This window comes from Streptomyces sp. NPDC020742 (assembly GCF_040641675.1).
Classification (GTDB): domain Bacteria; phylum Actinomycetota; class Actinomycetes; order Streptomycetales; family Streptomycetaceae; genus Streptomyces.
The window spans coordinates 1-55,663 of sequence record NZ_JBFAEA010000015.1; the positions used below are offsets into that span (position 1 = coordinate 1).

54 protein-coding genes and 2 pseudogenes (1 of these 56 cut by a window edge) are annotated in these 55,663 nt (G+C 72.4%); 33 read left to right on the forward strand and 23 right to left on the reverse strand.

The annotated features are described in order from the left end of the window. From AB0G84_RS23755 to AB0G84_RS23790, 8 genes are all read left to right on the forward strand, one after another. Positions 1-659: NAD(P)H-binding protein (locus AB0G84_RS23755; protein ID WP_361324130.1), on the forward strand; the 659-nt coding region annotated here is incomplete at its 5' end. Between the two features lie 49 nt (positions 660-708). Further along, positions 709-1,773, forward strand: coding sequence for a methyltransferase (locus AB0G84_RS23760; RefSeq protein WP_361324133.1), 1,065 nt, complete (start codon positions 709-711; stop codon positions 1,771-1,773). Continuing rightward, positions 1,770-2,999 carry a cytochrome P450 gene (locus tag AB0G84_RS23765; protein ID WP_361324136.1) on the forward strand — a complete coding sequence of 410 codons (1,230 nt, stop codon included), beginning with the start codon at positions 1,770-1,772 and terminating at the stop codon, positions 2,997-2,999. Before AB0G84_RS23760 ends, AB0G84_RS23765 begins: the two co-directional genes overlap by 4 nt. A 58-nt stretch (positions 3,000-3,057) precedes the next feature. Next, positions 3,058-3,885 (forward strand): helix-turn-helix transcriptional regulator, encoded by an 828-nt coding sequence (locus tag AB0G84_RS23770; RefSeq protein WP_361324139.1) that lies wholly within the window; start codon positions 3,058-3,060, stop codon positions 3,883-3,885. Positions 3,886-4,012: 127 nt separating this feature from the next. Next, positions 4,013-5,527, forward strand: a complete 1,515-nt coding sequence (locus AB0G84_RS23775; protein WP_361324142.1) for a methyltransferase domain-containing protein — start codon at positions 4,013-4,015, stop codon at positions 5,525-5,527. 114 nt (positions 5,528-5,641) lie between these two features. After that, complete coding sequence (locus AB0G84_RS23780; RefSeq protein WP_361324145.1) at positions 5,642-6,214, forward strand: nitroreductase family protein; 573 nt, start codon at positions 5,642-5,644, stop codon at positions 6,212-6,214. Beyond that, positions 6,201-6,506, forward strand: coding sequence for a DUF6092 family protein (locus AB0G84_RS23785; protein WP_361324148.1), 306 nt, complete (start codon positions 6,201-6,203; stop codon positions 6,504-6,506). The genes AB0G84_RS23780 and AB0G84_RS23785 overlap by 14 nt, the downstream gene beginning before the upstream one ends. 21 nt (positions 6,507-6,527) lie before the next feature. After that, positions 6,528-7,244, forward strand: coding sequence for a tRNA-dependent cyclodipeptide synthase (locus AB0G84_RS23790; protein WP_361324151.1), 717 nt, complete (start codon positions 6,528-6,530; stop codon positions 7,242-7,244). Positions 7,245-7,298: 54 nt separating this feature from the next. Here the strand turns inward: AB0G84_RS23790 and AB0G84_RS23795 are convergent, their stop codons facing one another. Both AB0G84_RS23795 and AB0G84_RS23800 read right to left on the reverse strand, forming a co-directional pair. Beyond that, positions 7,299-7,949: a response regulator transcription factor gene (locus AB0G84_RS23795; RefSeq protein WP_361324154.1), complete on the reverse strand. Its 651-nt coding sequence runs from the start codon at positions 7,947-7,949 to the stop codon at positions 7,299-7,301. Further along, positions 7,946-9,073, reverse strand: a complete 1,128-nt coding sequence (locus AB0G84_RS23800) for a histidine kinase (RefSeq protein WP_361324594.1) — start codon at positions 9,071-9,073, stop codon at positions 7,946-7,948. The genes AB0G84_RS23795 and AB0G84_RS23800 overlap by 4 nt, the downstream gene beginning before the upstream one ends. 141 nt (positions 9,074-9,214) lie before the next feature. Here AB0G84_RS23800 and AB0G84_RS23805 point away from each other — a divergent pair, with 141 nt between their 5' ends. Then, positions 9,215-9,967: a methyltransferase domain-containing protein gene (locus tag AB0G84_RS23805; RefSeq protein ID WP_361324157.1), complete on the forward strand. Its 753-nt coding sequence runs from the start codon at positions 9,215-9,217 to the stop codon at positions 9,965-9,967. A 69-nt stretch (positions 9,968-10,036) separates the two neighbouring features. Here the strand turns inward: AB0G84_RS23805 and AB0G84_RS23810 are convergent, their stop codons facing one another. After that, positions 10,037-10,612 carry a dihydrofolate reductase family protein gene (locus AB0G84_RS23810; RefSeq protein ID WP_361324160.1) on the reverse strand — a complete coding sequence of 192 codons (576 nt, stop codon included), beginning with the start codon at positions 10,610-10,612 and terminating at the stop codon, positions 10,037-10,039. Between the two features lie 243 nt (positions 10,613-10,855). On the opposite strand from AB0G84_RS23810, the gene AB0G84_RS23815 reads away from it, so the two are divergent. After that, entirely contained in the window at positions 10,856-12,418 is a 1,563-nt protein-coding gene (locus AB0G84_RS23815; RefSeq protein WP_361324163.1) for a S53 family peptidase, read from the forward strand. A 184-nt stretch (positions 12,419-12,602) separates the two neighbouring features. On the opposite strand, the gene AB0G84_RS23820 is transcribed toward AB0G84_RS23815, so the two are convergent. The 3 genes from AB0G84_RS23820 to AB0G84_RS23830 all read right to left on the reverse strand — a co-directional run bounded on the left by AB0G84_RS23820 (position 12,603) and on the right by AB0G84_RS23830 (position 15,781). Continuing rightward, positions 12,603-13,568, reverse strand: a complete 966-nt coding sequence (locus tag AB0G84_RS23820) for a peptidase (RefSeq protein WP_361324597.1) — start codon at positions 13,566-13,568, stop codon at positions 12,603-12,605. Between the two features lie 254 nt (positions 13,569-13,822). Then, positions 13,823-14,758, reverse strand: coding sequence for an SDR family oxidoreductase (locus tag AB0G84_RS23825; RefSeq protein WP_361324166.1), 936 nt, complete (start codon positions 14,756-14,758; stop codon positions 13,823-13,825). An 87-nt stretch (positions 14,759-14,845) separates the two neighbouring features. Next, positions 14,846-15,781, reverse strand: coding sequence for a DUF4429 domain-containing protein (locus tag AB0G84_RS23830; protein ID WP_361324169.1), 936 nt, complete (start codon positions 15,779-15,781; stop codon positions 14,846-14,848). A 168-nt stretch (positions 15,782-15,949) separates the two neighbouring features. Between AB0G84_RS23830 and AB0G84_RS23835 the strand changes: the two genes are divergently transcribed. The 4 genes from AB0G84_RS23835 to AB0G84_RS23850 all read left to right on the forward strand — a co-directional run bounded on the left by AB0G84_RS23835 (position 15,950) and on the right by AB0G84_RS23850 (position 21,246). Beyond that, positions 15,950-17,581 (forward strand): alkaline phosphatase D family protein, encoded by a 1,632-nt coding sequence (locus tag AB0G84_RS23835; protein WP_361324172.1) that lies wholly within the window; start codon positions 15,950-15,952, stop codon positions 17,579-17,581. A gap of 155 nt (positions 17,582-17,736) precedes the next feature. Continuing rightward, positions 17,737-19,059, forward strand: coding sequence for a multidrug effflux MFS transporter (locus AB0G84_RS23840; RefSeq protein ID WP_361324175.1), 1,323 nt, complete (start codon positions 17,737-17,739; stop codon positions 19,057-19,059). A gap of 92 nt (positions 19,060-19,151) precedes the next feature. Further along, the gene (locus AB0G84_RS23845) at positions 19,152-20,228 is read left to right on the forward strand and encodes a serine hydrolase (protein ID WP_361324178.1); all 1,077 of its coding nucleotides are present in this window, start codon (positions 19,152-19,154) and stop codon (positions 20,226-20,228) included. Between the two features lie 31 nt (positions 20,229-20,259). After that, positions 20,260-21,246, forward strand: coding sequence for a small ribosomal subunit Rsm22 family protein (locus tag AB0G84_RS23850; RefSeq protein WP_361324181.1), 987 nt, complete (start codon positions 20,260-20,262; stop codon positions 21,244-21,246). Between the two features lie 82 nt (positions 21,247-21,328). Here AB0G84_RS23850 and ddaH read toward each other — a convergent pair whose 3' ends face one another. Both ddaH and AB0G84_RS23860 read right to left on the reverse strand, forming a co-directional pair. Continuing rightward, complete coding sequence (gene ddaH / locus AB0G84_RS23855) at positions 21,329-22,186, reverse strand: dimethylargininase (RefSeq protein WP_361324184.1); 858 nt, start codon at positions 22,184-22,186, stop codon at positions 21,329-21,331. Between the two features lie 136 nt (positions 22,187-22,322). Beyond that, positions 22,323-22,499 (reverse strand): DUF6243 family protein, encoded by a 177-nt coding sequence (locus AB0G84_RS23860; protein ID WP_361324187.1) that lies wholly within the window; start codon positions 22,497-22,499, stop codon positions 22,323-22,325. A 150-nt stretch (positions 22,500-22,649) separates the two neighbouring features. On the opposite strand from AB0G84_RS23860, the gene AB0G84_RS23865 reads away from it, so the two are divergent. Both AB0G84_RS23865 and AB0G84_RS23870 read left to right on the forward strand, forming a co-directional pair. Further along, on the forward strand, positions 22,650-23,276 hold the full coding sequence (locus AB0G84_RS23865) for a TetR/AcrR family transcriptional regulator (RefSeq protein WP_361324189.1): 627 nt from the start codon (positions 22,650-22,652) through the stop codon (positions 23,274-23,276). A gap of 162 nt (positions 23,277-23,438) precedes the next feature. Beyond that, positions 23,439-24,191, forward strand: coding sequence for a bifunctional DNA primase/polymerase (locus AB0G84_RS23870; protein WP_361324191.1), 753 nt, complete (start codon positions 23,439-23,441; stop codon positions 24,189-24,191). 135 nt (positions 24,192-24,326) lie between these two features. Here the strand turns inward: AB0G84_RS23870 and AB0G84_RS23875 are convergent, their stop codons facing one another. The 4 genes from AB0G84_RS23875 to efeO form a co-directional block, all read right to left on the reverse strand. Beyond that, positions 24,327-25,202 carry a hypothetical protein gene (locus AB0G84_RS23875; RefSeq protein ID WP_361324193.1) on the reverse strand — a complete coding sequence of 292 codons (876 nt, stop codon included), beginning with the start codon at positions 25,200-25,202 and terminating at the stop codon, positions 24,327-24,329. After that, positions 25,189-26,181 carry an iron uptake transporter permease EfeU gene (efeU, locus tag AB0G84_RS23880; RefSeq protein ID WP_361324196.1) on the reverse strand — a complete coding sequence of 331 codons (993 nt, stop codon included), beginning with the start codon at positions 26,179-26,181 and terminating at the stop codon, positions 25,189-25,191. Before efeU ends, AB0G84_RS23875 begins: the two co-directional genes overlap by 14 nt. Positions 26,182-26,274: 93 nt before the next feature. Continuing rightward, complete coding sequence (efeB, locus tag AB0G84_RS23885; RefSeq protein ID WP_361324199.1) at positions 26,275-27,615, reverse strand: iron uptake transporter deferrochelatase/peroxidase subunit; 1,341 nt, start codon at positions 27,613-27,615, stop codon at positions 26,275-26,277. Between the two features lie 24 nt (positions 27,616-27,639). Next, positions 27,640-28,794, reverse strand: coding sequence for an iron uptake system protein EfeO (gene efeO / locus AB0G84_RS23890; protein ID WP_361324202.1), 1,155 nt, complete (start codon positions 28,792-28,794; stop codon positions 27,640-27,642). A 401-nt stretch (positions 28,795-29,195) separates the two neighbouring features. Between efeO and AB0G84_RS23895 the strand changes: the two genes are divergently transcribed. Next, positions 29,196-29,861 (forward strand): PhzF family phenazine biosynthesis protein, encoded by a 666-nt coding sequence (locus tag AB0G84_RS23895; protein ID WP_361324205.1) that lies wholly within the window; start codon positions 29,196-29,198, stop codon positions 29,859-29,861. A gap of 20 nt (positions 29,862-29,881) precedes the next feature. Here AB0G84_RS23895 and AB0G84_RS23900 read toward each other — a convergent pair whose 3' ends face one another. Both AB0G84_RS23900 and map read right to left on the reverse strand, forming a co-directional pair. After that, complete coding sequence (locus AB0G84_RS23900) at positions 29,882-30,508, reverse strand: biliverdin-producing heme oxygenase (protein WP_361324600.1); 627 nt, start codon at positions 30,506-30,508, stop codon at positions 29,882-29,884. Positions 30,509-30,856: 348 nt separating this feature from the next. Continuing rightward, positions 30,857-31,714: a type I methionyl aminopeptidase gene (map, locus tag AB0G84_RS23905; RefSeq protein ID WP_361324208.1), complete on the reverse strand. Its 858-nt coding sequence runs from the start codon at positions 31,712-31,714 to the stop codon at positions 30,857-30,859. 67 nt (positions 31,715-31,781) lie between these two features. On the opposite strand from map, the gene AB0G84_RS23910 reads away from it, so the two are divergent. After that, entirely contained in the window at positions 31,782-32,012 is a 231-nt protein-coding gene (locus AB0G84_RS23910) for a hypothetical protein (protein WP_361324210.1), read from the forward strand. 49 nt (positions 32,013-32,061) lie between these two features. On the opposite strand, the gene AB0G84_RS23915 is transcribed toward AB0G84_RS23910, so the two are convergent. From AB0G84_RS23915 to AB0G84_RS23925, 3 genes are all read right to left on the reverse strand, one after another. Beyond that, positions 32,062-33,429, reverse strand: a complete 1,368-nt coding sequence (locus AB0G84_RS23915) for an MFS transporter (RefSeq protein ID WP_361324213.1) — start codon at positions 33,427-33,429, stop codon at positions 32,062-32,064. A gap of 138 nt (positions 33,430-33,567) precedes the next feature. Further along, positions 33,568-34,197 (reverse strand): hypothetical protein, encoded by a 630-nt coding sequence (locus AB0G84_RS23920; RefSeq protein ID WP_361324216.1) that lies wholly within the window; start codon positions 34,195-34,197, stop codon positions 33,568-33,570. Between the two features lie 121 nt (positions 34,198-34,318). Further along, positions 34,319-35,278: a dihydrodipicolinate synthase family protein gene (locus AB0G84_RS23925; RefSeq protein WP_361324603.1), complete on the reverse strand. Its 960-nt coding sequence runs from the start codon at positions 35,276-35,278 to the stop codon at positions 34,319-34,321. A gap of 260 nt (positions 35,279-35,538) precedes the next feature. Here AB0G84_RS23925 and AB0G84_RS23930 point away from each other — a divergent pair, with 260 nt between their 5' ends. The 7 genes and pseudogenes from AB0G84_RS23930 (at position 35,539) to AB0G84_RS23960 (ending at position 41,234) form a co-directional block, all read left to right on the forward strand. Continuing rightward, positions 35,539-36,225, forward strand: a complete 687-nt coding sequence (locus tag AB0G84_RS23930; RefSeq protein ID WP_361324219.1) for a FadR/GntR family transcriptional regulator — start codon at positions 35,539-35,541, stop codon at positions 36,223-36,225. A 319-nt stretch (positions 36,226-36,544) separates the two neighbouring features. Then, positions 36,545-36,733 (forward strand): annotated as a pseudogene (locus tag AB0G84_RS23935) (sialidase family protein); the annotation flags it as partial. Between the two features lie 149 nt (positions 36,734-36,882). Then, positions 36,883-38,217, forward strand: a complete 1,335-nt coding sequence (locus AB0G84_RS23940) for a sugar ABC transporter substrate-binding protein (protein ID WP_361324222.1) — start codon at positions 36,883-36,885, stop codon at positions 38,215-38,217. After that, positions 38,214-39,206, forward strand: a complete 993-nt coding sequence (locus AB0G84_RS23945) for a sugar ABC transporter permease (protein WP_361324226.1) — start codon at positions 38,214-38,216, stop codon at positions 39,204-39,206. The genes AB0G84_RS23940 and AB0G84_RS23945 overlap by 4 nt, the downstream gene beginning before the upstream one ends. Then, positions 39,203-40,099 (forward strand): carbohydrate ABC transporter permease, encoded by an 897-nt coding sequence (locus AB0G84_RS23950; RefSeq protein ID WP_361324229.1) that lies wholly within the window; start codon positions 39,203-39,205, stop codon positions 40,097-40,099. Before AB0G84_RS23945 ends, AB0G84_RS23950 begins: the two co-directional genes overlap by 4 nt. 124 nt (positions 40,100-40,223) lie before the next feature. Beyond that, positions 40,224-40,955, forward strand: a complete 732-nt coding sequence (npdG, locus tag AB0G84_RS23955) for an NADPH-dependent F420 reductase (protein WP_361324232.1) — start codon at positions 40,224-40,226, stop codon at positions 40,953-40,955. Between the two features lie 87 nt (positions 40,956-41,042). Then, on the forward strand, positions 41,043-41,234 hold the full coding sequence (locus AB0G84_RS23960) for a hypothetical protein (protein ID WP_361324235.1): 192 nt from the start codon (positions 41,043-41,045) through the stop codon (positions 41,232-41,234). Positions 41,235-41,238: 4 nt separating this feature from the next. On the opposite strand, the gene AB0G84_RS23965 is transcribed toward AB0G84_RS23960, so the two are convergent. Then, on the reverse strand, positions 41,239-42,036 hold the full coding sequence (locus tag AB0G84_RS23965; protein WP_361324238.1) for a site-2 protease family protein: 798 nt from the start codon (positions 42,034-42,036) through the stop codon (positions 41,239-41,241). A gap of 131 nt (positions 42,037-42,167) precedes the next feature. Between AB0G84_RS23965 and AB0G84_RS23970 the strand changes: the two genes are divergently transcribed. Then, positions 42,168-45,626, forward strand: coding sequence for a BTAD domain-containing putative transcriptional regulator (locus AB0G84_RS23970; protein WP_361324241.1), 3,459 nt, complete (start codon positions 42,168-42,170; stop codon positions 45,624-45,626). Between the two features lie 70 nt (positions 45,627-45,696). Here the strand turns inward: AB0G84_RS23970 and AB0G84_RS23975 are convergent, their stop codons facing one another. The 3 genes from AB0G84_RS23975 to AB0G84_RS23985 form a co-directional block, all read right to left on the reverse strand. Beyond that, positions 45,697-46,527, reverse strand: coding sequence for an ABC transporter permease (locus AB0G84_RS23975; protein WP_361324244.1), 831 nt, complete (start codon positions 46,525-46,527; stop codon positions 45,697-45,699). Then, positions 46,524-47,558, reverse strand: coding sequence for an ATP-binding cassette domain-containing protein (locus tag AB0G84_RS23980; RefSeq protein WP_361324247.1), 1,035 nt, complete (start codon positions 47,556-47,558; stop codon positions 46,524-46,526). The genes AB0G84_RS23975 and AB0G84_RS23980 overlap by 4 nt, the downstream gene beginning before the upstream one ends. Positions 47,559-47,808: 250 nt before the next feature. Then, entirely contained in the window at positions 47,809-48,192 is a 384-nt protein-coding gene (locus tag AB0G84_RS23985; RefSeq protein WP_361324250.1) for a helix-turn-helix domain-containing protein, read from the reverse strand. 193 nt (positions 48,193-48,385) lie between these two features. Here AB0G84_RS23985 and AB0G84_RS23990 point away from each other — a divergent pair, with 193 nt between their 5' ends. The 3 genes from AB0G84_RS23990 (at position 48,386) to AB0G84_RS24000 (ending at position 50,185) form a co-directional block, all read left to right on the forward strand. After that, complete coding sequence (locus AB0G84_RS23990; protein WP_361324253.1) at positions 48,386-48,874, forward strand: luciferase family protein; 489 nt, start codon at positions 48,386-48,388, stop codon at positions 48,872-48,874. 196 nt (positions 48,875-49,070) lie between these two features. Beyond that, a complete protein-coding gene (locus tag AB0G84_RS23995) occupies positions 49,071-49,709 on the forward strand; it encodes an NAD(P)H-dependent oxidoreductase (protein WP_361324256.1) in 639 nt (212 codons plus the stop codon). A gap of 62 nt (positions 49,710-49,771) precedes the next feature. Continuing rightward, complete coding sequence (locus AB0G84_RS24000; protein ID WP_361324259.1) at positions 49,772-50,185, forward strand: DUF6640 family protein; 414 nt, start codon at positions 49,772-49,774, stop codon at positions 50,183-50,185. Positions 50,186-50,245: 60 nt separating this feature from the next. Here AB0G84_RS24000 and AB0G84_RS24005 read toward each other — a convergent pair. Then, positions 50,246-50,350 (reverse strand): annotated as a pseudogene (locus AB0G84_RS24005) (IS5/IS1182 family transposase); the annotation flags it as partial. A 37-nt stretch (positions 50,351-50,387) separates the two neighbouring features. Next, complete coding sequence (gene panB, locus AB0G84_RS24010) at positions 50,388-51,248, reverse strand: 3-methyl-2-oxobutanoate hydroxymethyltransferase (RefSeq protein ID WP_361324262.1); 861 nt, start codon at positions 51,246-51,248, stop codon at positions 50,388-50,390. 237 nt (positions 51,249-51,485) lie between these two features. Between panB and AB0G84_RS24015 the strand changes: the two genes are divergently transcribed. The 4 genes from AB0G84_RS24015 to AB0G84_RS24030 form a co-directional block, all read left to right on the forward strand. Beyond that, a complete protein-coding gene (locus tag AB0G84_RS24015; protein WP_361324265.1) occupies positions 51,486-53,147 on the forward strand; it encodes an MFS transporter in 1,662 nt (553 codons plus the stop codon). Then, positions 53,144-53,806 (forward strand): TetR/AcrR family transcriptional regulator, encoded by a 663-nt coding sequence (locus AB0G84_RS24020; RefSeq protein WP_361324268.1) that lies wholly within the window; start codon positions 53,144-53,146, stop codon positions 53,804-53,806. The genes AB0G84_RS24015 and AB0G84_RS24020 overlap by 4 nt, the downstream gene beginning before the upstream one ends. A 261-nt stretch (positions 53,807-54,067) precedes the next feature. After that, complete coding sequence (locus AB0G84_RS24025) at positions 54,068-55,087, forward strand: endonuclease/exonuclease/phosphatase family protein (protein WP_361324271.1); 1,020 nt, start codon at positions 54,068-54,070, stop codon at positions 55,085-55,087. Positions 55,088-55,340: 253 nt separating this feature from the next. Continuing rightward, positions 55,341-55,663: the 5' portion of an MFS transporter gene (locus tag AB0G84_RS24030; protein ID WP_361324274.1), read on the forward strand. Its footprint extends 898 nt past the window's final position; 323 of the gene's 1,221 nt are visible here — the first part of the coding sequence; its start codon is at positions 55,341-55,343; its stop codon lies beyond the right edge, outside the window.

Genomic DNA, 55,663 nt, shown 5'->3' on the forward strand with positions numbered 1-55,663 from the left:
TCACCAAGGTGTTCCTGTACGCGGACGCGCAGGGCATCGACGGGTTCATCAAGGCCGCTGAGGCTGCCGGCTCCCCGCATATCGTCCTGCTCTCCACCAGCTCCCTCACCAGGGAGAACGCGGAGAACAACCCCATCGCGCAGATGCATGTCGCGGTGGAGAGCCGACTGCAGGCCTCCGCACTCCCGTGGACGTTCCTGCGGCCCGGGACCTTCGCGACGAACACCTTGCAGTGGGCCCCCGCCATTCGTGCCACCGGGACGGTCAAGGCCCCGTACCCGCAGGCGCATGCCTCGGCCATCCATGAGACCGACATAGCCGATATCGCGGTGCGCGCCTTCACCGAGCCGGGGCACCAGGGGCAGGCGTACCTGTTGAGCGGGCCGGAGTCGGTGACCCAGCAGGAGCAGATCGAGTGCCTCTCCGAGGCCACCGGCCGCCCGATCCGGCTGGAGGAGGTCAGCCCGGAGGAGTACCGCGCCACCCTCAGCCGCTGGGGCGGGGACAACTTCATCGACCAGCTGCTGGAGTACCTGGCGATGTGGGACGGCAAGCCCATGCCGGTGTGCCCCGCCTACACGGAACTGACCGGCAAGAAGGGCCGCACCTACGCGCAGTGGGCCGTCGACCACGCCGCCGACTTCCGCCCGGTCGGCTGAGCATGCCGCCGAGCACACTTCGACCACCTTTCGAGCAGAGGAACTCCCGATGATCCAGCAGCAGACCCCTTCGGTTTCCCCCAGCGCACAGACCGGATGGCTGCCCGCGCCGGTGGGGGAACTGATGCCCCTGGTAACCGGTCTCGGCGCAGGCCTTGCCCTGTGCACCGCCTGTGACCTGGGCCTTCCCGATGCGGTGGGGGAGGAGCCCACGCCCGTGGGGAAGATCGCGGAGCGCGTCGGTGCGAACCCGGATCTGGTCGGACGCCTGCTGCGCGCACTCGCCGCTTTCGGGTACTTCCGCCCGGCCGGCGCCGATCACTTCGCCCACTCACGGCTGTCGTCGATCCTGCGCACCGGCGCCCCGGAAGGCGGCGGAGTCTTCCTCCAGACCGTCCGTGACGAATGGATGGGCGGCAGCTGGACGGGCCTGACCGAAGCGGTGCGCAGTGGCCGGCCGGCCCTGCCGGCCCGCCATGGGAAGGGCATGTTCGAGTACTTCGCCCAGGACGCTCCCCGGGAGGGCGAAACCTTCAACGAGGCCATGACGCTCATGGTCGGCAGCATGAACGACGTGCTGGCCGAGCACATCGACGTCGGGAACGCACGCCGGTACATCGACGTCGGAGGCGGCCAGGGCACCATGCTGCGCGCCGTGCTCCGACGTAACCCCCAGCTGGAAGGCACGCTCTTCGACTTGGAGCAGGCGCTGACCGAGGTCCACGAAGACCTGCGGACCGGTGAGCTGTCCGGACGCTGCGAGGTGGTACCGGGCAACGGCCTGGAGTCCGTACCGGAGGGCTGCGACATCTACCAGATGCGCACGGTGCTCCACATGTGGGACGACGAGACCTGCATCCAACTGCTGCGCAACTGTGCCCGCGCCGCCCGGCCCGGAGCCCGCATCATCGTCATCGACCAGCTCGTGGACCCCGAAAAGCCCGACCCGATGTCCACGCTCATGGATCTCCAGATGTTCCTGATCGCGGGCGGCCGGGAGCGCAGCGAGCAGGAGTTCGCCTCGCTGTTCGAGCGCGCCGGGCTGGAGTTCACCAGGGTGGTGCGCACGCCCGTACTGCTGCATCTGATCGAAGCGACCGTGCCGGCGTCATGACGACCGGGACCCAGGAGCGCCGCCGCGACAGCCCCCAGCGGCTGTCGGCGCGGTCCCACGCCTTCTTCGACCCGCGTACTGCGGTGCACTTCGACGAACGCCTGGATACCTGGCAGGTGTTCAGCCGCTGGGATGTGCTTCGGGTCCTCAACGAGAAGGGGACGTTCTCCGCCGGCTACGGCCTCAGCGACGAGGCCCGGCTGCGATCGCACCCCTCACTGGCCGGGATGTGGGCGGCGGAAGGGGCACGCCACGACGACCTGCGGGCCGTGGTGGCCCAACCCTTCCGCCGTACGGTGCTGGCCCGCCTCGCCCGGGAGGTGCGGGACATCGCCTCGGCGCTGCTCGACGAGGTGATCGAGTCCGGGACGGGGCGGATCGAGGTGGTGGGCACGCTCGCCGACCACCTCCCCAGCCGGGTCATCTGCCGCGTACTCGGTCTTGACCTCTCGTACGCCGAGCGGATGCGTACCTGGGTGGAACAGATGTCCCAGAGCACGGCCGCCACCAACGAACTGCCCCCACAGCCGGATCTCGTACGGTTCTTCCAGGAACTGATCGAACTACGGCGGGCCGCGCCCCGGGACGGCCTGGTCGATGACCTGATAGCCGCCCACGAGGCCGGCTACCTGGTAGACGGTCGGCCGATGACCGAGTGGGACCTGGTTGGCTACTTCGCCATGATGCTCAGTGCGGGTGTGGACACCACCGCGACCAGCATCGGCAACGCCTTCCTCTTCCTCACCGAATACGGATGCTGGGGGCAACTCGCCCACAATCCCGAACTGGTGCCCAACGCCATCGAGGAGACCCTGCGCTGGTATCCGGCGTTCCCCGGCGTCCGGCGCTATGTGCTGGCGGACACCGAGGTCGGCGGACACCACGTCCGCGCAGGGCAGTGGGTGACGGGCTGGCTGACCTCGGCCAACAGAGATCCGGACAAGTTCCCCGACCCGGACCGCTTCGACATCCATCGGCGCCCCAACCCGCATCTCAGTCTGGGCTACGGGAGGCATCACTGTCTGGGGGCCCCGTTGGCCCGACTCGAACTACGGATACTGATCGAGGAGGCGGCCGCCCGGCTGCCGGGCCTGCGCCGGGACACCGAACGGCCGATCAGCCGGCGTGAGTGGATCGTCGATCCGCTTGAGCAACTCCACATGGTCTTCGAACCGCCCGCCGGAACTCCTCCACCCCGTCGCGGAGGCCCGGCAGAACGGAGCTGACACGAACCGGACATCACCGCCCTGGCCGGTGCGAGCGGGAAGCCGGCATTCTGGAGTCATGAACGCTGCAGAACTAGCCGGTTTCCTCCGTACCCGCCGGGCACGAGTGCAGCCCATGGACGTGGGTCTGGAGGAAATCGGACGGCGCCAGACGTGTGGATTGCGCCGGGAAGAGGTCGCCGGCCGCGCAGGAGTTTCGCTGGACTACTACACAAGGCTTGAGCAGGGGCGTCGTCTGCGCCCCTCCCGGCAGGTGGTGGTCGCCCTGGCCAGGGCGCTCAAACTCTCCGACGACGAATGCAATTACATGCTGGGCCTCGTCGGAGAGGTTCCGCTGCCGACACCTTCGACACCGAAGGTCCATGCCGGTGCGCTGCGACTGCTCGATCAGCTCGACGACATCCCGGCCATGGTGCTGAACTCCCGATACGACATCCTCGCCTGGAACCGCATGGCAACGGCCCTGGTAGGAGACCTGGAGCGCATCCCGGAAGGCGAACGCAACACCCTGCGTTGGCTGTTCTCCGGACCGGCACGTGAGGTCAGCCCGCACGATCACGCACAACTGGGACGTAGCTGTGTCGCCGACCTCCGCACGACGGGACGCTATCCGGAGGACCCTGGCGTACGGCAACTCGTGCATGAACTCTCCCAAGAAAGCGCCGAGTTCGCTGCTCTCTGGGCCAGCCATGAAATCGGTATCAACCGCACCATGACCAAACGCATGGTCCACCCCCTCGCGGGATTCCTGGAATTGAATTGCGAGCTGCTCGCCATTCCGGAATCCAGTCAGCGGCTCATGTTCTATACCGCAACACCGGGAACCGCCACGCACCGTGCGCTGCGCAGCCTGCGGGAGACCGTGGAGGAATCGTTCAACTGCTGACCCCGGCGGTGCCCTACGGCGCAACCACGCGGCAACACGGTCCATACGCAGGCCGGCTTCAGTCCGTCTTCAAGCCTGGGGCGGCACGATCAACGGCATTCATCACTCTGTGTGGAGGTGGCAGCGCGTGCCGGAATCTCAGGTTGACGCCGGGCTGGAGTTCGCAGCGTTCCGCAGCGTTCCGGAAGCGGAGATCCAGGACGCGTTCGCGCGGTTGGTCCGGTCGGTGTGGGCGCAGGGCGGGCCCACCGTTGATGCGCCGGCCTGGGTGCGCAGGGCGTTGGCACACCTGGGCGAGGGGTCCGAGGCCCACCAGGCCCGCCTCGTGCTGCTGCTGGGCCTGTTGGTGGACACTTCGGAAGCTGCGCCCGCGCTCGACGTACGGGGCGAGGTCAGGAGCGGGCTGGACGCCCTGCTCGCCGAGCTCACCTCCCATGCCGCGCGGTCGGCGGGCACCTCCCCGCTGACACTCGCGCTCCTGTACCTCCTCGGGCACTTCCCCGAGGACGCCGCCCGGATCCTCGACCGCACACGGGGGATCGAGCTGCCGGCAGAGGACAGGGCCCGCTTCGAGCGGTGCCTGGCGCACTGCGACGTCACCGCTCCGGCGCTGGGCCGGGTATGGCCGTCGCCGGCCGGATGGACGCTGACGGACGAGGAACACGCCAGGGACCGCCAGTGGGCGGCACAGTTGGACCACGCCACGGTCAAGGCTTTCTGGGACAAGGACACCCGGTCTCTCCTCGCCTACGCCGGCGCCAAGGCGTACGGCGCGATGACCGTAGGACTGAGCGGCCAGGACTCCGCCCAACAGGAGATCGCGCCCCCCGACCGCACCGGGCCGGCACACCCTGGCGGACCGCTCGGCCGGCATGCCGAGGTGATCCGCTGTCCGACGTGCCGCCATCGGCTCACCGAGGCGGCGCACGGCGCGACGTGCACCGGGTGCGGCACGCGGTACCAGGCGCGTCGCGGCTACCTCGACCTGACCTCGGCCGCCGATGGGGCGGCCGATGTGATCGGCGAGAACGCACCCATGTACCTCCCGCGCTACGAGTCCTTGCTGCGCCCCGCCTTCCTCCGTGTGCACGGCATCAACTGGAACGACGCGATCAGCGTGCAAGCGGAGCACCAGTACCTCGCCGACCACGTGCGGCCGGCCCAGGGCCCGGTGCTGGACCTGGCCGCCGGTGCCGGCAACTGGACCAGGACGCTGGCGCGGACGGTCGGCGCAGAGCGGGTCATCGCGCTGGACCTGGCGACCGCCATGCTCGACCGGCTGCGCAGCACGCTGCCCGGCGTACTGCCGCTGCGCGGATCCGCCGTGGAACTCCCCTTCGCCAACGCCTCGTTGGGGGCGGTGAACTGCTGGAATGCGCTGCAGGCCATGCACGATCCCGAGGCGGCGATCCGGGAGGTGGGCAGGTGCCTGCGCCCCGGTGGCACCTTCACGCTCCTGACGTTCCAGCCCGCGCCGGACCCGGTGTACCGGCACTTCCAGACCCAGATCGAAGAGTGCCTCGGCGTGAAGAGCTTCCACCCCGATGCCTTGGCTTCCGCGCTGGAGGCGGCAGGAATGACCGTACGGGCGATGACGGCCCCCGGGACATTCCTCCTTCTCACCGCCGTGCGCGAAGCGTAATGACGGGCGGCGTTCCACAGGTTTCCCACCGAGTGCATCCGGGAGACCGGCGCTGCCGTGCATGACCCATGACCTGGAACAGAGCCCAGGACCCCTGCGAGAGAAAGGGATTGCATGCCGACCGATACTTCTCCGGGAGATCTTCCGGAGACCATCAGCGTCATGAAATCACGCAGTGTGCTGCGAAATTATGCGCCGGAACCAGTCGACGACGCTCTCGTCACACAGATGCTGGACGGAATGCTGGCCGCGCCCACCGCATCGAACAAACAGGCGTGGTCATTCGTCGTGGTGCGGAATCCGGAAAGCGTCCGGCGGCTCAGGGCCTTCGCGCCAGGCATCATCGGCACGCCCGCGCTCATCGTCGTGGCCTGCGTGGACACGCGACGGATGGTCGGGATCTCGGCAGAGGTTTCGCAGCGGATCTACGAAACCGCGAAGTTGTGCGTGGCCATGGCGGTGGAGAACCTGCTGCTTTCCGCACACGCACTGAAACTCGGAGGGTGCCCGGTCGGCAGCTTCCGGGAAGACGCCGTACGACTGCTGCTGGGGCTGCCCACTTTCATCGAGCCGATGCTGACGGTTCCCATCGGGTACCCCGCGCAAGCGCCCACACCCTCCGAGCGTCGCGACAAGAACGAGGTGGTCAGCTATGAAACCTGGGGGCACGCCGATGCCGCAATCTAGGCTGCATGAGGAAATTGCGCTGCTCGCCGCCTATCTGCTGAGCAGCGGGCGCGGGCTGTTGGACGAGCCGGCCGATTACGGCGCGTTCCGCTGCACCGACGCCGCCCGCCGGGCGTTGCGCATCCTGGAGGAGAACGGGCTGGTCAACCAGCAGTTGTCCGAGGTGCGACAGCGGCTGGACGCGTTCATGTTCGCCCCGATGGGAGACGACGGTCCGGACATCTCCGAGCTCCTGGACGACACCTGCCTGCAGATGGCCGTCGCACTGCGGGACTTGACCAACTCCGCCTGAGCGGATTCGAAAGGGCTGGGCATGGAACCGGAGCACATACCGGACACCGTAAGCGGGTTACGTGCGGAACCGATGACCGAGGACTGCCGACTCATCTGGAAGCGCGGGGACCACGCTCTCATCGGAATCAGCGGGGGGAACAGCTACTTCAACCAGTACCGCTTGAGCGCCCTGATGCAATGGGCGGCCGACCACTTCGCGGAAATCGATGTGGTGTATGTCGACACGCACATGGAGGACCTGCTCATCGCGGACGGCCGAAGTCCCGAAGACGCCGCCAGGTCGGTACGGCGGACCATGAAGGACGTACGACGCCGGATACGCCGATCCTTGGAAGGGATGGGCCCCCGGGCGGCGCTCTTCCGTGTGCGGGCCCTCTCCGAATTCATGGACATGGAGGAATACCAGAAGATACGGGAGCGCGCGGAACATGCCTTGCGGGACGACCGGGAATTCTCGGCAGCCTGCGACCGCATGGTTCACCAGGTCATGCTCAACAAGAAGGGCGACCCCAGCACGATCAGCCCGGAGTACATGCAGGCAGGGCGGAAGTACGTCCTTGCGGAGGCCCCGCTCTTCATCGACTCTCCGGCCATCTTCGACGTACCCTCGTCGACGCTGCTCTACCACCTGAGAACGCCGGTCACCGAATGCCTCGCGTGGGACCAGAGCGGCTTCCGGGCAGCCCGCGAACAAGGCTACGTCGTCGTCGGCCCACCGCCGGAGAACACCGACTGAGCTTCCGTCGGTGAGGTCCTCCAGCGCCGTACGGCGGTCGTGGGCGCTGCGCCTTCACCGTGTCAGCCCCGCGTCGTTGGCGCACAGTGCCGCCTGTACCCGGTTGCCCACCTCAAGGGTGGCCAGGATGCGGCTGACGTGTGCCTTGACCGTGCTCTCCCGCATGCCCAGCCCGGTGGCGATCTCGGCGTTGGACGCGCCGCCGGCCAGGTGCCTGAGCACATCGGTCTCGCGCGGCGTCAGGCGCCCCACCCGGGTCCGGGCGGCGGCCGAGGCGCCGCGCGCCGTGTGGTGATGGTGCGCGATGAGCCGTCGGGCGGCGGCGGGGTGCAGCATGGCCTGCCCGTCCGCGACGACCTCGACGGCCCGGATGATCTCCGCGGGGTCGGTGTCCTTGAGCAGGAAGCCCACCGCTCCAGCGGCCAGGCCGTCGTAGACGTACTGGTCGAGGTCGAACGTCGTGAGCATCACGACCTCGGGCGGCTCCGGCAGCGCGCGCAGCAGTCTGGTGGCCTCGATCCCGTCCATGCGGGGCATCCGCACGTCCATCAGGACGACGTCCAGGCGCTGTGCGGTGGCCCGTTGGACGGCTTCCCGGCCGTCGGAGGCCTGTGCGGCGACGGTGATGCCGGGGGCGTCGTCCAGGAGGTCGGCGAGCGCCAGCCGCACCAGGCCGTCGTCGTCGACGATCATCGTCCGGATCATGCCGCCCCCCTGCTGGTCCGGTCGTCGAACGGGATGGTGGCGGCCACCCGCCAGCCACCCGCTCCCGTGGGACCGCACTCCAGACGGCCGTTGAGCGCGGCGACCCGCTCGGTCAGTCCGACCAGGCCGTAGCCGGAACCCGCGGCCGCGGCCTCGGACGCGACGCCGGCCGGATTGCGGACGACCACCGTGGACTGCGGCGGATCGTAGCGCACCTCGAGCTGTGCGGTGGCCCCGGCGGCGTGCTTACGGGCGTTGGTCAGGGCTTCTTGCGCAAGGCGGTGAATGGCGAGCCGATGGCTGGCCGGAACGGAGGCGGGGTCGCCCTCGATGACCGCCTCGATCTGCTGCCCGGCCGTCCGCGCCTCGTCGATCACCGTCGAGAGTTCGGGCAGACCCGGTACCCGGGAGGCCGGCGTCCGCCCGGTGTCGTGGCCGCGCAGCACGCCCAGGACGTCCCGCAGATCACCGAGCGCGTCGGTGGACGCGGTGCGCAGCAGGCCGATCCGGTCGGCCACCGGCCCGGGAAGGTCGGCGGACCGCCGCTTGAGCGCACCGGTGTGCAGGGCGATGGCCGTGAGCCGGTGGGCGAGCACATCGTGCATCTCCGCGGCGATCCGGGTGCGCTCCTCCAACCTGGCCTGTTCGGCGCGGAGTTCGCGCTCCACCCGCAGACGGTCGACCTGTTCGGCGAGGGCGGCGACGTGCCGGCGGCGGTTGCCCGTCCACAGGCCGATGACCACCGCGGTCAGTAGCACCAGCAGCGGCCCGTAGGTACGGGTCGTCCACAGGCTGCTCCCCGGATGCGCCAGCGAACTGCCGATCATCGCGACCACCACGCACAGCCCCTCGAAGGCGAACCGGCCACGGGCGGCGCTGTGGAAGAACACGACCAGCAGGGGGAAGAACAGCCCCAGCAGCACCGCGCCGACCATGGTGCTCAGCACGGCGAGCGCCGGCCAACGGTGCCGCAGCAGGACCGAGAGGGTCAGCGCCGCGGCCATCGGGACGCGGGGGCTGAGCAGCGTGCCACCCGCGCCCACAGCGGCCTGTTGTACGGTTCCCACGCCGATGATGCAGATCATCAGAGCCTCGGCCCACCACGGCCAGGGCCGGCCCGTCATCCTGTTCACCGGGCCAGCATAGGTATGCAACCTCCTTGCCACCTCGGCCAGTTGGCGGTCCACACCCCCTACTTTCGTACGGGGTGGCCGTCGTGGACCGGCCGATGGAGCCGTTCCGGCCACCACCTAGCGTGGGCGGGCATGAACCAGATACCGACCTCCGTCGAAACCGCTCCCGCGCGCACCACCCCGACCGGCTCCCCACGACCCAACGGCGCCACCGCGTTCCTCCGGGAGGCCGCCCGTTCCCTGCACACCACCGGCGCGGTCGCGCCGAGCGGCGCCCTGCTCGCCCGGAGGCTCGCCGCGCCGCTGCCCGCCCCCGGCGGTCGCAGCCCGCTGCGCGTCCTGGAGGTCGGCGCGGGAACCGGTACGGTCACCCGCGCGCTGGCCGAGCGCATCGGGCCGGGCGACCGGCTGGACACCGTCGAGATGAACCCCCGGTTCGTACGGCTGCTGACCGAGGCGCTGCGGACGGACCCGGCGCTGGCGGCCGCGTCCGAGCGGATCCGGATCGTCCCGGAGTCGATCTGCCGGACGCCGCTGCCCGAGGAGAGCTACGACGTGATCGTCTCCTGCCTCCCCTTCATGAACTTCGCCCCCGACATGGTGCGTTCCCTGCTGGAGCGGTACCTGGCCGCCCTGGTCCCCGGTGGGCACCTGACCTTCTTCGGCTATCTCGGCACGCTGTCCCTGCGGAGCCTGTTCGTCCGCCGCACCGAGGCCGCCCGGCACCGCGCGGTGGCGGACGTGCTGGCCGAGTACTGCGCCCGTTTCGGCGGCGGGGGAGGCGGCAGCGTCGTATGGCGCAACCTGCCGCCCGCCCGGGTCCTGCACCTGAGGGCACCCCTGCGGTGTGTGGGCGTCGCGGACCCGGATGCTGCCGGTCGGTGAGGACGAGGGCGTCCGGCGATCCGTTGTCGAGGGTGCCGCGACCTGCCGCGCACCCGTGATCAGGCAGTGTCAGGCGCCGTCGGGCAGCGGCCGTCGGTAGTGGAGGCGTACGACGCCGTTGCCGAAGGTTCGGGTGCCGGTGAGGTGGAGGTGGGTCGTGGTGTCCGAGGCGGAGAAGAGGGGCTTGCCGCGGCCGATGAGGACCGGGTGGACAAGGATCCGGTACTCGTCGATCAGGTCGAGCCGCCGGAAGGAGGCGGCCAGGTCGGCGCCGCTGAGCGCCAGGTCGCCGCCCGGCCGGGCCTTGAGCGCCTCGATCTCCTCGGCCACGACCTCCCGCGCGATGGTGGTGTTCCAGTCGGCCCGCTCCAGGGTCCGGGAGAACACGGTCTTGGGCATCTCCCGCCAGATTTCGGCGAATTCGGCCATCGGGCCGGCGTTGGCGGGGTCGGCGTCGGCGGTGGGCCAGAAGTCGGCCATCAGCTGGTGGGTGACGCGTCCGGCGAGGAAGCCGCCCATCCCGGCGAGCTCCTCGTTGAGGTACCGGTGCAGCTCGTCGTCGACCAGGTGCCAGTCGATCTCGCGGTTCGGGCCCTCGATGAAGCCGTCGAGGGACACCGACATCATCAAGATCACCTTGCGCACGGGATGACCTCCTCCGTCGCCGGGGGCGCACTGTCCATGGGCGGGACCCTACGCCTGCCCGGCTGTCCGGGCCCCTGTCCACCCGCGGTCGAGTCCGCGTGTGTCGGCACGTCGGCACGTCGGCACGTCGGCACGCCGGCGCGTCGGGGCACGTCGGCTCGTCGGTGCGCTGCGGCGGAGGGCAGCCCCCGTCGCCCCTCGCTCAAGGTGCGGACGGAGCGTAGTCCGGTCGATACTTTTGGTATGAATGAGCGATTTATTCCCCTTCCTGGAAGTGACCGTGCGTCGGCGCCCCGCATACGCACCGTGGGCCCCGTCGAGGCGGCGGCGCCGGTCGAGGCCACGGTCGTGCTGCGGCGTCGCGCCGAGGTGCCGCACGACCTGATCGTGGGGCCCGAGACGATTTCCCAGGCCGAGCTGGCGCAGCAGTACGGCGCCGATCCGGCCGATGTCGATCTCGTGGGTGAGGTGCTGGGCCGCCTCGGTCTGCGGGTGATCGACGCCGATCCGGCGTCCCGCCGGGTCACGGTGTCGGGTACCGCGGAACAGATGGCCGCGGCGTTTCGGACCGAGCTGTCCCGGGTGGAGAGCCCGGACCCGGTCGGCGGGGCGCCCGTCGAGCACCGTCACCGCGAGGGGCAGCTCCACGTCCCCGCTGAGCTGGACGGGGTGGTCGTGGCGGTGCTCGGTCTGGACGACCGGCCGCAGGCGCGGCCCCATCTGCGGCATGCCCACACGGAGGCCCGCCGGATCTCGTACCGGCCGACCGAGCTCGCGAACGTCTACCACTTCCCGCCCGGCACCGACGGCAGCGGCCAGAGCCTGGCGCTGATCGAGCTGGGCGGCGGCTTCCGGCAGCAGGAGCTGGAGACCTACTTCAGCTCGCTCGGGCTGCCGACGCCGCGGGTGACCGCGGTGAGCGTCGGCGGCGCCCGCAACCACCCCGGCGAGGACGCGGATGACGAGGTGCTGCTGGACATCGAGGTCGCCGGCGCGCTGGCACCCGGCGCCGAGCAGCAGGTGTACTTCGCACCCAACACCGACAGCGGCTTCGTCACCGCGGTCAGCCAGGCCGTGCACGCCACGCCGACGCCGGCCGCACTCAGCATCAGCTGGGGCGCCGCCGAGGAGTCCTGGACCGAGCAGGCCCGCATGGTGTTCGACGAGGCGCTCGCCGACGCCGCGGCGCTCGGGGTGACGGTCTGCGTCGCGGCCGGCGACGACGGCAGCGCCGACGGGATTGACGACGGTCGGCCGCACACCGACTTCCCGGCCTCCAGCCCGCACGCCCTGGCCTGCGGCGGCACCCGCCTGGACGCCGACGCCGCCACCGGAGAGGTGCGCAGCGAGCGGGTGTGGGGCGGCACCGACGGCGGCGGTGCCACCGGTGGGGGCGTCAGCACCGCGTTCCGCCTGCCGATCTGGCAGAACGCGGCCGGTGTGCCGCACAACGGGAGCACGGGCCGCGGCGTACCGGACGTCTCGGGCGTCGCCGACCCCGCCACGGGCTACGAGGTGCTGATCAACGGCCGCCGCTCGGTCATCGGCGGCACCAGTGCGGTCGCCCCGCTGTGGGCGGCCCTGACCTGCCGGCTGGTCCAGGAGCTCGGGCGCCCGCTGGGGCTGCTGCACCCGCTGCTGTACGCCGGTGTCACTCCGGGCCACACCTCGCGCGGCTTCCGGGAGATCATCGACGGCAGCAACGGTGCCTTCCAAGCCGGCCGCGGCTGGAACGCCTGCACCGGTCTGGGGGTCCCGGACGGCACCGAACTGCTGGCGTCGCTGCGGGAGTTGACGCACGGCTGAGGGGGTCGGCGCACCGCCGCCCGGAGAGTGGTCCGGACCGTGGTCCGTGCCGGCCCTCGGGGAGTCAGTCCCCCACCGGGGGCCGGTACGGATGCCGGGTGCCGAAGCCGGGTGCCGGGGCACGGTGCTGCGGGCAGCTGTCGTACGGGCGCCTGCCCGCCGGCCCCGGCCCCGGCCGGCGGGCTCAGGGCGTCTGGGCCTTGGTGTAGAGGTCCTTGGCGTCATCGCCGAAGTACGGGCCGAACATGGTGTTCGGCAGGAACGTGTAGCCGAAGCTGTTGACCGAGGACTGCAGCCCGGTGCCGGTCTTCTCGTCGAACGAGGAGAACCAGGGGCCGCCGCTGGAGCCGCCGGTCATGTTGCAGGACAGCCCGTGGTCGGTGGTGAACAGCGGGTCCTTGATGGTGGTGCCGCTGCAGTAGATCAGCTTGCTGCCGTCGTACGGGGCGGCCGCGGGGTAGCCGAAGTCGTACATCGCCTTGCTGTACCCGGAGTTGAAGGACAGGCCCTGGCCGCCGACGGCGTCGATGAGCTTCTTGCCGTCGAGCGGGGCGACGACCGCCGCGCCCACGTCGTAGTTGATGTCCTCGCTGGCCGTCCACTGGGGGGTGGAGAGGGTCTTGGTGGCGGCCCACTTGCCGTACGGGGCCTGGCCGTCGTGGTAGCCGGGCACGAAGACCCAGTTGGTGTGCCAGGCGCCGCCCAGCTTCACACAGTGCCCCGCGGTGAGCACCGTGCTCTTGTTGGTGCTGGTCACCGCGTCGCCGGAGCAGGAGGCGGTGCGGCCCTGGTAGGTGAAGAACACCCGCCCGGTGGTTTTGACGACCGCGCCCTGGCCCGTCCAGGGGCCGCCGGGCTGGGGGTTCGCCGCGGGCGACGGCGCGGGGCGGGCCGACCCCTGGGGCAGTCGGGGGAGGGTGGGGCGCACCGTCAGCGGGACGCCGCGCGGGACGGCGGCGGCCGGCGCCGAGGCGGAACCCGTCGACGGGCCGGTGAGGTCGAGGGGGACCGCGGAGCGCATCCGGGCCGCGGTCCAGAAGGCGCCCGCGCCGGTCTGCGGGGCGGGGGAGCGGTCGGAGTGGTGCGGGGTGGCGGCGCCGGCCGGTCCGGTGGGGAGTAGCAGGGCGAGCAGCGCGCCGGTGGCCGTCACGGTGCCCAGGGCGGTGCGGGACCGGGCGGCGGAGCGGGCCGCGGATATGCCGTGAACTGCCGTGGTGGCACGAGCGGTTCGTCTCACGCGTAACTCCTTCTGCGGGGCCGCGCGGTGCAGCGCGCGGCCGGGGGAGGGGGCCGCGCGCGGGCGGCCCGGCAGACGAGTGGTGCGGATCCGAGGTAAGGGTGCCACCGGAAGCGTCAGGAGGGCAGGGGGCGGACCGGATCGGTCCGGTGCGGGCTGACGGTGCGTCAGCCCCGGCCGATGTAGGGCATGGTGGTCGCCAGGACGGTGGCGAACTGCACATTGGCCTCCAGGGGCAGCTCGGCCATGTGCACGACCGTACGGGCGACATCGGCGGCGTCCATCACCGGCTCCACCGCCACCTGCCCGTTCGCCTGCAGGATCCCGGTCTGCATCCGCCCGGTCATCTCGGTCGCCGCATTGCCGATGTCGATCTGGCCGCAGGCGATCCGGTACGGACGGCCGTCCAGGGACAGCGACTTGGTCAGCCCGGTCACCGCGTGCTTGGTGGCGGTGTAGGCGATGGAGTGCGGCCGGGGCGCATGGGCGGAGATCGAGCCGTTGTTGATGATCCGTCCGCCCTGCGGGTCCTGGGCCCGCATGGTGCGGAACGCGGCCTGGGCGCAGAGGAAGGCGCCGGTGAGGTTGGTGTCCACCACCGCGCGCCAGTCGTCGTACGACAGCTCCTCCAGCGGCCCGGCCTTGCCGAAGGTGCCGGCGTTGTTGAAGAGCAGGTCGAGCCGGCCGAAGCGGTCCCGTACGGCGGTGAACAGGGCGTCCACCTGGTCGGGGCGGGTGACATCGGTCGGCACCGTCAGCACCGTGGGGCGCTCGGCCGCGGCGTCGGCCACCAGGCGGGCGGTCTCCGCCAGCGCCTCGGCGCGCCGCCCGGCCAGCGCCACCGTCCAGCCGGCCTCCCCGAGCGCCCCGGCCACCGCCCGCCCGATGCCGGAGCCGGCGCCGGTGACCACGGCCACCTTGCGGGGCGCGGCACCGCCCCGCCGTGCCTCCTGTGGCGCCGGCTGCGTCTGCGCGCCCGCCGCGGCCCGCGAGAGGGGGGCCGGCAGCGTGGGCCGGGTCGCGGTCGCCGCCCCGCCCACCTGCCCGGCCCGTGCCGTCGGGGTTGCCTGCGCTGCCCGTGCCCGCTCTGTGTTCTGTGCCATGGCGGCAGCGTAGACGCCCGCCCGGCGCGCACCGGGCGATCGGGCCGGGTGGTGCGGATCGGGTGGTGCGGATCGGGACGGGCGGGGTCAGCCGCAGGGGTGGAACCGCTGGAGGACGGCCGACTTGGCGGCGGTGAACTCCTCCTCGGTCAGGGTGCCGTCGCGGCGCAGCTCGCCCAGTTCGCGCAGCCGGCGCAGCAGGGCGTCGTGGTCCTCGGCGGGGGCGGCGGGCGGATCGGCGGGTGCCGGGGCGGGGCGGGGCAGTGCCGGGGCGGCGGGTGCGGCGGCGGGCAGCGGGTGCGCGGCGCCGCCCTCGGGTGCCCCCGGATGCGGTAGCCGTGCGGTCACCGCGGCGGCCAGCAGTGCCGTCGTCCCGCTCTCCTTCTTGAAGCCCCACAGCTCGATGGCGTACGGGTCGTGTTCCGGCTTGAGCCGCTGCGTCACGCCGTGCGGGCGGAAGCGGAGGTACCCGGAATCCAGCCCCGCGGCGGGCCGCCACTCCACCGAGCGGAGTTCGGTCAGCGCGAGGTCCCGGGGGCCCTGGTGGCGCTTGGTCTCGCTGGTGTTCCAGCGCCACTCCAGGTGCACCCGCTCCCCGTCGAAGGCGGCGGTGCCGTCCACCCCGGCGGCGGTCAGCGGGACGGCGGGGCCGGGCAGCAGATAGCGGTCGCAGGGCCCGTCCGGTATCTCCTCCAGCAGCAGCGCCTGACGGACCGTGTCGACGAAGTACTCGGCGACCTCGACCCGCCCGGCGTCCACCGCCACCTGGTACGGATTGGCGTCGTCCGGGAGCCCGCCGCCGGTGGCCTGCAACAGCGGGTCGGCGCCCGCCCGCAGCCGCAGCCGCAGCCGGCCGCCCCTGCGGGCCGGCTCGTAGGCGAGGCCGGCCAGCGCGGCCAGCGGCACCGTGAACTCGCCCAGGTCCTGCCGGAGTCTGTGCACCCCGCGCTCGCTGCCGGGCACGATGCGCACGCCCTCCCCGTCGAAGCTCCACGTCCCGTCGCGCACCATCAGTTCGGCCATGCCCCGAATCCTACGGAGTCACCGCACGGTGCCGTGATTGTCCGGCGGAGTCCGTTGCGGGGCCAACCCTCATCCGGCCGACACGCCGGCGTCGGGCCCGGGACAGCACCGCGCCGTCCCGCGCCCCTGCAATGCGGTGCGGAACAACCGCCGCCAGGGGAGGGCCAGATGACGCAGACCGCCGCGTACGAGCAGGAGATCCGGGCCGCCGCCGCACACCTCGGCCGCCGCCGCTTCCTCACCACCACCGGGGCCGCCGCCGCGCTCGCCTTCACGGTCAACCTCCCGGGCGCGGGCGCCGCGCACGCCGCCGAGGTCGACGCCCGCAGGATCACCGAGAACCCCTTCACGCTCGGCGTCGCCTCCGGTGACCCGCAGCCCGGCTCCGTCGTGCTGTGGACCCGCCTCGCCCCGCGCCCGTACGAGCCGGGCAACGGGATGCCCGACGCCAGGGTCACCGTCCGCTGGGAAGTCGCCTACGACGAGCGCTTCACGCGGCTGGCCGGCCGGGGCCGTGCCGAGGCGCACCCGGAGTTCAACCACTCCGTGCACATCGAGCCCACCGGCCTGGCGCCCGACCGCGTCTACTACTACCGCTTCCGCGCCGGCAGCTGGATCAGCCCGGTCGGCCGCACCCGCACCGCACCGGCCCGCTCCGCCCACAACTCCCGCCTGAAGCTGGCCGCAGTCTCCTGCCAGGCCTACCACGACGGCTACTTCACCGCCTACCGGCACCTGGCGCAGGAGGACCTCGACGTGGTCTTCCACCTCGGCGACTACCTCTACGAGTACCCGGTCGACGCGGCCGGCGGCGCCCGCCGCTACACCGACCGCGCGCTGCCCGCGCTCTTCGACCGCGAGACGGTCAGCCTGGAGGACTACCGGCTGCGCTACGCCCTGTACAAGTCCGACCCGGACCTCCAGGCCGCGCACGCCGCGCACCCCTTCATCGTCACCTGGGACGACCACGAGGTGGAGAACAACTACGCCTCCGACATCAGCGAGGACAACCTCCCGCCGGCCGAGTTCCTGGTCCGCCGGGCCGCGGCCTACCGCGCGTACTGGGAGAACCAGCCGCTGCGCCGCCCGCAGCGCCCGAACGGCCCCGACGCCCGGCTCTACCGCCGCCTGTCGTACGGGCAGCTCGCCCAGTTCGACATCCTCGACACCCGCCAGTACCGCTCCGACCAGGCCTACGGCGACGGCTGGCACGCCCCCGGCCCGGAGTCGGCCGACCCCCGCCGCACCCTGACCGGTGCCGCCCAGGAGCGCTGGCTGATCGACGGCTGGCGGCAGTCCACCGCCCGCTGGAACGTCCTGCCGCAGCAGGTCACCTTCTCCGAGCGGCGCAACGCCACCGGCGCGGACTACAAGGTGAGCATGGACGCCTGGGACGGCTACACCGCCTCCCGGGAGCGGGTCCTCGCGGGCGCCGCGTCGGCCGGTGTGGACAACCTCGTCGTGCTCACCGGCGATGTGCACGTGCACTACGCCTTCGACATCAAGCAGGACTTCTCCGACCCCGGCTCGCGCACCGCCGGCGTCGAGTTCGTCACCACCTCGATCGCCAGCGGCGAGGACGGCGCGGACAAGCCCGCCAACTGGGCCACGTACCTGGCCGCCAACCCGCACCTGAAGTTCTACAACGGCCGCCGCGGCTATCTGACCGTCACCCTCGACCGGGACACCGCCCGCGCCGACTACCGCACGGTGTCGGCCGTCACCACCCCCGGCGCACCGGTGCGCACCGCCGCCTCCTTCGTCACCGAGGCCGGCGCTCCGGGCCTGAAGCCGGCCTGACGACCCGGGCCGGACGTGCGCCGCCGGCCCCGTGGGGCGGACCCACGGGCCGGCGGGGACTGCGTCCTGGGGTCGGCGGAAGGACCGCGGGGCCGCCGGAAGGCGTCCCGTGCATGACACCATGGTGCGGCCCTCACCGACCCATGGAGATGCTCATGACGGAGTCCGGCTCCTCCCCGGCCGAGGCCGGGGACCCGCCCGCGATAGCCGGGCGGGACGCGGCAGCACCACCGGCGGCACCAGCCGCCCCCGCTGCACCGCCCGCGGATCGTCGCACCAGCCTCCTCGTCACCCTCGTCCTCGGCGGGCTCACGGCGGTCCCGCCGCTCTCCATGGACATGTACCTGCCGGCCCTGCCGCAGGTCACCGCCGCCCTGCACAGCCCGGCCACCACCGTCCAGCTCACCCTCACCACCTGCCTGGCCGGCATGGCGCTGGGGCAGTTGATCGTCGGCCCGATGAGCGACCGGTGGGGGCGCCGCCGCCCGCTGCTGGCCGGCATGGTGCTCTACGTCCTGGCGACCGCCCTGTGCGCGGTCGCCACCAACACCGAACTCCTCATCTCCTTCCGGCTGCTCCAGGGCCTGGCCGGCTCCGCCGGCATCGTCATCGCCCGGGCCGTGGTGCGCGACCTCTACGACGGGGTGGCGATGGCCCGCTTCTTCGCCAGCCTGATGCTGATCTCCGGGGTGGCGCCGGTGGTCGCCCCGCTCATCGGCGGCCAGATCCTCCGGGTCACCGACTGGCGCGGCGTCTTCGTCGTGCTGACCGCCGTCGGCCTGGCCCTCACCCTGCTGGTGTGGCGCCGGCTCGACGAGACCCTGCCGCCGGCGCACCGGCACTCCGGCGGCCTGGGCGAGGCGCTGCGCACCATGCGCGATCTGCTCGCCGACCGGGTCTTCTCCGGCTACGTCCTGGTCGGTTCCTTCGCCTTCGCCGCCCTCTTCGCCTACATCTCGGCCTCGCCGTTCGTCGTCCAGGAGATCTACGGCGCCTCCCCACAGGTCTTCAGCCTGCTCTTCGGCCTTAACTCCATCGGCCTGGTCGCGGTCGGCCAGATCAACGGGAAGGTGCTGGTCGGCCGGGTCGCGCTGGACAAGGTGCTGGGCTGCGGGGTGGCGCTGATCGCGCTCGCCGCGACCGCGCTGCTGCTGATGTCCGCCGGTGTCTTCGGCCCGGTCGGCCTGGCCCCCGTCGCCGCCGGGCTGTTCGTCCTGATGGCGTCCATGGGCCTGGTCATGCCGAACAGCAACGCCCTGGCGCTGCTGCGCACCAAACACGCGGCCGGCTCCGCCTCGGCGCTGCTGGGCACCTCGACCTTCCTGCTGGGGTCGGTGGCCTCCCCGCTGGTGGGCATCGCGGGGGAGCGGACCGCCGTGCCGATGGCCGTGGTGCAGCTCTCGTGTGCCCTCTTGGCGCTCGTGAGCTTCCTGGTGCTGTGCCGCCCGTGGCAGCGTAGGGAGGAGAGCGCCCCGTAGGGCGCCCCGGCTCGCGGCGGGAGGAACGGACGCTGAGCGCACCGACACTGACCCACGGCACACCGGCCCGGGCGGGCCTGGACCCCGCCTGGGTGGAGCGGCTGGTCCGGGGCGTGCGCGCGCTGCCCGAGGGGCGGCCGGCGTGGGCCCCCGGTGTGGTGGTGCTGGCCGGCCGCGGCCCGGTCGTGGTCGCCGAGGCCGCCGCGGGCTGGGCCCGGCGCTACCGGGCGTACGACCCCGAGGCGGACCGCGGCCTGGAGCTGCCCCGCGACCAGTGGGAGGAGATGCGCACCGGCACCGTCTTCGACCTGGCCTCGCTCAGCAAGCTGTTCACCGCGATCGCGGCGGTCCAGCAGATCGAACGCGGGCACCTGGTCCTCAGCGACCAGGTCAACGCCTACCTGCCGGCCTTCGCCCCGGGCATCTCCGTCCGGCAGCTGCTCACCCACACCTCCGGCCTCGCCCCGGAGCTGCCGTTCTACGCGCACCGGGAGCGCTCCGCGCAGCTGGACCTGCTGTGGCGGGAGGCGGCCGCCCCGACCGGCCGCCCGGACACCAGCTACCTGTACTCCGACCTCAATCTGATCTCCCTCCAGCTGATCCTGGAGCAGCTGACCGGGCGGCCGCTGGACGCCCTGGTCCACGAGGGCATCACCGGCCCGCTGGGCATGGCCAGCACCGGCTACGGCCCGCTGGCGCCGCCCGGCGTCGCCGCCACCGAGGACCAGCGGCGGCCCTGGGCCAAGGCCGACCGCGGCATGATCTGCGGCGAGGTGCACGACGAGAACGCCTGGGCGCTGGGCGGGGTGGCCGGCCATGCCGGACTGTTCTCCACCGCCCAGGACCTGGCCGTGCTGTGCCGGGCGCTGCTCAACGGCGGCGCGTACGGCACCGCCCGGATCCTCGGAGCCGGTGCGGTGGCCGCCCTGCTCGACCCGCCCGGCCTGGGCTTCGGCATCGACCAGCCGTACTTCATGGGCGAGTTGGCGGGCCACGGCGCGGCCGGGCACACCGGCTTCACCGGCACCAGCCTGGTCCTGGACCGGGCCACCGACACCTTCCTGATCCTGCTCGCCAACACCGTCCACCCCCGGCGTCGCACCGGCGGCAGCGCCCCGCGCGCCGCGGCCGCCACCCGTCTGGCCAGGGCGGTGGTCCGGGCCGGCTGAGCCGCTCCCCGGCGGCCGTAGAATTCCTTCGATGCACGAAGAACTGCGCGCCGCACTGGCCGGCCTGCTCGACGGCCTGCCGCCCAAGCAGGCCGCGCAGGCCGTGGAGCGGCTGATCACCAACTACCGGGGCCGTACCCCTACCGACGCCCCGGTCCTGCGCGACCGCGCGGACGTCGCCGCGTACGCCGCCTACCGCATGCCGGCCACCTTCGAGGCCGTACGGGCCGCGCTGGCCGCCTTCGCCGCCCGGATGCCCGGCTGGTCCCCGACCACCCACCTCGACATCGGTGGCGGCACCGGCGCCGCCACCTGGGCCACCGCCGCCACCTGGCAGGGCCACCACAGCACCGTCCTGGACTGGGCGCAGCCCGCCCTCGACCTCGGCCGCGAACTGGCCGCCGGGATCCTGCCCGACACCGACTGGCAGCGCCGCACCCTCGGGGAGGGCCTCACCCTCCCGGAGGGCACCGACCTGGTCACCGTCTCCTACGTCCTGGGTGAGCTCCGCCCGGAGGACCGCGCGGCGGTGGTCGCCGCGGCCACGACCGCCTCGGCCGTGGTGCTGATCGAGCCCGGCACCCCGGACGGCTACCTCCGCATCCGCGAGGCCCGCGACCAGTTGATCGCGGCCGGTCTGCGGATCGTCGCGCCCTGCCCGCACAGCGCGGGCTGCCCGATCGTCCCGCTGGTCCGGAAGGCGGGGGAACCCCCGGCGGTGGCCGGGGGAGACTGGTGCCACTTCGCCGCGCGGGTCAGCCGCTCCTCCCTGCACCGCCAGGTCAAGGGCGGCACCCTGTCCTACGAGGACGAGAAGTTCAGCTATGTGGCCGCCACCCGGCTGCCGGCCGAGCCGGCCCCCTCTCGTATCGTCCGCAAGCCCCAACTCCGCAAGGGGCAGGTGCTGTTGGACCTGTGCACCGCGGAGGAGGGGTTGCGGCGCAGCACGGTCACCAAGCGCCACGGCGACCTGTACCGGGCGGCCCGCGACGCGGCGTGGGGCGACGACTGGGAGTGAGGGCCGGCCCTGACACCGCCGCCACCGCCGTCGGCGACGGGTGTCGGGGCCGGTGAGCGGGGCCCGGGTCCCTCGCAGCAGGTCACCCCGGCCGCAGCTCCGCGGTCACGCACTTCACGCTCCCGCCGCCCTTGAGCAGCTCGCTCAGGTCCATCCCGACCGGCGCGAAACCGCGCTCCCGCAACGGCGCGAAGAGCCCCACCGCGGCGGCCGGCAGCAGCACGTGGTGCCCGTCGGACACCGCGTTCAGGCCGAACGCCGCCGCATCGGCCGCGGACGCGATCACCGCGTCGGGGAACAGCCGCCGCAGCACCGTCCGGCTGCCGGCGGAGAACGCGCCGGGGTAGTACATGATCTCCGCCGCGCCCGGGCCCGCGCCCGCCTCCCGGCCGCCGTCGTCCAGGACGCACAGCGCGGTGTCGAGGTGGTAGAAGCGGGGATCGACCAGGTCGAGCCCGATCACCGGCCGCCCGAAGTACTCCTGCGCCTCCGCGTGCGAGAGGGGGCTGCTGCGGAAGCCGCGGCCGGCCAGCAGCCAGCAGGCGGTGACCGCGAAATCGCCCTCGCCCTCGTTGACGTTCAGCGGTTCCCGCACCTCGGTGAAGCCCCGGGCGCGGTACCACGCGGCGTGCACCGCGGCCTCGCCGGCCCGCTCGGCGAAGGCGAAGCGGGCGCCGAGCACCCGTCCGTCCACGACGGTGGCGCCGTTCGCCGCGAAGACCATGTCGGGGAGTTCGGGGTGCGGCTCCAGCTCCTCGACGGTGTGGCCGAGCGCGCGGTAGCGGTCCCGCAGGTCCTCCCACTGGGCCCGGGCCAGGGCGAGGTCGACGGGCTTGCCCGGGTCCATCCAGGGGTTGATGGAGTAGCTGACCCGGAAGTGCGTGGGCGGGCACATCAGGTAGCGGCGCGGGGTGGCGACACGGCGGCGGGGGGTGCGCAAGGAGGGCTCCTCACGGTGACGGGACCGCGGGCGCGGCCGGGGGATTCCCGGCCGCGCCCGCGGGACGCTCAGCAGCATCGTCCACCGTGCCCGGCCCCCGCGCCGGGAGCCGTGCACCGTTCGGGTGGCGCACGGCTCACCGCTGCTGGGCCCGCTCCTGGAACTTGCGGAGCAGCTCCTGGCGCTGCGCCTGCTTCCCGGCGGTTCCCTGACCGCCCCGGCCGCCGTTGCCGCCGCCGCGCAGCGCACCGCGCGACAGCTTGCTGCGGGTGCCACCGACGCCGAGCATCCCGCCCGCATTGCCCTTGCTCATGGGAGTCCCCTTCCGTTGCCGGCACCACGCGCCGAGCGCGCGGCACCTCGAGTGAGACGAACCGTCTCGCCTTGTTCGTCCCACTCTCCACGAGACGCATCGTCTCGTCAAGGCGAGACGTTCCGTCTCTCGCTGGTTAGACTCCGCCCCATGGCCAACAAATCCGCCCCCGACTCTCCCCCTGGCTCCACCAGGGGAACCCCCACCCGCCGCAGCGAGCGCTCCCGCCGTGCGATCTTCGACGCCGCCCTCGCCCTCGTCGGCGAGGTCGGCTACGAGAAGCTCACGATCGAAGGCATCGCCTCCCGGGCCGGGGTCGGCAAGCAGACGATCTACCGCTGGTGGCCCTCCAAGGCCGCCGTACTGCTGGACGCCTTCACCGTCGGCGTCGACGAGTACTCGGCGCAGGGCCTGCCGGACACCGGCGACCTGGCCGCGGACCTGAAGTTCGTGCTGCGCGCGACCGTCGACGAGTTCAACGATCCGGCGTTCCAGGCCCCCTACCGCGCCCTCGCGGCCGCCGGCGCCAACGACGAGGAACTCTCCCGCACCTTCGTCGCGCGGCTGCTGGAACCCGGCACCCAGGTCTACGTCGATCGGCTGCGGGCGGCGCAGGAGGCGGGCGAGGTGGCCGCCGACATCGATGTGCGGGTGGCCGTCGAGATGCTGCTGAGTCCCTTCTCACAGCGCTGGCTGATGCGCACCGGCGAATTGACCTACGGCTATGTCGACACCCTCGTCGACCAGGCGCTGCGTGGTCTGCGCCCGCGCGACTGAGTCCGCCGGACGGGCGGTGGGGCGAGGGGCGCACTGTCGGCGATGAGGTGAAATGCCGGTATTGGACGGCCCTTCGTTCACCCCGGATCCCCACACCGGTCACCCGCGGAGCAGGATGGTGGCAGCATTGATCCCAGACCACCGCTCGAAGTGAGGGGATAGATGGAACGCAAGAGCAGGTTCTCCCAGTGGCTTCGCCGGCCGAAGAGCGGATCGGACGGCGGCGATACGGACACGGGATCGGTGGCTGCGCGCAGCCGCGAGGACCTGCTGCTGGCCGCGGCCGGAGCGGGCTTCCCCATCGCCCCGGCGGCGCACCCCTCCGGCTACGGCTGTTCCTGTGAACGCATCGGCTGTCCCACTCCCGGCCGCCACCCCATCTCCTTCGGCTGGCAGACCGTCGCCACCACCGACCGCGACAAGGTCGCCGCCTGGATCCGCACCCTCCCGCAGGCCAACTTCATCACCGCCACCGGCATCGCCCACGACGTGCTCGACGTCCCCGTCGAGGCGGGCCGCAGCGCCCTGGGCCGGCTGGAGGCGGCGGGCATCGAGGTCGGGCCGATCACCCTCAGCGGCGCCGGCTTCGGCGACGGCCGGATGCTGTTCTTCACCGCCACCCGCGGCACCCCCGACGACGAGGACGAGTGGTGGCCCTGCGAGCTGGACTGCCACCCCGAGACGCTGGACGAGCACCCCGGCCTGCGCTGGCACTGCCGCGGCAGCTACGTCCTCCTGCCGCCCTCCACCCTCCCCGGCGACCAGCCCGCGGTGACCTGGCTGCGCGGCCCCGAGCTGCCGCTGCCCGACCCGCTGACGCTGCTGGAGTCGCTCACCGACGCCTGCGCCGAGTTCCACGACCGCACCGACCGCGATGCGTACCACGAGACCGCGGCCTGGCCGATCGGCCGCTGAGCCGCTCCGCACCCCAGCGCCCGCGCCGGTACGCGGAAGGGGCCGCCGGTTGCACCCGGCGGCCCCTCCTGTGTGCCGTCGCCCGCTGCGCGTGTCGCCGGCCCCGACCGCCCGGGAGCCGGGCGGCCGTGCCGCCTACAGCGGTTTGACCTCGGTCTTGGCCTCCCGCCGGTTCAGCACGGCGATCTTGCCTCCGGAGCCCTTCGCCGGCACCGTGACCACCTGGGCGGAGACGGTGGTGAAGGCCATCCGGTTGGTCTTCTTGGCCGGGCCCTCCATCAGGCCCTGCAGATTCGCCGGCACCGTGATCACCGACCCGGTGGAGACCGTCTTCAACTGGTGGTAGAAGGTCGAGAAGAACACCAGCGCACCGCCGTCCGCGGTCCGCAGCGCCACCGGCGGGTAGCCCGCCGCGCTGTCCTCCCACTGGATGCGCGCCCCGACCTGGTTGGCGTCCTTGGCGCGCTTGGCCCGCCAGGCGTCGGTCTGCGGCCCCGGGGCGAAGCGGTCGCCCTTGCCGGTGTTGAGGTAGTCGGCGTAGGCACTGCTGAGCTTGCCCGGGGCCACCATCAGCCCGGACGAGGAACCGGCGGGCACCGCCTCGGCGAACCCGTCCGCGTCGGTCTTCAACTCCGGCGCCTTGTTGTGCTTGAACTGCGCGACATACGTCGCCCGCCACTGCTCGTCGATGCCGTTGCGGCTGAACACCAGGAACCACCGGGCGTTCCCGCCGTTGCCGTCCGGGCGGTTGCTGGCCGCGTCCGCGATGAAGTACTTCGGCCAGCCCGCCTGCTTGGGCACGGTGACGTGCGGGTCCTTGAACTCCAGCGCCGGGAAGGCCGGGTTGCCGCCCGGCTTGAGGGCGTGGGCCGCCTTTATCCCCGCCTGGTCGATGGCGAGCAGGGCACCCGCCTCGAACGAGGGGTTCAGCTCCGGATCGAGCTGGCGGTTGGCCTTGTTGAAGCTGTCGGTGAAGTGCTGGAGCGCCTTGACGCCCTCAGCCTTCGACACCGCCGGCAGCATCTCCCTCTCGCCGTGCACCGTCATGCACCCGCTGAGTATCAGCAGCGCCGCCGCTGCCGACGTCAGTGTTGCGGGCACCCGGAACGGCGACCTGCGTGTCATGGGGCTCGGGCTCCTTCGGGGCGACCGGGGCGGACGTGTCGGCCGCCGGGGTGGCACGATTCGGCGCAACCCTACCGGGGGCGAAGAAGAACGACAGCGTGGGGATCAGATACAGAGCCCACACCGTGACCTGAAGGACGGTCGGGTCCGGCTGGAAGTTGAAGATGCCCTTCAGCAGCGTGCCGTACCAGCTGTCGACCGGGATCTGGGCGCTGATGTCGAACGCCTGGGTGGACAGCCCCGGCAGGATGCCCGCCTCCTGCAGGTCGTGGAAGCCGTACGCCAGCACGCCGGCCGCGACCACCACCAGCATCCCGCCGGTCCAGGTGAAGAACTTCGCCAGGTTGATCCGCACCGCACCCCGGTAGAACAGCCAGCCCAGCAGCACGGCCGTCAGCAGCCCCAGCAGCGCCCCGACCAGTGGCCGTACGCCGTCGTTGGCGGACTGCGCGGCGGTCCAGATGAACAGCGCGGTCTCCAGGCCCTCGCGGCCCACCGACAGGAACGCGGTGACCACCAGCGCCACGGTGCCCATCTGCAGCGCCGCGTCCAGCTTGCCGTGCAGCTCCTTCTTCAGGTGCCGCGCGGTGCGCCGCATCCAGAAGACCATCCAGGTCACCAGGCCGACCGCGACGATCGACAGGGAGCCGCCCAGCGCCTCCTGCGCCGAGAAGGTCAGGGTCTGCGACCCGAACTGCAGCGCCGCTCCGAACGCGAACGACAGCACCACGGCGAGCGTGATCCCGAGCCAGACCGGGCGCAGCGCCTCCCGCCTCCCGGTCTTGACCAGATAGGCGATCAGGATGCAGACGACGAGGCTGGCCTCCAGGCCCTCGCGCAGACCGATCAGGTAGTTGCCGAACACGTCGGACCCTTCCCTTCCTTACGTACGGCGACCCTCATGGGCGCCGGTGTGCTCCCGGTGCCGGCCCGGTGTCCGCGGCCGGCAGCGGCGGTGTCAGGCGAACAGCTCCCGGCCCCACCAGTCGTCCGCGCCGCGGACGCCCGGCGGCACCGCGAAGACCGCGGAACCCACGTGCTGGATGTACTCGTTGAGCGCGTCGTTGGCCGCCAGCCGGCGCTGGAGCGGCACGAAGCCGTGCCGCACGTCCCGCTGGTAGGCGAGGAAGAACAGCCCCGCGTCCAGCCGGCCCAGACCGTCCGTGCCGTCGGTGAAGGAGTAGCCGCGGCGCAGGATGCGGATCCCGTCGTTGGAGTCCGGGTGCGCCAGCCGGACGTGGGCGGTCGGCAGCATCGACTTCAGATGCGGCTCGTCCCGCTCGTTCTTCCGGCCGACCGCGGCGCCCTCGCCCTTGTTCCGGCCGAAGACGTCCTCCTGCTCCTTGAGCGAGGTGCGGTCCCAGGTCTCGATGTGCATCCGGATCCGGCGGGCGACGAGGTAGGAACCGCCGGCCATCCAGCCGCCCTTGCCCTTGTCGTCCTTCTCACCGACCCATACGTGCGCCTTCAGCGCCGCGCCGTCGGTGCCCGCGATGTTCCGGGTGCCGTCCTTGAAGCCCATCATGTTGCGCGGCGTCTGGGCCTCGGGCGTCGTCGAGGACGTCTTGCCGAAGCCGAGCTGCGACCAGCGGATGGCGATCTTGCCCATGCCGATCCGGGCGAGGTTGCGGATCGCGTGCACCGCGACCTGGGGGTCGTCCGCGCACGCCTGGATGCACAGATCGCCGCCGCTGCGCGTCTTGTCGAGGTTGTCGCCGGGGAACTGCGGCAGGTCGATCAGCGCCGCGGGCCGCCGGTCCTTGAGGCCGAACCGGTCCTTGCCGTCCTTCTCGAACAGGCCCGGCCCGATGCCGAAGGTGAGGGTCAGCCGGGACGGCGGCAGACCGAGCGCCTCGCCGGTGTCGTCCGGCGGCGCCTCGGCCAGCCCGCCGACCGCGCCGTCACCGACCGCGTCGCCGGCCGTCATCCGGGCCGCCGCCGCCGTCCACTCCTTGAGCAGGGATATCAGCTCGTCGCGGTCGTCGGTGGTGACGTCGAACGCGGCGAAGTGCAGCCGGTCCTGGACGGCGGTGGCGATGCCCGCCTGGTGCGCGCCGTGGAAGGCCACCGCGGCGCCCGCGCCGGCGTCGGCACCGGCCGGCTGGGCGTCGCTGCCGGTGCGCAGCGCCGCCGCCGTACCGCCGGCCGCGACCGCGCCGAGCGCCAGTCCGGCCCCGCCCCAGCCGATCAGCGAACGCCGGGAGGGCGCCCGGCCGTTGGCGGCCCCGGTGCGCTGCGCGCCCTCGGTGGCCCCGGCGGACTGCGCGTCCGGTCCGGTCGTCGCGTCGTCGTGCGTCATCTTGACCCCTTGCCTGGCGGCGGACTACTTGGCGGTGGCCACGGCGGCGGCCAGCTTGGACAGCGGCTCGGCCAGCGCGTTGACGCCGTCCGACAGCTCCTTGCGCTCGCCCTTGTCGACCGTGTCGTAGGAGGCGAAGCCGTCGGCGGACTTGTCGTCGCGGTGCTTGTCGAGCTGCGCGTGCAGGGCCTTGAACTGCTTGTCCAGCTCCTTGGCCAGCGCCGGCTCGTTCTTGGCGGCGACCGGCTTCAGCAGCTCGTACGCCTTCTCGGCACCCTCGACATTGCCCTGGAAGTCGATCAGGTCGGTGTGGCTGTAGCGCTCTTCCTCACCGGTGACCTTGCCGGTGGCCACCTCGTCCAGCAGCTCCTTGGCGCCGTTGGCCATGCTGGTCGGGGTGATCTCGGCCTTGCCGACCCGCTTCTGCCAGTCCTTGAGGTCCGTCATCAGCTGGTCGGCGAGCTTCTTGTCGTCCCCGGAGATCTTCTTCTCCTCCCACAGGGACTTCTCCAGCTTGTGCCAGCCGGTCCACTTCTGGCCCTTCTCCAGGCCGTCCTCGCGCACATCGACCTTGGGGTCGATGTCGCCGAAGGACTCCGCAACCGGCTCGGTGCGCTCCCAGCCGACCCGCGAGACGGCGTAGGCCTGCTGGGCGGCCTTCAGGTCACCGGACTTGACCGCGTCGGCGAACTTCTGCGCCTTGGGGATGGTCTGGTCGGCCTGCTCCTGGACGTACTCGCGGTAGGCGGCCACCGCGGCGTCCAGCTTGGGGTCGCGCTTGGCGCCGCCGCCGGCCTTGCCGCTGGCGGTCACCTTCTGGCGGATGCCGTCGCCCTTCATGCCCGGCTTGCAGGCGATCTCGTACGAGCCGGCCTTGATCTCCGCGGTGATCTCGGCGTTGGTGCCGGGGCCGATGTTCTCCCGCTCGGTCACGATCCGGTCGCCGGGCGCGTAGACGTACACCTCGGTGACCTTGGAGCCCTTGTTCTGCACCGCGAACCGGACGTGCCCGGCCGGGAACTCCTTGGCGGAGAGCTCGCAGCTGGAGTCGGTCGCGGTGACCTCGACGGTCCCCTTGCCGTCGCCTTTGCCGTCGTTCTTCGCGGCGCAGCCGGCGACGGCGGTGACGGCCGTGGCCGCGGCGACGGCGGCAACGGCGGAGGAGCGGAGGGCTCGCATACGGGGCTCCAGGCAGGCTCGGGCGTACGGAAACGACGTACGGAACGATAGACAGTCGACAAGATGACCACTAAGGCGGCCCTAACTTATCTGAGGCTTACCTATTTCTGACCGCCGTGTCCAGTGATCCCGCTCTCATGGGCAACGGCCCGGTCACGGATTGGTGCGTCTCGGGTTACGTAAGCGTCATGGGGCGGTCAAGGTAAGGGACGGGGTTGATGAGGGGGCCTGACCGGCTGTGACTGGATCTGACGAGAGGGGCGCCGACTCGGGGAAGAGGTCTAGTTAGGTCGGCCTTACTTGGCTGAATCCTCGGGAAGGGGGCCCTCGTGTCGTTGCTCCGGCTGCCCGTCGCCCGCCCTGTGCCCGCTCCGGCCGGCGCGGCGCGGTTGAATGTCCGGATGACCGAACTCGAAGTCCTGCGGGTGTTCTGTGGTCCCGACGGGGCCGGGGGCAATCGGCTGGGGGTGGTGCGCGACGGTGCGGCGATCCCGGACCTCGCCGACCGGTCCGCCCTCGCGGCCGAACTCGGCTTTAGCGAGACCGTGTTCCTCGACGACGCGCAGCGCGGCACCGTCGACATCCACACCCCCAGCGTTCAACTCCCCTTTGCCGGGCACCCGTTGGTTGGTCTGGCCTGGCTGCTGCGGAGCCTGGGCCGGCCACCGCGCACCCTGCGCCCGGCGGCCGGTGACGTCGAGGTCGGCTTCGAGGGGGACCTCACCTGGGTGCGCGGCCGCGCGGAGTGGGTCACCGCCCGCAGGACCCAGCGGTACGCCTCGGCGGCCGAGGTCGACGCGCTGCCCGCACCGCCGCCGGGGGAGGGCTGGCTCTACGCCTGGGCCTGGCGGGACGAGGGCGCGGGGCTGGTCCGGGCCCGGGCCTTCCCGCGGCGCGGTGACGCCGTCGTCGAGGACGAGGCCACCGGCGCCGCCGCCCTGCTGCTGACCCATCAGCTCGGCCGTTCCCTGGACGTCCGTCAGGGCGCCGGCTCGCAGATCCTCACCCGGGTCCATCCGGACGGCACCGTCTCGGTCGGCGGCCGGGTGTGCCGGGACGTGCCGTAGCGGCCGTCCCGGGGCATCACCTAGGCGCTCAGCGGGAACTCCTCGCCCAACTCCCGGAAGACCGCGCCGTTCAGCCGGAAGGCGTGCTTGCACTCGTCGACCACCCGCTGCTTCTCCAGGTCGTCCACGGGCAGGGCGTCCAGTAGCGCGCGGTACTCGCGCTTGAAGGCGGCGGGGTTGGCGATCTCCTCGAAGACGTAGAACCGCACCCCGTCGCCCTTGCGGGCGAAGCCCCAGGTCTTCTCGGCGGTGCCGCGGATGATCTGGCCACCGGAGAGGTCGCCGAGGTAGCGGGTGTAGTGGTGCGCGACATAGCCGGCCGGCCAGTCGCGGGCGCAGGCCGTGACCCGGTCGGCGTAGGCGGCGGTGGCCGGCAGTGGGGTCAGTCCCTCGTGCCAGGCCGGGCCGCCCAGGTGGGCGAGGTCGCGCTCCAGCTCGGCAGTGCGGGCCAGCTCCGGGCGGAGGAAGGGGCCGGCGACCGGATCCCCGGCGAGCGCCCCGGAGGTGTCCTCCAGCGCGCGGTAGACGAACCACAGCTGCTCGGTGTAGCGCCGGTAGGCCGTCACGCCTAGCCGGCCGCCGAGCAGGTCGCCCATGAAGGAGGCGTTCTCGGCCTCCGTGTGCTGCGCGTGGGACGCGGTGCGGATGAGTGTCGAGAACGGTGGGGCGGACCCCGGGGGTGTGAGTGGAGGGGACGGGGCCGGGCTGGTCGGGCGGGGCGCTGTCAAGGCGGACCTCCGGGGACCGAGGGGGCGGCCGGGGACGGGGTGGCGCGGGAGGAGCCCGCCGGGCCGCCGGCGACGCCGTCCAGCCAACTGCTTGGCTTGCCTAAGCCAACCCGTTCCCGACGTCCTGTCGGGAACCAGCCTACCCCTGTTCCCGACGCGGTGTCGGTAAAAGTTTCCCCGTCTCCGTCTCCGTCCCCGTCCCCGCCCCCGTCCCGGTCTCCGCCGGGCCCCGGCGGGCGCGCGGGTGGCGCGCGCCCGCAGTCCGGGTCAGGGCAGGGTGAGGATCTCCGCCCCGGTCTCGGTCACCACCAGCGTGTGCTCGAACTGTGCCGTCCGCTTGCGGTCCTTGGTGACCACGGTCCAGCCGTCCTCCCACATGTCGTACTCGTACGTGCCCAGCGTCAGCATCGGCTCGATGGTGAAGGTCATGCCGGGCTTGATGTCGGTGGTGTGGTGCGGGCTGTCGTAGTGCGGAACGATCAGGCCGGAGTGGAAGGAGGAGTTGATCCCGTGGCCGGTGAAGTCCCGGACCACGCCGTAGCCGAACCGCTTGGCGTAGGACTCGATGACCCGGCCGATGATGTTGATCTGGCGGCCCGGCCGGACCGCCTTGATCGCCCGGTTGAGCGCCTCCCGGGTCCGCTCCACCAGCAGCGTGGACTCCTCGTCGACCTCACCGCACAGGTAGGTGGCGTTGTTGTCGCCGTGCACGCCGTTGAGGTACGCGGTGACGTCCAGGTTCACGATGTCGCCGTCCTTGAGGACGGTGGAGTCCGGGATGCCGTGGCAGATGACCTCGTTGACCGAGGAGCACAGGGACTTGGGGAAGCCGCGGTAGCCGAGCGTGGACGGGTAGGCGCCGTGGTCACACATGAACTCATGGGCGACCCGGTCCAGTTCATCGGTCGTCACACCCGGCGCGATCAGCTTGGCGGCCTCCGCCATCGCCTGTGCGGCGATCCGGCCGGCGATCCGCATCCGCTCGATCGTGTCGGCGTCCTGCACCTCGGGCCCCGTATAGGGCGTGGGTGCGTCCTTGCCGACGTACTCGGGGCGCCGGATCGAGGCGGGGACGGGGCGGGTGGGGGAGATCTTCCCCGGGACAAGAAGCGACTGGCCAGACATGCCAGCGAGTGTATCCGCGGGCCGTCGGGCAGGATGGTGGGCACGGAGCACCCCACAGGAGGCGGTAATGGCGCTGTTCAAGAGGCGGACGGTCGGGAAGCCGGGCGAGTGGTACTACTGCCTGGAGCACGGCACGGTCGAGGAGGGCCCCCAGTGCCGCGCCGCCGACCGCCTCGGCCCGTACGCGAGCCGCGAGGAGGCCGTCCACGCCGTGGAGACCGCCCAGGAGCGGAACCAGGAGTGGGAGAACGACCCGAAGTGGAACGACACGGACAAGGGCGGCGGACAGCAGGTCTGACGCCCCGGGCGCGCCGGCCGGTGCGAGCCACCCGCCGGCGGCGTCCGGGTCAGGAGGCGGCCGGGGCCGTGTCGGGGTCCTGGGACGGGGCGCCCCCGGTGCCCCTGCCGCCCCGGGCGGTCCGGCGCTCCCGCACCCGCCGGGCGTGCTCGTCGGTGCGGGAGTCGTACGTCATCAGCTTCGGCAGGCCGAGCGCCAGCAGCCCCACCCCGGCGAAGCACAGCAGCCCGCCCAGCGACACCGACGCCCGCACGCCCCACAGCGCCGCCATCCCGCCGACCCGGACCTGGCCCAGCTGCGGTCCCGCCGAGTACGACAGCAGCTCGATGCCGGCCAGCCGGCCGCGCAGCTCGTCGGGGATGGTCTGGTTCCACAGCGCCGAGCGGAAGATGCCGCTGATCATGTCGCAGGAGCCGGCCAGCATCAGGCAGGCCAGCACCAGCCAGACGTGGTGCACCAGCCCGGCGGCGGTGATCGCCAGCCCCCACCCGGCGGCCGCCAGCACGATGGCGCGGCCCTGCCGGTGGATCCGTGAGGTCCAGCCGCTGGTCAGGCTCACCAGCAGGGAGCCGGCGGGCAGCGCCGCGTACATCAGCCCCACCGACCAGCGCGCGTGCAGCTCGTCGGCGAGGAACGGGAAGACCGCCAGCGGAAAGGCGAACAGCATCGCCGTCAGGTCTATCGCATAGGTGCCGAGGAGCTCCTTGCGGCTCCAGGCGTAGCGGGCGCCGGCGGCGATCCCGCGCAGCGACGGCTTCTGTGCGTCGTGCGCGGCGGGTTGCGCCGCCAGCCGCAGCGCGAGCAGCGCGGAGACCGCGTAGGTGGCCGTGTCGAGGGCGTACGCCCAGGTCGTGCCGGCCCAGGCGAGCAGGCCACCGGCGAGCGCCGGGCCGGCGATGGCGCCGATCTGCCAGCGCAGGGAGTTCAGGGCGGCGGCCGCGGGGAGCTGGTCGTGCGGCACGATCCGCGGTACGACCGCGTCGAGGGCCGGCCGCTGCAGACCGGTCAGCGCGCTGGTCGCCGCCGCGGTGGCATACAGCGGCCACACCTGGGGGTGCGGCAGCAGGTCGTTCAGCAGCAGCGCCGCGGCCATCAGACCGAGCGCGACCTCCGTCCAGACGATCAGCCGGCGGCGGTCCACGGCGTCGGCCAGCGCACCGCCGTAGAGGCCGAAGACGATCAGCGGGACCAGCTCCACCGCGCCCAGCGCGCCGACCGCGAGCGTGGAGCCGGTGAGCTCCTTGAGCTGCAACGGCAGGGCCACGAAGGTCAGGAAGGTGCCGAAGACCGTGATCGCACCCGCGCACCACATCAGCCGGAAGTCCCGTGAGGTGTGCCAGGGGGCGAGGTCCGGCAGCAGTGCGGTCAGACGCCGGCGCACCGGAGCCGTGCGGGGTGGGGGTTCGGACGGGGTCACGAGGGACCATCGTCCGCGCGGACTCCCGGCGGCGCAAAGGATTTACGGCGGGCGGCGGGCCTGCGGCCTGCGGGCGGCGGGTGGTGAGAGGTGCGCGGGGCGGCGTACGCGAAGTGGTCCGGTTCGGGGGCCGGCCCCTCACCAGCGGGGTGGCGGGGGCGCGGTCAACGCGTCGGTGAGGCGAGCCAGTCGGTCGCGGAAGCGGCCGTGCCGCCGGGCGGTGGGCAGGCTGTTCTCGCCGGCGGCGGCGCTCACCAGATGCTGGACGGTGTCCAGGTCGAGCGCGGGGGACGGTCCGAGGGTGCCGTCCGGCGGGGCGTCGGGCACGGCGAGCGCGTCATGGGCCAGGGTCTGTAGATCCCGGTCGCCGCCGTCCAGGGCCAGCACCGTCGCACCGTTCCGCCGGGCGTCGTGCACCTGCTCCAGCAGCCCGGTGCCGGGCTGCTCCGGCGTGACGACCAGCAGCGTCTCACCGCGTCCGGCGGCCGCCAGCCGGCCGAGCCCCACCGCCAGATGGGCCGGGGCACCGCTGGGGACGCGGTGGCGCACCAGCGTCGGTGACAGCTCCGGCAGCCCCGACCAGGCGGCCTCGTCGTCCAGATGGGCGGCCAGGTGCCAGGGCTCGTAGTCGGCGCTGCCCACCAGCAGCAGCCCGCCGCCGTGCGGGGCGACGGCGGTCCGCAGCGACCCGGCGAAGCGGCGGGTGGCCTGCAGCCACTCCGTCCCGGCGAGCACCTCGCGCAGCAGCGCGACCCGTACGGCGTCCATGCCCCGGCATCCTGCCGCAGCGCCGCCGGGACCGGTCCCCGTTCCCGGCGGTATCACCCGTACGGGAAGCGGCCGTTGGCTCGCCGTACGGGCGGGTCGTGGCCGGCCGCGGCGCGGTCGGTCAGCGGGCCGGCAGCAGCCCGGCGTCCGCCAGCCGGCGCCCCACCTCCCGGACCGCCGGCTCGCCCAGCGGGATCTGCGGCAGACCGGTGGTGTCCCGGTCGATCACGCCGAGCAGCCGCAGGGCCGCCTTGAAGGAGCCCAGCGCCGAGGAGCTGCGGCCCATCTCGGACTCCGGTCCGGCCTCGGTCATCGCGAACAGCGCGACCAGCCGCTCCTGTTCGGCCCCCGCCCGCTCCCAGTCGCCGGCCCGCGCGGCGTCGTACAGCCGGACGTAGCCGGCCGGGTCGACGTTGCCCAGGCCCGGCACCACCCCGTCGGCACCCGCCAACAGGGCGGCGTCCACGGTCAGTTCGGAGCCGGTGAGCACCGCGAAGCCGGGCGCGGGACCGGTGCGGCGGCCGGTGCGCCCGCCGAGCGCCACCAGCAGCCGGCGCAGCGCGCCCTCGTCGCCGCTGCTGTCCTTCACCCCGGCGAGGGTGCCGTCCGCGGCCAGCTCGCACACCAGGGACGGCGGCAGCTTGCTGTGCACGGCCATCGGGATGTCGTAGGCGAGCAGCGGGAGATCCACGGCGGCGCGCAGCCGGCGGAAGTGGCCGGCCACCTCCCGGGGGTGGGTGCGGGTGTAGAAGGGCGCGGTAGCCACCAGGGCGTCGGCGCCGCGGGCCGCTGCGGCGCGGGCCTGGTCGAGGACGCGGGGGGTGGTGGTGTCGATGGCGCCGGCGAGCACCGGGACCCGGCCGCCGGCGGCCTCGACGACGGTCTCCAGGGCGGTGGCCCGTCGGCGGTCGGTGAGGTAGGCGACCTCGCCGGTGGAGCCGAGCGCGAACAGCCCGTGCACCCCGCCGTCGATCAGGTGGCCGACCAGGCGGGTCAGCGAGCGGGTGTCGACCTCGCCCCGTGCGTCGAGCGGGGTGCAGACCGGGGGGATGACGCCGTGGAGGGGGGCGGGCAGTGCCATACGGGGTGCCATACGGGACTCCAGGGGCTCCGGTGCCGGACGGGGCGTCGTGCGGGGGTGCCGTGTGGGGCGGTGTGGCCGGCTGTCGGGCCGCCGGCCGCCGGGCGGTCCCGCGGCCGGACATCGGACGTGGGATGTCCTATGTCAGAGCACAATAGACCTGTTCACGGGCGGTCGGTCAAGGATGCGCGGGTACGGGCGGGGGCGGTTCGCGCGCACCGGACGGCGGCACGGCAGACGCGGTGCGGAAAGGGAGATCCATGGCGCGAGGGACGATGTCCGAGGATGTGCAGGCGCAGATCAAGCAGTTGATCCTGCAGGGTGGTCTGGTGCCGGGCGACCCGCTGCCCACCGAGGCCGAGCTGGTCGGCCTGCTGGACGTCAGCCGCAACTCGGTGCGCGAGGCGCTCAAGGCGCTCCAGGCCATGCGCATCGTCGAGATCCGGCACGGCTTCGGCACCTACGTCGGCCCGCTCACCCTGGAGCCGTTCGTCGAGGGCGTCGCCTTCCGGGCCGCGGTCCGCCACCACCAGGGCGAGCCGAGCCTGTACGAACTGATGGAGGTCCGCGAGGCGCTGGAGGCGGGCCTGATCGGCGAGGTCGCCCGTAGCCTGCCCGCCGAGGACCTCGCCGTCCTCAAGGGGCTGGTGCAGCGGATGGCGGAGGAGGCGCGCGGCGGCATGGTACAGAGCGCCACCGACCGGGCCTTCCACCTCGCGCTCTACCGCTCACTGGGCAACCACCTGCTGAGCGAGGTGCTGGACGCGTTCTGGGCGGCGCTGCGCCGGGTGCGCGAGGACCTCTCCGACGACCGCCCCGATCCGGAACTGACCTACCGTCAGCACCAGGAGATCGTCGACGCGTTGGAGGCCGGGGACGGCGCCCGCGCGGTGGAGGCGATACACCGGCACTTCGACGGCATCCGGCGGCGGCTGGCCACCGAATAGGGACCGGTGTCCGGTGGCCGGTGACTGGTAGCCGGCGACCGGTGGCCGACGACCGGTGGCCTACGGCGGGTGATCGACGATCGGTGACGGTGACGGTGACGGTGACGGTGACGGTGGTCGGCGGGTGCGGGCGCCCGGGTGTCCGCACCCGCCGATCGCCGGTGCCGCCCGCCCGTTCACCGGGGCGTCACCCCGTGTCGGCGGGGCCGTTGCCGACCCGCACGGCGTCATGTGCGGTGCCTTGACGGTCAGTTGGGCACTCCCTATGGTCGCCGCAGGACAAGGGACGTCCTACGTCCTTGCCCACTGGGGGTGACCCATGGCGTACGAGAGCTCCGTACCGTCCCGGGCCGGGACCGAGGGGTACACCAGCTTCCGGATCCCCTCCGTGGTCCGGGCGCGCTCCGGGGCGGTGTCCGCCTTCGCCGAGGGGCGGGTCCCCTCGGCCGCCGACTCCGGCGCGATCGACCTGGTGCTCAAGCGCTCCCTGGACGGCGGCGCGACCTGGCACGGCGCCCACACCGTCAGCGGGCTCCCGGCGGGCCACTGCGACCTCGTACGCCGGGGCCGCGACCGCGTCGGACTGCGCTACGAGACGGGCGACTTCAGCGCGCCGTCGACGATCACCTTCCGCCGCATCCCCGTGGAGGAGCCGACATGACCAGCAACGCCATGCACCGCAGAACGGTCCTGGGCGGGGCGGCCGCCCTCGCCGCCGGTCTCGCGCTCGCCGGCTGCGGCGACGGCGGGGACGACGGCGGCGGGGCGCCCAAGGAGCGCAGGAAGGGGCAGAAGATCACGCTGACCTTCTGGTCCTGGGTGCCGGGCATCGACAAGCCCGTCGACCTGTGGAACCGCACGCACCCCGACGTACGGGTCAGGGTCGAGAAGGTCTCGGCGGTCAACGGCGAGCAGTACGCGAAGATGCACGCCGCCGTGAAGGCGGGCAACCCGCCCGACCTCGGCCAGATCGAATTCCCGGTCGTCCCCAGCTTCCTGCTGGACAATGCGCTCCTCGACCTCGCCCCGCTCGGCGCCGCCCGCCACAAGGACAGGTTCGTCGGCTGGCAGTGGCAGCAGTCCGTCTTCGGCAAGGGCGTCTACGCCATCCCGCAGGCGTCCGGCCCGATGGGCCTGTTCCTCCGCCAGGACCTCTTCGACCGCTGGGGGATCGAGGCGCCCGCCACCTGGGACGCGTACGAGGACGCCGCGAAGGCCGTCCGCAAGGAGGGCGCCTGGATCGAGACCTTCGCCCCCACCAACGGCAACCGCTTCGCCGGCCTCGCCTGGCAGGCCGGCGCCCGGTGGTACGCCACGCACGGCGACACCTGGATCGTGCACCTCGACGACGAACCCACCCGCAGGGTCGCCGACTACTGGGAGTCGCTGGCCCGGCGGAAGCTCGTCAAGACCCTCCCCGACCGGCAGAACGCCTGGTACAAGGACGTCCAGACCGGCGCCATCCCCACCTGGCTGGGCGCCAGTTGGGGCGATGCGCTGCTGGCCGGCAACGCGCCCGGCACCAAGGGGAAGTGGCGCGCCGCGCCGATGCCCCAGTGGAAGGCCGGTGCGAAGGCCTTCGCCAACTGGGGCGGTTCGACCACCGCCGTCTTCGCGGGGGCGAGCTACCCCAAGGACGCCCTGGACTTCGCGGTCTGGCTCAACACCGCCCCGGAGTCCATCGCCCTGCTGATCGACGGCGGTTACGGCTTCCCCAGCGCCAAGCAGGGCTACGCCACCGCCGACCTCGACGTCGACCGGGCCTTCTTCGGCGGACAGGCCTACAGCACGGTCTTCGCCGAGGCCGGTGCCCATGTCGACACCAGCTGGCGGTGGGGACCGGGCGTGGACACGCTCTACCAGCGGCTCGGCGACGCCTTCACCGAAGCCCTCGCCGACGGCGGCTCGTTCCGCTCGGTGCTCACCACGGTGCAGGGCCAGACCCTCGCCGACCTCAAGCGCAAGGGCCTGAAGGTGGAGAGCGGCGGGTGAGCCGGGACACCGTGCGCCGGGCGGTGCCGGCCGGCAGCGGGCGGCCCGCCCCGTCCCACCGCCCGTCCCGCCGCCCGCGGCGCCGCACGCGCACCGAGGCCCGCAACGCCCGCGCCGCGGCCGGTTTCGTGCTGCCCTTCCTCGCGGTCTTCGCCCTCTGCTTCCTCGCCCCCCTCGCCTACGCCGCCTACCAGAGCCTGCACCGGACCGAACGCACCGGACCGCTCGGCCTCGGCGGCCGGCAGCACGAGGCGTTCGCCGGACTCGACAACTACGCCCAGGCGCTCTCCGACGGCCGGTTCCTGGCCGGCTTCGGGCGGGTGCTGCTCTTCGGCGCCGTCCAGATCCCGCTGATGATCGTGCTCGCCACCGCGCTCGCCCTGCTGCTGGAGAGCGCCGGCGCCCGCGGTGTCACCTTCTTCCGCAGCGCCTTCTTCCTGCCCTACGGCGTGCCCGGGGTGATCGCCTCGATCCTGTGGGGGTTCCTCTATGTCCCCGGCATCAGCCCGCTGGTGAAGATCGCCGGTGCGCTCGGCTGGGACGTGGACTTCCTCTCCCGCGGCACCGTGCTCTGGGCCATCGCCAACATCGTCACCTGGCAGTTCACCGGCTACAACATGCTGGTGCTGATCGCCCAGCTCAAGTCCGTGCCGGGCGAACTGTACGAGGCGGCACGGATCGACGGCGCCACCGCCTGGCAGGTGGTCCGGCATATCAAGATCCCGCTCATCCGGCCCGCCCTCGTCCTGACCACCGTCTTCAGCATCATCGGCACCCTCCAACTGTTCGCCGAGCCGATGGTGCTGCGCCCGCTCGCCTCCGCCATCGACTCCGGCTTCACCCCCAACCTGCACGCCTACAGCCAGGCGTTCGTCGGCAACGACCAGCACGGGGCGGCGGCCGAGGCGGTGCTGCTGGCGCTGGTGGCGTGCGTGCTGTCCTTCGGCTTCCTGCGGCTGGTCGGCGGGCCTGCGAGGGAGCGCCGATGACCCTGCTGCGCACGCGGACCGCCCGGCCCCCGGCCCGCGCCCGGATCGCCGTGCCGCCGGTCCGCCACCGGATCCTCACCGCCGCCCTGCTGACCGTCGCCGCGCTCTACTTCCTGGTGCCCGTCTACTGGCTGACCGTCTCCGCCACCAAGAACAGCGCCGATCTCTTCGGCACCTTCGGCTTCTGGTTCGCGGGCCGTCCGGACCTCCTCGGCCACCTCGCCGACGTCCTCGCCTACGACCACGGCGTCTACCTCCGCTGGTTCGCCAACTCCCTGCTCTACGCCGGGATCGGCGCGGTCTGCGCCACCCTGCTGTCCGCCGCGGCCGGCTACGCGCTGGCCAAGTTCCCCTTCCGCGGCCGGGAGGCGGTCTTCAACCTGGTGCTCGCCGGCGTACTGATCCCCGGCACCGCACTGGCCCTCCCGCTGTACTTCCTGTTCAGCGCGATGGGCCTGGCCAACACCTTCTGGGCGGTGCTGATCCCCAGCGCGGTCAGCCCGTTCGGCGTCTACCTCTGCCGGATCTACGCCACCGCCGCGGTCCCCGACTCCCTGCTGGAGGCGGCCCGGATCGACGGCGCGGGCGAGGTACGGATCTTCGCCGCGCTCGGGCTGCGGCTGATGACCCCCGCGCTGGTCACGGTCTTCCTCTTCCAGTTCGTGCACATCTGGAACAACTACTTCCTGCCCCTGGTGATGCTCTCGGACTCCGCCCTCTACCCGATCCAGCTCGGCCTGACCTCGTGGACCGGTTACGCGGACCGCCAGCCGGTGCTCTACCAGTACACGGTGGGCGGCGCCTTCCTGTCGGTGCTGCCGCTGATGGTGCTGATGACCGTGCTCCAGCGCTATTGGCGGACCGGCCTGACGGACGGCGGGGTGAAGGCCTGACGGCGCCACGGGCGCGGGCCGCCGGGTCCGCGGACGACGCACGCACCGTCTGCAGGGGCGTCCCCGCTACCCGGCACCCCGCCGCCCACGGCAGCGGCCGTACCGGCGTGACAGGATCGCTGTCATGACTACTCCTGACGCTGCCCTGTCCGAAAACGCCGCGACCCGTGCGAAGGCCGCCCTCAAGCGCGACCCCTGGGACCTCCCGGACGTCTCCGGCCTGGTGGTCGGCGTCCTCGGCGGCACCGGCGACCAGGGCCGCGGCCTGGCCTACCGGCTCGCCAAGGCCGGCCAGAAGGTGATCATCGGCTCCCGGGTCGCCGAGCGCGCGCAGACCGCCGCCGACGAGCTCGGCCTCGGCATCGAGGGCGCCGAGAACGCCGACTGCGCCCGCCGCAGCGATGTGGTGATCGTGGCCGTGCCCTGGGAGGGCCACGCGAAGACGCTCCAGGCGCTGCGCGAGCCGCTGGCCGGCAAGCTCGTCATCGACTGCGTCAACCCGCTCGGCTTCGACAAGAAGGGCGCCTACGCGCTCAAGCCGGAGGAGGGCAGCGCCGCCGAGCAGGCCGCCGCGCTGCTGCCCGACTCCCGGGTCGCCGCCGCCTTCCACCACCTGTCCGCGGTGCTGCTCCAGGACCCCGCGGTCGAGCGGATCGACACCGATGTGCTGGTGCTCGGCGAGTCCCGTGCCGACACCGACCTGGTGCAGGCGCTGGCCGCCCGCATCCCCGGGATGCGCGGGGTGTTCGCCGGCCGGCTGCGAGGCGCCCACCAGGTCGAGTCGCTGGTGGCCAACTTGATCTCGGTCAACCGCCGCTACAAGGCGCACGCGGGGCTGCGGGTCACCGACGTCTGAGCCGGGCCCGACGGCCGCTGCCCGCCGCGCGCGGGGCATGGGGGACACTGGGGAGGACCGCACCACTCTCCGACAGGAGCCGCCACCATGCCCCGCCTCGCCCTGATGGCCCTCGCCGTCTGCGTCCTCGCCGTCGCCGCAGCCGTCGTCTCCTTCGTGGAGGGCAGCTTCGTCGGGATCGTCTGGATCCTGATGGCCGGCATCTCCAGCAACATGGCGTGGTTCTACCTCCGCAAGGCCAAGATGGACCGGGCGCGAGAGGCCGGCGCGGCCGGCTGACGGCTCAGCCCAGGCCGCCGACCTGCGGCTCGCCCTGCCAGAAGCGGAAGAACTCCTGGCCGAAGTAGGTGTCGAAGCGGGAGACGCCCAGCCCGCCGAGGATCGTGTCGACCAGGTGGAAGAAGACCTGGTTGATCTCCGGCACCCACAGCAGCCCGAAGACCGCCAGCAGCCCGAACGGCGCGAACGGCTCCACCTGCCGCCGCAGCCCCGGTGACAGCCAGGGCTCGATCACGCCGTAGCCGTCCAGCCCGGGCACCGGGACGAAGTTCAAGATCGCGGCCGTCACCTGCAGCAGCGCCAGGAAGGCCAGCGCGAAGCGGAAGGTGGTCGGCACGCCCTCCAAGCCGTGCAGCCAGAACGGTGCCGTGCACACCACGGCGAACAGGATGTTGGTCAGCGGTCCGGCCGCCGAGATCAGGCTGTGCCGCCAGCGCCCCTTGATCCGGCCGCGCTCGATGAACACCGCGCCGCCCGGCAGCCCGATCCCGCCCAGGATCACGAAGATCACCGGCAGCACGATGCTCAGCAGCGCATGGGTGTACTTCAGCGGGTTCAGCGTGAGGTAGCCCCGGGCCTCCACCGAGATGTCCCCGCTGTGCAGCGCGGTCCGGGCGTGCGCGTACTCGTGCAGGCACAGCGACACCACCCAGCCGGACACCACGAACAGGAACACCGCGAAGCCGGTGTTCGCCGCGAGCGTCCCGCTCCACACCGCCCACCCGGACACCGCCAGGACGGCCACGAGCGCGAGGAAGACCGGGCTGATGCGGCGGTCGCCGCGCCGGATTGCTGTGGTCATGAGGTACGGGCTCCCGAAGGTCTCGTCGCGGTCTCACACGGGCCAGCCCCGACCGTAACCGGGCCGGGGCGCCCGGCGCACAGGCCCCCGGGGCGGGCAAAACGAAAACCCGGTGCAAAGGAGGGGTGCGTTTGAACGAGAATGGGCCGGTGCGCTACGGAATCCTCGGCACCACCCAGGCCGGCCGGGCCGACGGCACCCCCGTCGCCCTCGGCGGCGCCCGCCTGCGCGCGCTGCTCGCCGCCCTCGCCCTGCACCCGGGGCGGGCCCTGACCCCGGACGTGCTGATCGCCGACGTCTGGGGGATGGACCCGCCCGCCGACGCCGCCGGTGCCCTGCAGGCGCTGGTCGGCCGGCTGCGGCGGGCCCTGGGGCATGCCGCCGTCGCCTCGGTCGACGGCGGCTACCGGCTGTGCGCCGAGCCCGACGACGTCGACCTGCACCGCTTTGAGCGGCTCGCCGCGGACGGCGTACGGGCGCTCGCCGAGGCGGACCCGACCCGCGCCGCCGCCCTGCTCGACGAGGCGCTGACGCTGTGGCGGGGACCGGCGCTCGCCGACCTCCCGGACGCGCGGGTGGAGGCGGCCCGGGCCGAGAGCCGCCGGCTGGACGCCCAGCGCCACCGCCTCGCCGCCGACCTCGCCCTCGGCCGCGCCGACCGGGCGCTGCCGACGCTGGTGGCGCTCTGCCGGGACCACCCCCTCGACGAGCCGCTCCAGGCGCTCCGGCTGCGGGCGTTGCGGGCCGCGGGGCGCACCGCGGAGGCGCTGGCGGCGTACGAGGAGATACGCACCGGCCTCGCCGACCGCCTCGGCGCCGACCCGGGCCCGGAGCTCCAGGCCCTGCACGGCGAGCTGCTGCGGCCGCAGGTGCCGCAGCAGTTCGCCCCGCAGCCTCCTCCGCAGCAGTTCGCCCCCCAGCTGCTCACGCAGCCGGCCCCGCCCGGCCGGCCCGTCCCCGCCCCGGCCCCCGTCCCCGCCCGCCGCGGCAACCTCCGGGCCCGTCTCACCTCCTTCGTCGGCCGCGACACCGACCTGGCCGCGATCCGGTCCGACCTGGCCGAACACCGCCTGGTGACGCTGCTGGGGCCCGGCGGCGCCGGTAAGACCCGGCTCTCCCAGGAGGGCGCCGAGACCGCCGCGGCCGCCGCCCCCGACGCCTGGCCGCACGGCGTCTGGCTGGCGGAGCTGGCGCCGGTGGACGATCCGCAGACGGTCCCGGAGGCGGTGCTGACCGCACTGGGCGCCCGCGAGACCGTCGTCCGCGGCACCACAGCCGAGGGGTTGCGGGCCGCCACCGACCCCACCGCCCTCGATCCGCTCGCCCGGCTCGCCGAGCACTGCGCGGGCCGCCGGATGCTGCTGGTCCTGGACAACTGCGAGCATGTGATCGACGCCGCCGCCGCGCTCGCCGAGCGGCTGCTCTCCGACTGCCCCGGGGTGACGGTGCTGGCCACCAGCCGTGAGCCGCTGGCGGTCCCCGGCGAGGTGCTGCGGCCGGTCGGTCCGCTGCCCGACCCGGTGGCGCTCCGGCTGCTCGCCGACCGCGGGGCCGCCGCCCGCCCCGACTTCCGCACCGATGCCGACGAGCAGACCGCGGCGGCCTGCGCGGAGATCTGCCGCCGGCTGGACGGGCTCCCGCTGGCCATCGAACTCGCCGCCGCCCGGCTCCGGTTGCTGACCCCGCGTCAGCTCGCGGACCGGCTCGACGACCGGTTCCGGCTGCTGACCAGCGGCAGCCGTACCCTGCTGCCCCGGCAGCAGACCCTGCGGGCGGTGGTGGACTGGTCCTGGGACCTGACCGACGAGCCCGAACGGGCGGTGCTGCGGCGGCTGTCGGTCTTCGCCGGCGGCTGCGACCTGGCCGCCGCGGAAGAGGTGTGCGCGGGCGACGGCGTCGAGAGCTACGAGGTGGCCGAGCTGCTGGGGTCGTTGATCGACAAGTCGCTGGTGGTGGCCGCGCCGGCCGGCCAGGGGCCCGGCGACGGCCGCTCCGGTGGGGTCGGCAGCCCCGGGAACGGCGCCGGCACCGGCGGACAGATGCGCTATCGGCTGCTGGAGACGGTGGGGGAGTACGCCGGCGAGCGGCTGGACGAGGCGAGGGAGCGGGCCGGCGCCGAACGCCGCCACCTCGTCGCCTTCCGCGAACTGGCCCGCACCACCGACCCGTTGCTGCGCGGCCCCGGCCAGCTGGCCGCCATGGAGCGGCTGGAGCTGGAGCACGACAACCTGCGCACCGCGCTGCGCCGGGCGGTCGCCTCCGAAGCGGAGCACGAGGCGCTGTGCCTGGTGCTGTCGCTGCAGTGGTTCTGGTGGCTGCGCGACCACCGGAGCGATGCCCGGCACTGGTCCTCCGTGGTGGCGGCGCTCGGCCCCAACCCGTTCTTCGAACCGGTCGAGCCGGCCCCCGACCTGCACGTCCGGCCCATCGACGCCCCGCCGCCGATGGGCCCCGAGCAGCTGCTGGAGGCCCGGCGCGAGGTCCGTCTGGTGTCGCTGGCCAGCCTGGACAGCGACATCGAGGCGATGCGCAAGCCGGAGATGCAGCAGGAGCTGCTCGGCATGCTCCGCGCCTACCGCCCCGGCATGCCGCAGACCTGCAAGGTGCCCGGGGTGATGTGGCACTACGCGGTGCTGCTGTCCGGGCGGTTCGAGGAGCTGGCGGAGCTGATCGACGTCTCGGTGCAGGCCTGCCGCGCGTTCGGCTACGCGTGGGAGTTGGCGTACGTCCTCCAGTTGCGCTCCAAGATCTTCAACGACCACCCCGGCGGGCTGCCGCAGGCCTCCCGGGACGCCGACGAGGCGCTACGGATCTTCCTGCGGGTCGGCGACGCCTGGGGCGCGGCCGAGGCGCTCGCGGGGCGCGCCGAGTCCCACGAGAAGCGGGGCGCGTACGAGCTCGCCGCCACCGACTACCGGGCGGCGATGGTGCACGCCGAACAGCTGGGTGCGCACGGCCAGAGCCTGCTGCTGCGCTGCCGGCTCGGCGCCGTACTGATGGAGGACGGCCAGGGCGAGGCCGGCGAACGGATGCTGCGGGAGGTGCTGGCCGAGGCCGCCAAGGGCAACAGCGGCCGGGACACCGAGCCGTTCGCCAGGATGACGCTCGCCATGCGGCTGTCGATGACCGGTCGCCGGGACGAGGCCCGCGCGCAACTGCAGGCGGTGCGTGAGCTGTTCCTCCCGCGCGCCCCGGACATGTTCGCCGGGATACTGGAGTCCTCGCTGATCTCGATGGACCTGGACGACGGCCTGAGCACGGGGCTGCTGCCACGGTTCCGGGCCGCCCTGGAGCTGATGCAGGACCCGCTGGCCAAGATGGTCGCCCCGGACCTGGTGGTGACCTCCCTGCTGACCGGGGCCCGGGTGCTGCTGGCCGAGCGCGGCGCGGCGGCCGCCCCGGTCGCGGCGCGCCTGGTCGGGGCGTACGACGTGCTGCGGGCGCACAGCCACGTCCCGACGCTGATCCTCCGCGACGAACGGGTGCGTACGGAGGCGGCGGTGCGGGAACTGATCGGCGACGCCGCCTTCGCGGCGGGCCGTGCCGAAGGCGGTGACCTCTCCCTCGAAGAGGCCACCGCCCTCATCTGACGGGACACGGCCGAGCCGGGCGAAAGGCCGCCCCGCGCGGAGGTCCCCCGCGGGGCGCGTACCGGATCCGTCAGGTCTTCTTGCGGAACTTCGCGACCGCCAGCGGCATGGTGACGGCCGTGATGGCGACCGCCCAGGCGAGGGTGATCAGCGTCGGGTGCAGCACTGCACCCTGGCCGCGGATCAGGGCACGGGCCGCGTCCGCCAGGTTGGACAGCGGGTTGACCTTGGTGAAGCCCTCCAGCCAGCCGGGCATCGACCTCGTCGGCGCGAAGATGGACGAGCCGAACTGCAGCGGCATCAGCACGATCATCGCCATGCCCTGCACCGCCTGCGGGGTCTTCACGGAGAGCCCCAGCAGGACGAAGATCCACATCAGGGCGGCACCGAACACCGTGGACAGCAGGATCGCGCCGAGGAACGCAAGGAGGGTGCCGCGGACCTCCAGGCCGAGCAGGAACCCCATGCCGAGCAGGATCGCGGTGGCGATCAGCATCCGGCCGACCTCGACGATGATCTTGGCTATCAGCACCGAGGACCGGGCGATCGGCATCGTCCGGAAGCGGTCCATCACGCCCTTGCGGAAGTCCTCGTTGACGCCGCTGCCCACCGCCATGGCGATGTTCATGCCCATCATCGCCATCATGCCGGGGACCAAGTACTGCACGTACTCCTGCTGGTTGCCCTTGCCGGCGATGGCGCCGCCGAAGACGTAGACGAACAGCAGGATGAAGATGATGGGCATCAGCAGGGCGTCGAACATCGACTCCGGATCCTGCTTGATCTGCAGGGCGTTGCGCCGCACCAGCGCGCCGATGTGCCGCAGGTTGGCCCGCAGTCCGATCCGGCCCTCGTCGGCGCCGGGCTTGGTGACCGGCGCCGTGATCGTCGCGGCACTCATGCCGACACCTCCGCGTACTGTGCGTCCTCGGCCGCACCGGACCGTTCGTCGCCGGCCTCCGAGGTCTTCTGGCCGGTGATGGCCAAGAACACCTCGTCCAGGCTGGGCAGATGGGTGGATATCCCGGCCAGCGCGAATCCCTGCCGGCCGAGCACCCCGACCACCGCGGTCAGCTGCTCGTCGCTGATGATCGGGACGTTGACCACACCCCCGTCGTGGTCAGCCGTCGCGCCCGCGATGCCGTCCAGACCGGCCTGCGCGATGGCGCCGGCCATCCGGTCCAGCTCGCCGGGGTCGGTGGGCCGGATCTGCAGCGTCCGCCCGCCGACCTTGGCCTTGAGCTCGTCGACCCGGCCCTCGGCGATGACCCGGCCGCGGTCGATCACCGTCAGCTCGTTCGCCAACTGCTCGGCCTCTTCCATGTACTGGGTCGTCAGCAGCACCGTGGCGCCCTCGCGCACCATCCGCTGCACCTCTTCCCACACCTCGTTACGGGTACGGGGGTCGAGGCCGGTCGTCGGCTCGTCCAGGTAGAGCACCGCCGGGCGGCCGATCATCGAGGCGGCGAGGTCCAGCCGGCGGCGCATCCCGCCGGAGTACTTGGCGGCGGGCCGTTTGGCGGCCTCGGTCAGCGAGAACCGCTCCAGCATCTCGTCCGCCCGGCCGCGGGCGTCCTTGCGGGACAGATCGAGCAGCCGCCCGATCATGTAGAGGTTCTCCCAGCCGGAGAGCTTCTCGTCGACCGAGGCGTACTGCCCGGTCAGGCCGATCGTGCGGCGCAGCGCGCGCGGCTGGCGCACCACGTCGTAGCCCGCCACCACGGCGCGGCCGGCGTCCGGCACCAGGAGGGTGGACAGGCACCGTACGAGCGTGGTCTTGCCGGCGCCGTTGGGGCCGAGCACACCGAGTACGGTGCCTTCCTTCACGTCCAGGTCCACCCCGTCGACGGCCTTGACCTCGCCGAAGTGCTTGACCAGACCGCGCACCTCGACGGCGTTGCCGCCCTTGGTGGTCATCGTCTGTCGCGTCATGCCCACCAATCTGCCAGCCGCCACCGACAGCGCGCCGACAGAATGCCGACGGCGCCCGCGGTACGAGCTCCCCGGCTCGTCAGCTCCGTGGTCCGCGCCGCTGCAGGGAGAACTGGGCGGGAGTCGGATGCGCGTGAGGAGTTCCTGGCCGCGATGGAGGAGGCGGAGCGGAAGCGCTCGGTGCCCTTCGAGACCCTCGTGCTGCTGGCATCGCCCGCAGCGATCGAGGCGGCCAGCGCGGTCAGTCCCCTCAGCCCTCCGCCCAGGCTTCTTCCTCCGCGCGTGCCGTGTCGTAGGCCCGGCGGGCGGTGGTGACCTGGGGCAGGTGGGCGTCGGACCAGCCGGCGATGGCGTCGAAGACGGGGACGAGGGTGCGGCCCAGCTCACTGATGGCGTACTCGACCCTCGGCGGGATCTCGGCATGGTAGGTGCGGGTGATCAGGCCGTCCCGTTCCAGCTGGCGCAGGCGCTGGGTGAGCACTTTCGGCGTGATCGTCGGCAGGAGCCGCTGTAGTTCGTTGAAGCGCGAGCGTCCGTGGTGTTCGAGGGTCCACAGGATCGGGGTGGTCCAGCGGCTGAACACCAGCTCCACCACCGGGTTGATCGGGCACGCCTGCTGCGCCGGATCGGTCACGGCACTCTTCCTTCCGCTCTTGCCCGCAGTCCCCGTACTCAGCGGCGGGGCACTTTCCTACAGGAAACCACTATCTACAGGATACTAGGTTGGTGGTGTCAGCAAGCGGGCCGGCAGTGAGCCGGACCGCTCGGCGATCAGCCGGCTGCCCGTCCTGCCGACGGCCGTCCGCACCACCGAAAGAGGCACCACCATGGCGTTCCCCGCGCTACCCGAACGTGCGGGTGACCGGCCCGAGACCGGTCCCGAGGTCCCGCACCTGCAGCTCACCCAGCCCAGCCCGCCGCAGATCAAGGAGACCCTGCGGCGGTGGATGGCCACCGCACTTCCCGGCACCGTCTCAGGCCGCAGCGAGATCTCCGTCCCCAGCACCTGGGCGGTGCTCCTCAGCGATGTCGCCCCCGCTCTCGGCGCCCGACTGTTCCTGCCGCGCGGTGACGCGGAGTTCGTGCACCTGCACGCCGACGGCAGCCTGCACCTGGCCCTGGACCCGGCCGACCACGCGGCGTTCCTGGCCTCCGGATGGGGCGAGAAGCACCCGCTCTACGACCGTGGCGCCAATGTCGTCATGTTCTACGCCCCGCGCGACGAGGTCGAACTGGAGGTGGCCAAGAAGGTCATCGCCGCTTCCTATCGATACGCCACCGGCCACGCACCGACCGCCGGGCCCGCCGCGGCCTGACCGCTCTCCCCATCCGCGCCGGGACATCGGCGCAGGTGACCGGCCCGGCTGACGTCCCCCGTCGAGGGCTGCGTCGAAGCAGCCGCCAGGCTCCCGTACGGCATCGACGCCGTCACGTCACCCACACCGCACCAGCCCAGCCTGCGGTTCCGCCTGCCCATTTGCATTCTCCGCACCGACCAGCAAGGGCTCCTCCATGTCCTATTTGCTCCACATCGACTCGTCCTCGCTCGGCGCCGATTCGGTGTCGTCCCAGGTCGCCCGCTCCTTCCGGGGCGCCTGGGACGCGCCGGTCGTCCACCGGGACCTGGCTGCCTCGCCCGTACCCCACCTGGGCGCGGCGGGCATAGCGGCCTGGGGCACCGCCCCCGCCCGGCGCACTCCGGAACAAGCCGCGGCCGCTGCTGTCCAGGACGAACTCATCGAAGAGTTCCTCGGCGCGAGCGCCTACCTGTTCACCGTGCCGATGTACAACCTCACGATGCCTTCGGCGTTCAAGGCATGGCTTGACCACGTCATCGTCAAGGGCCGCACCTTCGGCCTCCCCGACGGTCCCGCGGCGTCCGGCCGTCCGGCCCTGGTGGTCTCGGCGCGCGGCGGCGGTTACGGCCCCGGCACCCCCAACCACGGCAAGGACTTCGTGGTGCCCGCGCTGGAGACGATCCTGCACGACATGCTCGGCCTCGAAGTCACCTCGCTCACGCCCGAGTTGACCATGGCGCCCGTCGTTCCGGCGCTGACCCACCTGATCCCGCTCCACGAGGCGTCCCTGACCGACGCGCACCAGCAAGCCCGCCGGCAGGCCGAGAAGTTCCGCGATCAGATCACCGCCTGACACGTTCCGGGACCCGCCCTCACGCCCGCTCACACACCACTCACATCCCGAGGAGGAACCCCATGCCCAAGATCACCACTGGAAAGGTCCTGCTGACCCTCACCTCACTGGTCACCCTGGCCGGTGCCTACATCGCGGACTGGAACAAGACCCACATCTACAACCCCAACTGGCCGCCGCACGCCAAGTTCCACAACGCCCAGACCATGAGCATGGGCGCCGCACTCGGCCTGATCGGCCTGTACCTGCTGTGGGTGCACCGGGGCGCCTGGACGCGCTCCCTGGTCCAGGTCATCGTCGTGGCCGAGTCGCTGTACTGGATCACCCAGCTGTCGGCGATCCTTTACCCCGGCACTGCCCTTGTCGACGGCGACTGGGTTCCGCCTCTCCAGCCGGCCCTCGCCACCACCATGCTGGCCCTCAACGCACTCGCGTACTTCCTCGAGCGCCGACGTCTGGAGCACCGCCTCGCCTAGGGCGTGTCTTTCGGATCTGCGTGGGACGCGGATCTTCGCCAGCACCGCCGTGAAGTGGGTGCAGTCCGCCCGTTGTCCGCCGCTGACGAGCGGGGACAGCGGGCGGCAGTGACCGTCGGCGGTCAGGTGGACTTTGCTGGTGAGCCCGCCGCGCGAGCGACCCAGGTCCCACCGGGCAGTCGCGTGACCGCCCGGACACGTCCTAGTGGAAGCTGTGCTCCTCGGCCGGGAAGGTGCCCCCGACGACCTCGTCGGCGAACGCCTTCGCCGCCCCGCCGAGCAGCTCCCGCAGCTCCAGGTACTTCTTCACGAACTTCGGGACCCGCCCCGCCGTCATCCCCGCCATGTCGGTCCACACCAGCACCTGGGCGTCGCACTCCAGACCCGCGCCGATGCCGACGGTGGGGATGTGCAGCGAACGCGTCACCTCGGCCGCCAGCTCGGCCGGTACGGCCTCCAGGACCACCGAGAACGCACCGGCGTCCTGCACCGCCTTGGCGTCCCGCAGCAACTGCTGGGCGGCCTCCTCGCCGCGGCCCTGTACGGGGTAGCCGCCGAAGGCGTTGACGGACTGCGGGGTGAGCCCGACGTGCGCCATCACCGGGATGCCGGACGAGACCAGCAGCTCCACCTGGTCGGCGGAGCGCTCCCCGCCCTCCAGCTTGACGGCGCCGACCCCGGCCTCCTTCATCAGCCGGGTGGCGTTGCGCAGCGCCTGCACCGGCCCCTCCTGGTAGGCGCCGAACGGCAGGTCGCCGACGACGAGGGCGCGCCGGGTGCCCCGTACCACCGCGGCGGACAGCAGGGCGATCTCGTCCATGGTGACCGGCACGGTGGACTCGTAGCCGAGGTGGCAGTTGCCCATCGAGTCCCCGACCAACAGGACCGGGATGCCGGCCTCGTCGAAGACGGAGGCGGTCATCGCGTCGTACGCGGTGAGCATCGGCCACTTCTCGCCGCGCTCCTTGGCGGCGGCGATGTCACGAACGGTGACCCGGCGCGAGCCCTTGCCCCCGTAGAGCGAGTGGGGGACCGGCTTCTGGGCAGGCGAAAGCTGCGTCATGGTGACGGCTCCTGTTCATCATCTCGAGGCACCCTGACGGTGTCCCCGGACTTCGCTCCATGCTGGCACGGCCCGCGCGCAAAGGAAAAGGGGAGCGGCACGCCGGTGGTGTGAGGCCCGTCCCGGTGTGTGCCGCGGGTGGCCCGGTGTGCCCGCTTCGACCCCTGTGTTCCCGTCGCCCGGCATGGCGTTTTTCGATACGGAACGGATCCGTATCGAAAAGCGTAGGGTGCTGCCATGGCTGCTCCCTCGGATTCCTCCGGCTCCTCCGGCCCCTCCGACCCCTCCCGGCCCCCCACCCCGCCCGCACCGCCCGTGCGGGAGATCCCCGAGCGCATCCACCGGCGCCGCTGGGCGATCCTCTCCACCCTCATGCTCAGCCTGCTGATCGTGGTGCTGGACAATTCCATCCTCAACGTCGCCATGAAGACGATCGCCACGCCGTCCCCCGCCGGCCTGGGCGCCACCCAGAGCGAGCTGGAGTGGGCGATCAACTCCTACACCCTGGTCTTCGCCGGGCTGCTGTTCACCTCCGGGCTGCTCGGCGACCGCCTCGGCCGCAAGAAGGTGCTGCTCTTCGGCCTGGCGGTGTTCGGCACCGGCTCGGTACTCGCCGCGTTCGCCGGTTCGCCCACCGAGCTGATCGTCTTCCGCGCGGTGATGGGCCTCGGCGGCGCCTTCGTCATGCCGGCCACCCTCGCCGTCCTGATGAACGTCTTCGAGCGCGAGGAGCAGCCCAAGGCGATCGGTGTCTGGGCCGGCGGGGTCGGCCTGGCCATCGCGATCGGCCCGATCGCCGGCGGGCTGCTGCTGGACCGCTTCTGGTGGGGATCGGTCTTCCTGGTCAATGTGCCCATCGTGCTGATCGCGCTGATCGCGATGCTGATCTTGGTGCCCGACTCCAAGGACCCCCGGCCCGGCCGGCTGGACCCGGTCGGTGTGCTGCTGTCCGTCGTGGGCCTGGTGCTGCTGGTCTACGGGATCATCAAGGGCGGTCAGCTCGCCGACTTCACCGCCCCGCAGGTGTACGGCACCATCGCCGGGGGAGTGGTGGTGCTGGCGGCCTTCGTGGTGCACCAGAAGCGCAGCGACCACCCGTCGATCGACATCGGGTACTTCCGCAACCCGGCCTTCTGCGCCGCCATCGCCGCCATCGCCCTGGTCTTCTTCTCCCTGATGGGCGTCACGTTCTTCATCGTCTTCTACGTCCAGAGCGTGCGCGGCTACAGTCCGCTCCAGGCCGGCCTGCTGATCCTGCCGCTGGCCGCGGCCCAGATGATCTTCGCGCCGCGGGCCCGGCTCGCCGTGGACCGCTACGGCGCCCGCGCGGTGTGCGCGTTCAGCATGTTCGTGGTGGCCGACACCATGGTGGGCCTGCTGCTGCTGGACGTCGACAGTCCGATCTGGATCATGGAGGCGCTGTTCTTCCTCCAGGGCGCGGCGATGGCGCACATCATGCCGCCGGTCACCGTCACGGTCATGCAGGCGCTGCCACGGGAGAAGGCCGGCTCCGGCTCGGCGCTCAACAACGTCTTCCGGCAGGTCGGCGGCACCCTCGGGGTCGCCGTCCTCGGCTCGCTGCTGTCCACCACCTACCGCGACGGCATCCAGGGCCGGCTCGACGCCATGCCCAGCATCCCGGCCGGGGCCCGGCACGCCGCCGGTGAGTCGATCGAGGCGACCCTCGGCCTCGCCGGCCGGCTGGGCCCGGCCGGCCGCTCGCTGGTCGCCGCCGCCGACGACGCCTTTATCGACGCCATGCACGTCACCGCCCTGTCCTCGGCCGCGGTCTCGGTGCTCGGTGCCGGGCTGGTGCTGGCCTTCCTGCCGGGCAAAATGGGACCGGCGCCGCAGGCGGCGGAGCCGCGGGACGAACGAAGGGCGGGCGCAGCGCGATGAGCCGGGCGGCGGGGGACTCCGAGACGGCGGCGGCGCAGGCGCGGCCCGGCCCGGCGGCCGGTGAGCGTCGCGGGCGCCCGCGCAGCACCGCGGTCGACTCCGCCATCATCGAGGCCGTGCTGCGGCTCATCGAGGACGGCGTGTCCATAGGTGAGTTGTCCATGGAGCGGATCGCCCGCGAGGCCGGCGTCGGCAAGGCCACCGTCTACCGCCGCTGGTCGGGCAAGAGCGCCCTGATGCTCGATGTGATGCGGTCGCTGGACGCCCAGAGCCCCGCTCTGCACGGCGCCTCGGTCCGCGACGACCTGGTCGCACTGCTGGAGTTCCTCCGCCGCCGGGGGCTGGCCAAGCGCAGCTCCGCGCTGATGCGGACGGTCGTCAGCCATGTCCAGGACCAGCCCGAACTGTGGGCCGAGTACCACGACACAGTGGTACGGACCCGTCATGAGGCGCTATTGGGGGTGTTGCGGCGCGGGGTCGAGAGCGGTGAGATCCGCACCGACCGTGACCTGGAGACCCTTGCCGACCTGTTCGTCGGCCCGATGCTGGCCCGCGCCCTCCTCCACGAGTGGAAGGAGCTTCCCGAGGGGCTCGCCGAGGACATCGTCGACACGGTCCTGGAGGGCGTACGATCCCGGCCGCAGACCGCCGTGGGCTGAACTCCTCGGCCGGACCGGCGGGTTGGCGGTCACCGGCCCGTGCGCCCCGGCCGCCCGCCCCACCAGGGGCGTATGACCGGACCGTGTCCGTTCTGTCACAGCCGCTGTCACGAACGCCTCGGACCGGAACCCGGCCCCGCCACCGGCCCGTCCTCACCCCCGAGAAGGCGCAGCGCAAATCTAAGAAAGCGCATTACGGCCATCGCCTAGGGTCGGGGACCACAGGCGGGCGCACCGGAGCAAGGCAGTGAGGACAGCTACATGGCGCAGGCATATATGACGGAGCCGGGACGGGGACAGGGGTCCGAGCGGGCCGGTTCCCGGGCCGAACGCCTGCGGAACTGGTGGGGCCCCGAGGGGATGTGGCGGCGCGGCCTGGTGCTGGCGGTGCTCGCCGTCCTGCTCGGACTGCTGATGGTGCTGCACGCCCGGGTCCCCAACGCGGTGGGAAACCTGGGCAGTCTGCTGGAGACCTTCCTGCCGTGGCTGGGGCTGGGCATCCTGGTACTGCTGCTCGCCGCGGTGCTGCGCCGCTCCGCCACCGCGCTGATCGCCCTGCTCCTGCCGGTGCTGGCCTGGATCAACCTCTTCGGTGGCCAGATCACCGACAAGGCCGGCACCGGCGGCAACCTCACCGTCGTCACCCACAACGTCAACGCCGGCAACCCGGACCCGGCGGCCACCGCCCGGGACATCGTGGCCTCCGACGCCGATGTGGTCGCCCTGGAGGAGCTGACCGGCGAGGCGCTGCCCACGTACCGCCAGGGCCTGGCGAAGGCCTACCCGTACCACACCGTCGAGGGCACCGTCGGGCTGTGGAGCAAGCGCCCGTTGACCGACACCCGCCCGGTGGACATCAAGATGGGCTGGACCCGTGCCCTGCGCGCCACGGTCACCGCCGCCGACGGCCAGCAGTTCGCGGTGTACGTCGCCCATCTGCCGTCGGTGCGGGTCAAGGTCGAGGCGGGCTTCACCGCCAACCAGCGCGACGGCAGCGCCGCGGCGCTGGGTGAGGCGATCGCCGCCGACCCGGTGCAGAAGGTCATGCTGCTCGGCGACCTCAACGGCACCATGAACGACCGCTCGCTGGCCCCGGTCACCTCGCAGATGCGGTCCGCCCAGGGCGCGGCCGGTGACGGCTTCGGCTTCAGCTGGCCGGCCGGATTCCCGATGGCCCGGATCGACCAGATCATGATGAAGGGGATGGACCCGGTCAAGGCCTGGGTAATGCCCTCCACCGGTAGCGATCACCTGCCCGTCGCCGCCTCCGTGAAGATCTGACCCCGCCCGCCGGGCCCGGACTACCACTTGGCGGGCCCGGGACTGCCGCCCGCCGGGCCCGGGACGACCGCCCGCCGGAGCCGCGCCACCGTCCGTGACGCCCAGTCCGGAGGGCGGACCCCGGCGGGGAACCGACGCGGGCCGGTAACGCCCCGTTCTCCTGCCGGAATACCGGGCCTGCGACACTTTGTTCCGTAACAGAACTTAAGCGCTCCCCTCCTGTACGGAACGACCCTGAAAGGTCCAGTTCGTCATGCCCTTGGCGCTGCTCGCGCTCGCCGTCGCGGCCTTCGGCATCGGCACCACGGAATTCGTGATGATGGGGCTGCTGCCCCAGGTCGCGGAGGATCTGGGCACCTCCGTGCCCACCGCCGGCTACCTCGTCTCCGCCTACGCCCTCGGCGTTGTCATCGGCGCCCCGCTGCTGACCGCCCTGGGCTCCCGGATCCCCCGCAGGCGGATGCTGGTGTTGCTGATGGCGGTCTTCACGGCCGGCAACCTCGCCTCCGCGCTGGCCCCGAGCTTCGGCACGCTGATCGCCGGCCGACTGCTGGCCGGCCTGCCGCACGGCGCGTT

Bases quoted from the DNA above. Each gene is read 5' to 3' on its own strand.
- AB0G84_RS23995 (WP_361324256.1), top strand. From the start codon at position 49,071: ATGTCCTATTTGCTCCACATCGACTCGTCCTCGCTCGGCGCCGATTCG.
- AB0G84_RS23805 (WP_361324157.1), top strand. From the start codon at position 9,215: ATGAACCAGATACCGACCTCCGTCGAAACCGCTCCCGCGCGCACCACC.
- AB0G84_RS24000 (WP_361324259.1), top strand. From the start codon at position 49,772: ATGCCCAAGATCACCACTGGAAAGGTCCTGCTGACCCTCACCTCACTG.
- AB0G84_RS23840 (WP_361324175.1), top strand. From the start codon at position 17,737: ATGACGGAGTCCGGCTCCTCCCCGGCCGAGGCCGGGGACCCGCCCGCG.
- AB0G84_RS23835 (WP_361324172.1), top strand. From the start codon at position 15,950: ATGACGCAGACCGCCGCGTACGAGCAGGAGATCCGGGCCGCCGCCGCA.
- AB0G84_RS23950 (WP_361324229.1), top strand. From the start codon at position 39,203: ATGACCCTGCTGCGCACGCGGACCGCCCGGCCCCCGGCCCGCGCCCGG.
- AB0G84_RS23910 (WP_361324210.1), top strand. From the start codon at position 31,782: ATGGCGCTGTTCAAGAGGCGGACGGTCGGGAAGCCGGGCGAGTGGTAC.
- AB0G84_RS23990 (WP_361324253.1), top strand. From the start codon at position 48,386: ATGGCGTTCCCCGCGCTACCCGAACGTGCGGGTGACCGGCCCGAGACC.
- AB0G84_RS23980 (WP_361324247.1), bottom strand. From the start codon at position 47,558: ATGACGCGACAGACGATGACCACCAAGGGCGGCAACGCCGTCGAGGTG.
- AB0G84_RS23770 (WP_361324139.1), top strand. From the start codon at position 3,058: ATGAACGCTGCAGAACTAGCCGGTTTCCTCCGTACCCGCCGGGCACGA.
- AB0G84_RS23965 (WP_361324238.1), bottom strand. From the start codon at position 42,036: ATGACCACAGCAATCCGGCGCGGCGACCGCCGCATCAGCCCGGTCTTC.
- AB0G84_RS23815 (WP_361324163.1), top strand. From the start codon at position 10,856: ATGAATGAGCGATTTATTCCCCTTCCTGGAAGTGACCGTGCGTCGGCG.
- AB0G84_RS23960 (WP_361324235.1), top strand. From the start codon at position 41,043: ATGCCCCGCCTCGCCCTGATGGCCCTCGCCGTCTGCGTCCTCGCCGTC.
- AB0G84_RS23930 (WP_361324219.1), top strand. From the start codon at position 35,539: ATGGCGCGAGGGACGATGTCCGAGGATGTGCAGGCGCAGATCAAGCAG.
- efeO (WP_361324202.1), bottom strand. From the start codon at position 28,794: ATGCGAGCCCTCCGCTCCTCCGCCGTTGCCGCCGTCGCCGCGGCCACG.
- AB0G84_RS23785 (WP_361324148.1), top strand. From the start codon at position 6,201: ATGCCGCAATCTAGGCTGCATGAGGAAATTGCGCTGCTCGCCGCCTAT.
- AB0G84_RS23870 (WP_361324191.1), top strand. From the start codon at position 23,439: ATGGAACGCAAGAGCAGGTTCTCCCAGTGGCTTCGCCGGCCGAAGAGC.
- AB0G84_RS23765 (WP_361324136.1), top strand. From the start codon at position 1,770: ATGACGACCGGGACCCAGGAGCGCCGCCGCGACAGCCCCCAGCGGCTG.
- map (WP_361324208.1), bottom strand. From the start codon at position 31,714: ATGTCTGGCCAGTCGCTTCTTGTCCCGGGGAAGATCTCCCCCACCCGC.
- efeB (WP_361324199.1), bottom strand. From the start codon at position 27,615: ATGACGCACGACGACGCGACGACCGGACCGGACGCGCAGTCCGCCGGG.
- AB0G84_RS23940 (WP_361324222.1), top strand. From the start codon at position 36,883: ATGACCAGCAACGCCATGCACCGCAGAACGGTCCTGGGCGGGGCGGCC.
- AB0G84_RS23895 (WP_361324205.1), top strand. From the start codon at position 29,196: ATGACCGAACTCGAAGTCCTGCGGGTGTTCTGTGGTCCCGACGGGGCC.
- AB0G84_RS23975 (WP_361324244.1), bottom strand. From the start codon at position 46,527: ATGAGTGCCGCGACGATCACGGCGCCGGTCACCAAGCCCGGCGCCGAC.
- AB0G84_RS23825 (WP_361324166.1), bottom strand. From the start codon at position 14,758: ATGGCACAGAACACAGAGCGGGCACGGGCAGCGCAGGCAACCCCGACG.
- AB0G84_RS23795 (WP_361324154.1), bottom strand. From the start codon at position 7,949: ATGATCCGGACGATGATCGTCGACGACGACGGCCTGGTGCGGCTGGCG.
- AB0G84_RS23830 (WP_361324169.1), bottom strand. From the start codon at position 15,781: ATGGCCGAACTGATGGTGCGCGACGGGACGTGGAGCTTCGACGGGGAG.
- AB0G84_RS23925 (WP_361324603.1), bottom strand. From the start codon at position 35,278: ATGGCACTGCCCGCCCCCCTCCACGGCGTCATCCCCCCGGTCTGCACC.
- AB0G84_RS23850 (WP_361324181.1), top strand. From the start codon at position 20,260: ATGCACGAAGAACTGCGCGCCGCACTGGCCGGCCTGCTCGACGGCCTG.
- AB0G84_RS23865 (WP_361324189.1), top strand. From the start codon at position 22,650: ATGGCCAACAAATCCGCCCCCGACTCTCCCCCTGGCTCCACCAGGGGA.
- AB0G84_RS23790 (WP_361324151.1), top strand. From the start codon at position 6,528: ATGGAACCGGAGCACATACCGGACACCGTAAGCGGGTTACGTGCGGAA.
- npdG (WP_361324232.1), top strand. From the start codon at position 40,224: ATGACTACTCCTGACGCTGCCCTGTCCGAAAACGCCGCGACCCGTGCG.
- AB0G84_RS23920 (WP_361324216.1), bottom strand. From the start codon at position 34,197: ATGGACGCCGTACGGGTCGCGCTGCTGCGCGAGGTGCTCGCCGGGACG.
- panB (WP_361324262.1), bottom strand. From the start codon at position 51,248: ATGACGCAGCTTTCGCCTGCCCAGAAGCCGGTCCCCCACTCGCTCTAC.
- AB0G84_RS24025 (WP_361324271.1), top strand. From the start codon at position 54,068: ATGGCGCAGGCATATATGACGGAGCCGGGACGGGGACAGGGGTCCGAG.
- AB0G84_RS23860 (WP_361324187.1), bottom strand. From the start codon at position 22,499: ATGAGCAAGGGCAATGCGGGCGGGATGCTCGGCGTCGGTGGCACCCGC.
- AB0G84_RS24020 (WP_361324268.1), top strand. From the start codon at position 53,144: ATGAGCCGGGCGGCGGGGGACTCCGAGACGGCGGCGGCGCAGGCGCGG.
- AB0G84_RS23800 (WP_361324594.1), bottom strand. From the start codon at position 9,073: ATGACGGGCCGGCCCTGGCCGTGGTGGGCCGAGGCTCTGATGATCTGC.
- AB0G84_RS23760 (WP_361324133.1), top strand. From the start codon at position 709: ATGATCCAGCAGCAGACCCCTTCGGTTTCCCCCAGCGCACAGACCGGA.
- AB0G84_RS24015 (WP_361324265.1), top strand. From the start codon at position 51,486: ATGGCTGCTCCCTCGGATTCCTCCGGCTCCTCCGGCCCCTCCGACCCC.
- AB0G84_RS23780 (WP_361324145.1), top strand. From the start codon at position 5,642: ATGCCGACCGATACTTCTCCGGGAGATCTTCCGGAGACCATCAGCGTC.